Below are 55,702 nucleotides of genomic sequence, written 5' to 3' on the forward strand. Positions count from 1 at the left end.
TCGATCGAGGCCTTCCGCGGCATTCCGTACTGCAGCGTCTACGCCGCCTTCAAGGCCGCCATCACCGGCTTCACGCAGAGCCTGGCGCTGGAACTGGCGCCGGCGGGCATCCGCGTCAACCTGATCGCGCCGGAGACCACCGAAACCCCGCAGGTTCCTGTGTCGCAGATGGTCGCCGCGGAGCACCAGCACCACATCCCGCGCTGGATCCCGCTGGGCCGTTTCGGCACGCCGCAGGACATTGCCGACGGCATCCTGTTCCTGGCCGGCCCGCGCGCGGCCTGGATCACCGGCACCGCGCTGCATGTCAATGGCGGCGCACTGGCCGCCGCCGGCTGGTACCGCGACCCGAAAGGCGCGTGGACCAACATGCCGGTGATCGCCGGCAACGGCATGAACCTCTGATGGCCGCGCCATGCGGCCACACCACCCAACCAAGGAGACAGGCATGAAGATACTGATCGTCGGCGGCAATGGCATGATCGGGGGCCACGCGGCCCTGCACCTGCGCAGCCGCGGGCACGAAGTCACCATCGCCGGGCGCAACCGACCCGCGTCCGACACGCCGCTGGGCGGACTGGATTTCCTGCGCTGCGACTACATCGCCAATGACCTGCCCGCGGCGCGACTCGGTGCCTTCGATGCGCTGGTGTTCGCCGCCGGCAACGATGTGCGCCACGTTCCGCCCGGCGGCGACGAAGCGGCACATTGGGAGCGCGCCAACGTCGAAGGCGTGCCGCGCTTCTTCCGCGCCGCGCGTGATGCCGGCATCCGCGTCGCCGTGCATGTCGGCAGTTTCTATCCGCAGGCGGCACCGCGGCTGGCCGAGGACAACGCCTACATCCGCTCGCGCAAGCTGGCCGACGAAGGCGTGCGGGCACTGGCGACAGAGACCTTCCGCGTCAGCAGCGTCAATGCCCCGTTCGTCGTGGGCACGGTACCGGGCCTGATGGTCCCGATGTTCAAGGCCTATACCGACTACGCCCGGGGCGGCTTTGCGCCGATGCCGGATTTCGCGCCGCCGGGCGGCGTCAATTTCATCTCGGCCATGTCGCTGTCGGAAGCGATCGAAGGCGCGCTGTTGCGCGGCGAGAATGGCAAGGCTTACCTCGTGGGCGATGAGAACCTGACCTTCCAGGACTACTTCGGTGCGTTCTTCCGCGATGCCGGCCGCGCGGTTCCGCCGGTCATCGACCAGGAGCATCCGCTGCTGCCTGACTCGGCGATCTGCTTCGGCCGGGGCAACACGCTCTACTACGAGCCGGACGCGGCCGAGACCGCGCTGCTCGGCTATCGCCGCCGTGATATCCAGCGCACGGTCAGCGAGATCGTGGCGCAGTACCAGTAAGCTGGCATAGCTGCGGCCCGCGCAAGCGGGCCGCAGCGCCCGGTCCTACAGTCCGGAGATCAACTGCGCGTTGTCGATGCGCAGTTCCGCGCCATTGATGAAGCGCGACGCATCCGAAGCCAGGAACAGCACCAGGTTGGCCACATCCTCCGGCTGGCACATGCGCGCCATCGGGTCCGTGCCGATGCCCAGCGCCACCGGGTCCAGGTCCGGCACCAGCGCCTGCGTCATCGGTGTCCAGATGCCATCGGGGTGGATGGAGTTGCAGCGGATGCGGTAGCCGTTGCGCTTGCAGTGCACGGCGACACTGCGCGTCAGCGCGGTCACGGCACCTTTGGCGCCGCTGTATGCGCACATCATCGGCAGGCCGCCCAGCGCGGCCACCGACGACATCACCACGATGGAGCCACCTGCCGGGTTGCCCTTCATTGCCTGCACGCCGAACTTGCAACCGAGGAAATAGCCGTCGGCATTGACGCGCATGACCTGGCGCCAGCAGTCGAGCGATGTTTCCTCGATCGATCCCAGCGGACAGATGGCCGCATTGTTGACCAGTACGTCGAGCCGGCCGAAGCGGTCCTGCGCCGCGGCCATGGCCCGGCGCCAGTCCTCTTCACTGCCGATGTCGTGACGTACGAACAGCGCCGCATCGCCGATTTCGCGCGCGAGTGCGTGTCCGGCCTCCTCGTTGACATCGCTGAGCACCACGCGCGCGCCTTCCGCCGCCAGCAGCAGCGCGTCCGCGCGTCCTACCCCACTGGCCGCGCCGGTGACCAGCGCGACTTTCCCCTTGACCTGATTCATCGTCTCTCTCCTTGGGTGGTCCGCTTCAGGCGGCGTCGGGAATCCTGCCGGCCAGCACCGCACGCAGTGCGGCTTCGCCATACACCGCCGCCACGGTTTCATCGAGGATGGGATTGCCGCGCAACTCGCTCCCACCATCGACGGCGATGCTCTGGCCTGTGACCCAACCTGACTCCGGCCCGGCCAGGTAGCGCACCGCGCTGGCGATATCGTCCGGCTCGCCGGCGCGGCCCAGCGGCATCTGCGCGACGAACTTGTCGAGCATGGCCGGGTTGTCGAACATCGGCCCCGTCGCGCCGGAGCGGGTCAGGCCCGGCCGCACCGCATTGACGCGGATACCGCATCCGGCCAGTTCCTCCGCCGCCGCGCGCACGAAGGCTTCCAGGCCCGCCTTGGCGGCGCAGTACGCCGACAGCCATCGGCAGGTCATGCGCGCGGCGTTCGACGAAATGCAGACGATGGCGCCGCCATGCGGCGCCATCAACGGCGAGGCGTGGCGTACCGCAAGGAAGGCGCTGGCGATATTCAGCTCCAGCTCCGCCATCAGTGACGCGGTGTCGTGCATCAGCATGGGACGAAAGCCTCCGCCGCCGACGGTCGCCACGACGATGTCGAGGCGGCGCTCCAGTTCCCAGGCCTGTCGGAGTGCCGCCTGCACGTCTTCCTCGCGGCAAGCGTCGCCGACGTGGATTTCAACCGTGGCGCCGGCGACTTGCGCAAGCAGGTCATGCCGTGCCGCTTCCAGTGCTTCGCGTCGTCGCCCCATCAGCACCACCGCCGCGCCATCGCGCAGCAGCGCCAGCGCGCTGGCCGCGCCGATGCCACCGGCACCGCCGGTAACGAGGGCCGTCTTCCCTTCCAGTACACGATTCGTCGTCATCATGCCTCCCGCAGCGGCAGGTCCTGCGTCCAGTCCACCACCAGCTCGCGCGCCGTGATGCGCCACTGGCCCTGCGATCGCTCGAACCGGTCTTGGTAACGGATGCCCCAGTCCAGCTTGCGCGGCACGCCGTCCTGCTCGTACAGATGGTTGGCCACGCAATACGTTTCGCCGGTCGCGGTATCGCCGTCGATCGTCACCAGTTGCTGGTGAACGTGGTGCTGCGTGGCACTGTACTGGCCTAGCGCCGACATGCCCTCGGCGATGGCTTTGGGTCCGTCCAGCCGGAAGCCCGGCCCGGTCAGCCGCGCATCCTGCGTGAACAGTTGCGCCAGGCTTGGGAAATCGCGCCGGTCCACCGCCTGCGCGTAGCGGCAGGTCAGCGCGTGAATGGCTTGCTTGTGCTCCAGTTCGGACATGGCCAGGCTCACTCCTTGGTTGTGACCGGTGGCGACGTCATTGCACTACGCCTGGCCGGTCGTTGGGATGACAGACATCGTCTGCCTTGCCGCGACCGGGGCCATCGTCCACGTGGAGTAGCGGACCATGGTGCCGTTTAGTCCGAACGAAGGATGTACCGGGGCCTGGCCCGCCCCAAGCTTCGATGAGCGCGGGCGGCTCGAACGGCGCCCGCACATCACTGACAAAGGAGACAAAGATGAAGCAGGTGGAACAGGCCATCGTCGCGGTTGTCACGGGCGGCTCGCGCGGTGCCGGCAAGGGCATCGCGCTGGCACTCGGCGCGGCAGGCGCCACGGTGTATGTGACCGGACGCACGGAGCAGGAAGGCAGCGCGCCGCTGCCCGGCAACATCCACGCCACGGCGCGCGAGATCGACGCGCTGGGCGGGCGCGGCATCGCGGTCGCTTGCGACCATCGGGACGATGCGCAGGTGGCGCAGCTGTTTGCGCGCGTGCGCGAGGAGTCGGGGCATATCGATATCCTCGTCAACAACGCCACGTTCCTGCACGACGAGCTCATCATGCCGGGGCCGTTCTGGGAGAAGCCGCTGGAGATGGCGGGGATTCTGGACGTAGGGTTGCGCTCGGGCTATGTGGCCAGCTGGCATGCTGCGCCGATGATGGCGGCACGCGGGCGCGGGTTGATTGTGTTTACCTCTTCATTCGGCGCCAATTGCTATATGCACGGGCCGGCTTACGGGGCGCAGAAGGCCGGGATCGACAAGTTCGCGCACGACATGGCGGTTGACTTGCGGCCGCACGGGGTGGCGGCGGTGTCGGTGTGGATGGGGCCGTTGCGCACGGCGCGCACGCTGCGTGTGTGGGAACAGCATCCGGACAAGTACGCGTCGTTCGCGCCGGTGGCGGAGACGCCTGAATTCACTGGGAAAGTCATTGATGCGCTGTATCGCGACCCTCATCTGATGGAAAAATCGGGGCAAGTGCTGATCGTAGCGGAGGCGGCAATGGGGTATGGCATTGTGGATGCGGAGGGCGTGCAGCCGCCTTCGTATCGGCAGGCCCTGGGCGGGCCGCCGGGGGTGCATCCGGCGATTGTGGAATAGGGAGGGAAAATTTGAGTCTTCGGCCCTTGGCAGGCGCCGCTGTTTCGCCGGCGTAGCCGGCGAGTTACTTCTTGTCCAAGCGACAAGAAGTAACCAAGAAACGCGTTGACTTGCCCTAACGGGCGAATATTGATCGTAGCGTGCGAAGAATTTCGTACGGGTATTCGCTTCAGAGCCTGCCCGGCTGCCTGCCGCGTGGAGCGCGTCCGCCTGCAGGCTCTCCGGCAATGATTGAACCAGCCCCGAAACTGTCCGTGGCCCGACACTGCGAGCGTTATCGCATCATCGCCTTCGGCTGCGCTGCGCGCGGCTCAGCTAGTCCTCATCGCTGCGATAGCAAACCCGTCGTAAACACCGTCGAGCAAATCAGCCACGTACCGCCGATGCGGACATACTCATCCACATACCGCCCCGTCAGGAAAGTCCGCGATCCGCTGTCATCATCGAGCGCGAGGTAGGCCAGGTCCCAGGTCGCCCGCGCCGAGTCGGCATCCGTCACCGTGATATCCGCCTGCCCTGCAAAATGCATCTCCCTCAGCGTAGGCCGGCACGCCAGTTCCGCAAAGCACTGCACCAGCGCCTCACGGCCGGCAAAGCTGCCGATCCGGTCATAGTGGATATGCGCACGGCCCGGCACGAAGCACGCGCACATGGCCTCCGTGTCCTTGTCGTCGCACGCGCGCAGGTAGCGCAGCTTGAGCGCCCGGATCGCCTCCGCGGCCTCCAGCCGCGCAAGACGCTCGGCAATGCCCGCAATTTCACTCATCTCAGATCTCCCCCCTGAATCAACCTTCCCGCAATTGATACTTCAACACCTTGCCCGCCGCGCTCACCGGCAGCGATGTCACGAACTGGATTTCCCGCGGCACCTTGTAGTTGGCCATATGCCTGCGAGCCCAGACGATAAGGGCGTCCGCATCCACCCGCGCGCCGTGCCGCAACACCACGTAGGCGCGCCCGACTTCGCCCAGCCGCTCGTGCGGCATGCCGACGACTGCAACCTGGGCCACTGCGGGATGGGCCACCAGCAGCTTTTCCACTTCCGCCGGATAGCAGTTGAAGCCACCCACGATAAACATGTCCTTGATGCGATCGGTGATGCGCAGGTAACCACGCGCATCCAGCGTACCGACGTCACCCGTATGCAGCCAGCCATCGGCATCAATGGCGTCGGCAGTAGCCTCAGGCAACCCGAAGTAGCCTTGCATCACGTTGTAGCCGCGCACCAGCACCTCGCCGGCCTCGCCCGTGGCGACCGGTTGCCCGTGAGCATCCACGCAACGCAGTTCGACTCCCGGCATGGCCCGCCCCGATGTCCCCGCGACCGTCTCGGCATCGTCGCCCGCGCGGGTCAGCGTGGCAAAGCCACACGACTCGGTCAGGCCGTAGCCGGTGATAACCGTCTCGAAACCCAGTTCGTCACGCATACGCTGAATCAGCACCGGCGCAATCGCCGAGGCGCCGGTCACGGCAATGCGCAACGAGGACAGATCGAACTCGCGCAAGCGCGGTGCGTTCAGCAGCGTCTGATACAGCGTCGGCGGCCCCGGCAGTACCGTGATGCGTTCGTTTTCCACGCGCGTCATCACCGCCTCGGCGTCGAATACCAGATGCGGCAGCACCGTGGCCCCGCGCGACAGCGCCGCGAGCCACCCCGCCTTGTAGCCGAAGGTATGGAAGAACGGATTGACGATCAGGTAGCGGTCGCAGGCACGCACGCCCGTGATTGCGGCCCAGCCGTCCACCGCGCGCAGGTTCTGCGCGTGGGCGGTCATCACGCCCTTGGGACGCCCGGTGGTGCCGGAGGTGAACATGATGTCCATCGGCGTGTCGCCGCGCACACCGGCCTCGCGCCGCGTGAAAGCGGCCATGTCCACTTCCTGCGCAAGATCGAGGAACCCTTCCCACGCCAGCTCGCCGTCTACCAGCGCCCTGCCCTGCCCCGGCCGCAGGATGACCAGGCGCTCCAGCGTCGCCGGCCGATGCGGCGCGAGCATCTGCGGATACCGCTCGCCGAGGAAGTCATCGACGCAGAACAGCAGGCGTGCGCCGCTGTCGCCCAGCACGGCCGCCGCTTCCGCGCCCTTCATGCGCGTATTGAGCGGCACCAGCGCCGCGCCCACGCTGTGCGTGGCCAGCGCCGCAATGATCCATTCCGAGAAGTTCGGCGCCCAGATCGCGACGCGGTCGCCCGGCTGCACGCCGAGCGCCATCAGCGCGCGGCTCGCCTGTATCCGGCAGGCATTCAGCCCCGCGTAGCTCAGGCGCAGGCCGTCTTCCTGGATGGCGGTACGCTCGCCGTGGCGCTGCGCCGCGCGCCGCACCAGTTCGGGAATGGTCGCGGCAGGGTCCTCGTGGGCAGCGGCGTCGGGGCCGGCCGGGGCCGCAATGGCGTCAAGGGTGTCAGAGGAAGTCATGTCAATCCGGGAACTTCAGGTGGATTTCGTCGCTCGCCGCGCGCGCCTGGCAGGCCAGCGTCCAACCCGCCTCCAGGTCGGCCCGGTCGAGCACATGGTTTTCGCCAAGCGTCACGCCGCCGCGCGTCACCTGGCACATACAGGCACCGCACAGGCCGGCGCGGCAGGAGTTGGGAGCCGGCACGCCGGCGCGCTGCAGGGCGTCAAGCACGGTTTCGTCCGGCGCCACGTTGAGCTGGCGGGTCTCGCCATCAAGCTGCACGGTGAGCGCCGCGCCGCGCATCGCAGGCGAAGGGGCGTCCGCCGCCATCACGGCTGGTTGCGCGGGCGGTGCTGCGATCGGTGCATCAGGCAAGGACAGGAAGCGTTCGACGTGGAGCTTGCCACGCGGCACGCCCAGTTCCTGCAACGCTGCCTGCGCCGCATCCATGAACGGACCCGGACCGCACACAAAGCATTCGGCCAGACTCCACGGCCGCACCAGCTCTTCCAGCTGGCGCTGTGTCGGCGGCCCCTGCACGCTGTCCAGCCAGTGGATCACGCGCAGGCGGCCCGGATGGCTGCGCGCCAGCGCCGCGATGGTCCCGGCAAAGATGATGGAGCGCTCGTCGCGGTTGGCATAGACCAGCGTCACCGCGCCGCGCCCGTGGCGCAGCGCCGCCTTGGCAATCGACAGCACCGGCGTGATGCCGCTGCCGCCGGCCAGCAACAGGAAATCCCCGTGCAGCGTGGGCGGCGTGAAGACGCCGGCTGGCGCCATCACTTCCACCGTATCGCCCGCGCCAAGGTGGTCGCAAATCCAGTTGGATACGCGCCCGCCCTGCACGCGCTTGATCGTCACGCGCAGGACGTTATCCACCTCGGGCGTGCTCGACAGCGAATAGCAGCGCTGCAGCGGCTTGCCGTCGACGGGCACGCGCAGTGTCAGGAACTGCCCGGGACGGTAGGCAAAGGTATCGCGCAGGCCGTCCGGCAGCGTGAATACCAGCGAATGCGCCTCGTCCGTTTCCGTGACGACTTCGGCGATCTGCAGCCGGTGGAATGGTACTGGCGCCATGATGTCCTTGTTGTTTCCTTGCGGCTCGGGGCGGCTGGGGTGGCGTCAAGCCACGCCCATGATGGTCTGCGCGTTGTCGATGCGCAGTTCCGCACCGTTGATGAAACGCGATTCGTCGGAGGCCAGGAACAGCACCAGGTTGGCCACGTCGCGCGGATGGCACATGCGCTGCATCGGCTCGGCACCGCCGATGTCCTCGGACAGGGCCGCGGCGCCGCCGGGCAGGAAGGCCGCGGTCATCGGCGTGAGGATGCCGTCCGGATGGATCGAATTGCAGCGCACCTTGTAGCCGCTCTGCTTGCAGTGGCCCGCCACCGCGCGCGTCAATGCGGCCACCGCGCCCTTGCTGGCGCTGTAGGCGCAGAACGCACCCATGCCGCCCAGCGCCGCCACCGACGACATATTGACGATGCTGCCGCCGCCCGCCTTCATCGCGGCCACGCCGTACTTGCAGCCCAGGAAGTAGCCGTCGGCGTTGATGCGCAGCACGCGCTGCCATTGCTCCAGCGTGGTGTCTTCGACCGTGCCCAGCATCAGGATGGCCGCATTGTTGACCAGCACATTGGGCGCGCCGAAGCGCTGCTCGGTGCGCGCCATCACCTGCTGCCAGCCGGCTTCGCTGGCAATGTCGTGCGGCACGAACAATGCGGTCTCGCCGATCTCGCGCGCCAGCGCGTGGCCCGCTTCCTCGTTGAGGTCGGTCAGCACCACGCGCGCGCCTTCGCGCGCCAGCAGCAGTGCGTCTTCCTTGCCGACGCCGCTGGCGGCCCCGGTGACGATTGCGATCTTGCCTTCAGTACGTCGGCTCATGGGACATCTCCTCGTTGGTGTGTGCCCGCCGCCCTGCGGCAGGCTGTTGTGTCAGGTGGCGGCCGGCATTGCGCCCCGACCAGATGCAGTCGGCAAGCGACAGGCCGCTGATGTAATGGTTGGACGCGATGCCCACGGCGGTCCTGCCCACGGCGTAGAGGCCGGGAATGGGTACCCCGCCCGCGGCATTGAGGACCCGGCCACTGAACTCCTCCACCGACAGACCACCGAGCGTGATCGCCGGACAGGGAAAGACGCGGCTGTTGGCGGAGATATCGATGGCGAGCCAGGGGCCGGATTCGAGCGAAGCGCACATCGATGCAGACTTGCCCGCCGGGTCGGCGCACTCGCCGCGCGCGGCGGCGTTATAGGTCTCGATGGTGCTGCGCAGCGCCGTAACGGGCATGCCCAGCTTATTTGCAAGGCCTTCAAGAGTGGCGGCGCGCCGCGCGCCTGTCAGCATCAGCAGCGCCGCTGGCAGGCCCTGAAAGGCCCAGAGGCGCCCGCTCAGACATTCGCGCAAGGCGGCGCGAGCCAGCGCACGGTTCAGCACCAGCCACGCGCGCCCGCCATGCCGTTCGCACATGGCGTGACCCAGCGTGGCGCCATAGGTTTCCTCGTTGCCGATGCGCACGCCCTGCGCGTCGACCACGCAGCCGCGTGCCCAGTCGAACGGCGGATTGATGAAGCGCCACGCCGAGATGCGTTCCAGGTGCCGCGTGGCACCGCCAGCCGATTCGCCGAGCCGGATGCCGCTGCCATCGCAGCCGGTCGCGCCGAGGCGCCAGTTCTGCAGGTACTTGCCGGCATGGCGCGCCATCATGTCGCGATTGAAGATAAAGCCGCCCGCGGCCAGCACGACCGCGCCGGTGCGCACCGCGACCGGGCGCGCATGGCGCAATTCCAGTTGCAGCACGCGCTGGCGCAAGCGGTCGGCCACCCCCGGCATGGCATTGTGCAGGCGCTCGGCCATGCGCGCCAGGCGGGCGTGGCGGTTCTGATGGCGGCCCGGCGGTATCTGCCACAGTTCGACTCCGATGACCGTGCCTGCCTGATCGATGACCAGCCGCCGCGCTGCGGTCTGGCGCATCACCGTGATCTCCGGCCGGGCCTGCACGGCACCACGCAGCACGCCATACAGCGTGCGGCCGGACATGCCTGGGCCTTTCACGCGGTGCCCGCGCGGCGCGGGCGCGGCGTGTTTCGCATAGTCGGGCACGGCTTCGTTGCCGGAGTAGTAGAGGTAGTACGGTTGCGCGGGATAGGAAGTCTTCCGCGGCGGAACGGTGGCGGCAAAGCGCACGCCCACGCTTTCCAGCCAGCCGATCATGTCGCGGCTGCGCTCGCAGAATGCCTGCAGCGTGGCCTCGCTGACGACTTCGCCGGTCTCTTGCCGCAGGTAGTCCGCCATGGCCCGCGGCGTATCCTTGTAGCCCGCTGCGGACTGGTATGGCGTGCCGCCGCCGGCATAGACCACGCCCCCGCTCTTTGCGCTGGCGCCGCCGCCCTCGAAGCGTTCGGCGACGATCACACGCGCGCCACCTTGCGCCGCCTCCAGCGCAGCGCAAGCGCCTGCGGCACCGAAGCCGACCACCACGGCATCGCAGGTGGCCTGCCATGGGTACGCGTCAGGATCATCGAGCCGCAGCGGCGCATGGACCGGCGTAGCGGAATCGGGCAGCATGGTCGCGTTCTCCTCGCTCAGGCCGTGCACAGCGCGCCCAGCGGCGCGGACGTGGTATAGGCGCCGTCGACATAGACGAGCGGCGACACCTCGCCGGCCAGCCGCACCTCGCGCAGCCGCCCGATGAAGATCGCGTGCGTGCCGTAGTCGAAGCGGCCGTCCTGCTCGCAGACCAGGTTGGCTTGCGCGTTGCGCAGGCACGGCACGCCGAGCAGGTCGTCTTCCCACTCGCCGCTGGTAAAGCGCTCTTCGCCCTTGAGACGCCCGCTGCAGTCCACCGCGATATCGCGGTGGTCGGCGGCCAGCAGGTTGATGCAGAAATCCGCGCCGGCATCGAGCGGCGGATAAAGCGACGAATTGCGGTTGATGCAGATCAGCAGCGAAGGCGGGTCCGCCGACAGCGAATCGACCGCGGTCACGGACATCGAATAGCGGCGTTCGCCATGGCGGCAACTGATGACCGCCACCGAGCGCGCCATGCGGCGCATGGCCTTCAGCATGTCGTCGCGCAGCGCGGTGCTGGTTTCGGGATTGGCGCTCATAAGGCCTCCTGTACGGGTTGAGCGGGGGGCGCGGCGGCTGGCTGCGGCGCCTGCTGTGCGAGCAGGTCGGCAGCGATAAAGCCGAAGGTCATGGCGGGGCCCAGCGTCGAGCCCGCGCCGGGATAGCTGGTGCCCATCATCGAGGCACTGGTATTGCCGATGGCGAACAACCCGGCGATGGCGCTGCCGTCTTCGCGCAGCACGCGCGCGCTGGCATCGGTCACCAGCCCGCCCTTGGTACCGATATCGCCGGCATCGAGCCGCACCGCGTAGAACGGCGCATTGCCGATCGGCGCGAGACACGGGTTCGGCCGTACCGCCGGATCGCTGTAGTAGGTGTCGAACAGGTTGTCGCCCTTGCCGAACTCCTCATCCACGCCGGTGGCGGCGTAGCGGTTCATGCGCGCGACGCTGTCGGCCAGCCCTTCGGCATCGACGCCGATCTGCCGTGCCAGTTCCGTCAGCGTGTCGGCGCGCACCAGGATGCCGGACAGGCTGGCCGGAATGCTGCGGTCCGGCATCACCGAGCCCGGCAGGATCGGCCCGCACGGGTACTTGTGCCGGAACGTGGCGTCGAACACCATCCAGGCCGGCACGCTGCAGCCCGTCTTTTCATGATCGCGGTACATGGCCGGCACGAATTCGGAGTACGGCGCGGCCTCGTTGACGAAGCGCCTGCCCTGGCCGTTCACCACCAGGCATCCGGGCATGGCGCGCTCGATGAAGAGCGCGCGCTGCTTCTCCTCGCCCTGCACGTGCAACGTCGGTGCACCCCAGACATGGGACATCAGTGCGACGCCGGCACCCGCAGCCTGTCCGGCTCGGATGGCGTCGCCGGTATTGTTCGGCGGCGTGGCGCTCCATTCGGTACGCGTCGGCTGCGGCAGGTACTGCTCGCGCATCGCCTGGTTGCGCTCGAAGCCACCGGCGGCGAGGATTACGCCCCGCAGTGCGCGGATCTCCACCACGCGGCCGTCTTGCAGCGCGCGCACGCCTCGCACGGCGCCGTCTTCGACGATCAGGTCCTGCAGCGCGGTATCGAGCCACAGCGCAATCGCGCGATCCATCATCGCGCGCCGCAGGCCCCCAGCCAGGCTGTTGCCGAGCGTTAGCCGGCGATCGCGCCGGGTCTTGCGGCGCCAGCCGAAGTCGAGCCAGTAGCGCGCGAACTGGCGCACCGCCAGGCCGAACCAGCCTGGCGAGCGGCACAGCAGCGCATGTGCCTCGCCCGAGGTCACGGCCACGCGGCCCCCTACGAGTGTGCCTGGCGACGGCGGCCGCAGCCGGTCGAATTCGTCGTGCAGCCGCGCGCCGTCGAATGGCATAGGATCCAGCGCGCGGTAGCCGGGCATCGCGCCCGACACCTTCTGGAAGTAGTCCGCGTAGCGCGGCAGCGTGTAGTAACGCACGCCGGCCTTCTGCTCGAGATACTGCAGCATGCGCGGCGCATGCTCAAGGTAGGCGCGGATGCGCTGTGGATCGCCATGCTCGCCCGTGCAGGCGAGCACGTACTCCAGCGCCTTCGCGTAATCGTCCTGCCCCCCCGCTGGCGCGATATGGTGATTCATCGGAATCCAGATGCCGCCGCCGGACACCGCCGAGGTGCCGCCGTACTGGCTGCTTTTTTCCAGCACCACCACCGACAGTCCGCGGTCGGCGGCGCGGCAGGCGGCGAGCATGCCGCCGGCGCCCGAGCCGACCACCACCACGTCAAACTCCTTCGGCTGCATGCGCGCTGTGCTCTGGGTCATGATGGCTCCCTTGCCATTGGTCCGTTGACCGGCTTCAGATGAAGAAGTCGGTGTTGGCGCGGCCCATCATCACGCCGCCCAGGTTCTGGCCGAAGCGGTCCAGGTTGTTGGCGTAGTGGGCACGCGCGGCGTGCAGGTCGAGGAAGCGGCGCACCATCGGGTTCGAGCGATAGATGCCGTTGCCGCCGGCGTAGCGCAGCAGGCCATTGGCGAGCTGCGCGCAGCGCTCGGCCACTTGCGATGACTGATAGCGGAAATGCAGGCGGCGCGGCGTCTGCACCTGGCCGCCTTCGCGGGCCACGGCGAGCAGTTCGTCGAAGTTGCGTTCCAGGATGGTCCGCATCTCGTCGACGGCCACCTGTGCGTTGGCGCAGGCCAGTTGCGCGCCGCCGTCCTCGGCCGTCTTGCTGCCGCCGTTGCTGCTGACGCGGCCATCGGCGTAGCCGATGAAGTCATCGAGCGTGCCTTCCAGCGCGCCGATGCATGCAGTGCACACGGCGCGCACGAAGATCTGCGCGAACGGCAGGCGGTAAAGCAGTACGTCGTTGATCGCCAGGCCGGGGCTGGTGCCCATGGCGCCATCGACGGCGCGGTGGGTGCGGTAGTCCGGCACGAACACGTCATCGACCACGATGTCGTGGCTGCCGGTGGCGCGCAGGCCCAGCACGTCCCAGTTGCGCACGATCTTGTAGTCGGAGCGCGGCAGCAGGAAGGTGCGGTAGTCATAGGTGCCGCCGGGCTCGGCCGGCGGCACCAGGCCGCCGAGGAAGATCCAGTCGCACAGTTCGCTGCCGCTGGAGAACTTCCAGTGGCCGGAGAAGCGGTAGCCGCCGTCGACCGGCGTGACCTTGCCGACCGGCATATAGGTCGAGGCAATCAGCGTCGCCGGGTCGTTGCCCCACACTTCCTTTTGCGCGCGTTCGTCGAACAGCGCGAGCTGCCAGTTGTGCACGCCGACAACGCCGTAGACCCAGGCAGTGGACATGCAACCCTTGGCCAGGGCCATCTGGATGCGGAAGAAGGTCTGCGGATCGAGCTCGTAGCCGCCGTAGCGGCGCGGTTGCAGCACCTTGAAGAAGCCCGCGGCCTGCATGTCCGCGATGGTCTCGGCGGGGATGCGCGCTTCGGCTTCGGCTTGCGCGGCGCGGCCGGCCAGCACGGGGATCATCTGTTCGGCGCGCGCGATCAGGCTGGCGGCGAGTTGCTTGGGATCGTTGTGGTGTGGCACCGCGGGTCTCCTTGTGGTTTTGTCTTGTGGCTGGCGTTGATGTTTGCACCGGGTGGGCGGGGTGCCATCGTCTGATGGGACTAGCTGCTTTTTTGATCTGCGTGCGGGGACTTCGTGGATGCGCCGGCCCTCACTCCCGGCTCCTCTCCCGCAAGCGGGAGAGGAGAGCAAACCAGCGGGAAGCCAAGGCCGCGATCAGGCCACGCGCAGCTTGTGTCCTTGCTTGCGGAAGTGCGGGATCACGTGTTCGCCGATATTGCGGATGGTTTCCATCTGCGCCCATTGCGGCACCGTGCCCATCTGGCAGATGAACAGGATCTCGTCCGCGCCGGCATCGATCAGGCGCTGCACGTAGCCGATGCAATCGTCCACGGTGCCGTAGGCGTGGTTGGGGTTCAGCATCATCATCGACGGATCGCTGAAGTCGACCGAGACCTTTTCGGATGCAAACTTGGTGCTGATGACGGCCTTGCCCTGTGCGTCAGTCGCGGTGACATGCTCGTCGTCCCAGGTGGACGGATCGGGGCGCTCGCCGCCGGCGTACCAGTACGACAGCGACTCCATGAAATAGCGCTGCCCCTTGATGCCGATCTTGCGCGCGGCCAGGCCGTCCTCGAGCACGATGGTCGGGCACAGCGCCGCGAGGTGCTGGTGCGGGCGGAAGCCGACCTGGTCCTCCGGCTTGCGGCTCTCCCACGCGGTGCGATAGATGTCATTCTTCTTCGCGACATCTTCCGGCCCCCCGAAGCCGAGCACCAGCGCGCCCATGCCGCGCGCGCCGGCGCGCTGCAGCGTGTCGGCATTGGTGCAGGCCAGGTACATCAGCGGGTGCGGGTCCTGGCGCGGCTTGGGATGGATCGGGCGGCGCGGGATCTTGATGAACTCGCCGTCGTGCTCGATTTCGTCCTGCGTCATGATCTTCGGGATCAGGTACATGGACTCGTCGATCATCGGGTGCAGGCTGTTCAGGTCGTAGCCGAAGGTGCCGGCCTCTTGCTGGGTGCCGCCCTTGCCCACGCCGAAGTGGACGCGGCCGCCGGAGAGGATGTCGAGCGTTGCAACGCGCTCGGCCACCTTGACCGGATGATTCATCGCTGGTGGCAGGCAGACCACGCCATGGCCGATGCCGATGCGTTTCGTGCGTCCGGCGACGAATGCCAGGAACGTTTCCGGCGCGCTCATATGCGCGTAGTTGGTCAGCGCGGTATGCTCGACCGCCCAGACCACGTCGAAGCCCATGTCTTCGGCCAGCACCACCTGTTCCATGATTTCATCGAACACCTTGTGGTCGCCGGCGCGCGAGGCATCGACGGTCTGTGCTTCATAGATCAGCGAAAAACGCATTGCAGTCCCCTTCCCTGGTATTGATGGTCCAGGACCGCCGCCGGGACGCCGCCGTGTGCCGCGCCTCGGGCCGGAAGCGGCCTGTGTGCTTGCAGTGTGGGCGGGGGAAGGCGTTGCAACATCGTCTGATTGGATTATGAGCAGGACATGGCGCGTCCCTATCATTCGTCACGGGCAACTTGCCCGTTCATCGATGGGAACAGGACACCATGCAATCCAGACTATTGCTCTACCCCGTTGCGGACATTGACACCGCGCTGCCGTTCTTCACGGAAGGACTCGGCCTGCCCGTGAAATTCCGCGACGGTGACCGCTATTGCGCGCTTGATGCGGGCGCATTGACGCTGGCGCTTGTGGCCGGCGAAGAGAATCTCGTGGATCAGCCGGCACTGGCGTTCAAGGTGGAGGAGGGAGAGGAGATCGACGCGGCGATTGCGCGACTGGTGCAGGCGGGGGCCAGTGTGACGCTGCCTGCAGCGCAGGGGCCGCATGAAACGCGCGCGGTGCTGCAAACCCCGCAGGGCTTTGCGATTGTGATCAGTGGAAAGATTTGAATCAGAGGTTCATGTTCTTGGTAGTGATTGGGTTGTCGATCTTGGCAGGCGCGGCTGTTTCGCCGGCGGAGCCGGCGACCTACTTTCTTGTCCGAGCGACAAGAAAGTAGGCAAAGAAACGCGTTTACTTGTCCTAACGGACGAATATTGATCGTAGTGTGCGAAGAATTTCGTACGGGTATTCGCTTCAGAGTCTGCCCGGCTGCCTGCCGCATGGTGCGCATCCGTATGCAGGCTCTCCAACAATGATTGAACAAGCCCCGAACCTGTCCGTGGCCCGGGCTCTCCAGCCATATCGCATCATCGCCTTCGGCTGCGCTACGCGCGGCTCAGTAGTCTGAGCGCGCAGGCCGGAGCTGAGACCAAGACAATGGTCCGTGTCCGTGTGCGGCAGCGATGGTGATGCGCCAGCTAACAGACTAGTGAGCCGCGTAGCAGCCGTAGGCGATGATGCGACAGCGTTCGCAGTGTCGGGCCACGGACAGGTTCGGGGCTCGTTCAATCATTGCCCGAGAGCCTGCATACGGACGCGCACCATGCGGCAGGCAGCCGGGCAGTCTCTGAAGTTAATACCCGTACAACACCCTCGGCACACTACGATCAATATTCGTCCGTTAGGACAAGTAAACGCGTTTTTTGGTTACTTTTTGTCGCTCGGACAAAAAGTGACTCGCCGGCTCCGCCGGCGAAACAGCGGCGCCTGCCAAGCACAACGCCCCATCCCCCAACCCATCTCTCTACCCCAACGAAATCACACTACTCAACAACATCCTCACAAGCGTAGCCTGCCGCGTCACCCCAGTCTTGGAAAAAATCGCCCGCAGATGCGCCCGCGCGGTGTTCTTGCTGATACCAAGTTCATCCGCGGCTTCATCAAGCGTAAGCCCATTGGCAAGCTGCAGTGCCAGCTGCGTCTCCGCCGGCGTGAAATCGAACAACTGCCGCACCACATCATGCGACGCCTGCGAGCGCCGCTCCGGATCACGGATAAACACCACGCACGCCGGGCGCTTGCGGTTGTCCTCCGACCACTCGCTCAGCGGAATCGTGCGGATCAGCACACCAAGCCGCGCGCTACCAGAAGGCCGCGTGATCGACATCGCTTCCATCAGCGCCGGCGTAGTGCCCACATGGCCCAGCATCGCCTGGCGCAGCAGCCGCTGGAACTTGCGATTCTCCTGCCCATACTCCACATCGAGCCCGCCCTTGGAGATCCGGATGCCATCCTTGGCACCAAGGATCTCATCGGCCGCCGCGTTGGTCTTGATGATGGAACCGGACTCATCGAGGATCACCATCCCGACCAGCATGCGGTCGATGGCGCTCGCATAGATGGTGCGCTCCGATTCCACCACGTCGATGCGCGAGTGCAGGTCCACCGCGCGCTTCAGGTGCGGCAGCAGCGCGGTGCAAAGCGCCTTGTCCGCAGCGGAGAAGTTCGGCCCCTCAATGCTGCGGCACAGCCGGAAGCGGCATTCCACGCCGTCATCGGTGCGCAGGTCCGCGCCAAGGATATAGCGGATGCCAACGTCCTTGAGGAACTGCTGGTAGATCTCGCTCTGGCACCACACGCCCGGCCCGAGGTGCTCGTCGATCGTCACCACGCGGTCGGACGGCAGGCCGATGAACGGATCGAGGGCGTAGTAATAGTTGTTGTAGGACGTCTCGCCCGCGAGCGTCGAGCCCCCGTGCTCCGACGCATTGACCATCAGCCCGGGCCGGTCCGTGGCCGGCGATCGCAGGATCAGCGTGGCGTAGTTGGCGTTGAGCTGGCGGCGGATGTGCTCCAGCGCCTTGCCCCAGGGCACCTGCTCCATCGGGCCCTGGTAGATGTCGCCGAGCAACGCGCTGAACTCCGACAGCGACACCGTCGTCTGCGCGAACAGGTGCGCGGCGGCCTGGTTCTGGCTAACCTCCATCAGCATTTCCTCTGTCTCCATTGTGGCGTGCGCAGCGCGCCGGGCATGCCGGGCAGCTGGCCTGCTGCGAGCTCTCTGGCCCTTTTTTGTGCCCCGATTATAGGGACGGCAAAGAGTCGCGGCTTGCCCCTTGCCTTCATGGTTTGCCCTAGTCGAGACCGGCTCCGCATGCGGGCCGGACTAGTCCTGCGGGACAGGGCAAATCCTCACGCCACGGCGACCCAAACACATACTCCAAACAGACTAAGGACAGACCCAGGCTTACTCACCCAAGGGCAAACCCCTAGCCGGGGCGCACCCCTACCCAAACAGACGATGCCGCACCGGCGCGCCAACGCTAAAAGACAAGCCATGGGCGGCGATCCGCGCCGCCGTCTTTTGACGGAGAACGAGCACCATGGCGGCAAACCCGCGGCTGCAGGCCGCAGTGATCACGGGAGCGGGCGGCGGCATCGGCCGCGCGCTGGCACGAGCGCTGGCTGCACAGGGGTATGCGCTGGCGCTGGCGGATATCGACGCCGAGGCGCTCGAAGCGACGCGCGCGGCGCTTGCCGACCAGGGCGCGACCGTGATCGCCATTCGCACCGATGTGTCCGACGCGCGGCAGATCGAGCACCTGTGCGCGGAGAGCTTCCTGCGCCTGGGCCGCATCGACCTGCTCATCAACAACGCCGGCGTGCTGGCCACCGGCCGTTGCTGGGAACTGGCGCCGGAGGTGTTCGAGCGCGTGCTGCGCGTCAACCTGTGGAGCGTGCTCCACGCGCTGCGCTGCTTCGTGCCGCGCATGGCGGCGCAAGGCGCGGGACATATCGTCAACGTCGCCTCGATGGCCGGGCTGGCCGTGGGTCCGTGGCTCGCGCCGTATACGCTTTCCAAGCAAAGCGTGGTGGCACTGAGCGAAGGGCTGGCGCTGGAACTGCAGGCGGCGGGACTGCCGATCAAGGTGTCGGTGGTCTGCCCCGGCCCGGTGGCCACCGGTATCGCCGGGGAGCTGAACGGCGCCGGGCCGCAGGAAGTGAACCAGATGAACGGTGCGCTGCGCAGCGGCATCGCCGCCGGCATGACGCCGGAGGAAGTCGCGCGCGTGATCGTCGATGGCGTGTCGGCCGGCAAGTTCTGGATCCTGCCGCACGAGGAAGCCGCTCATGCGGCGCAGGCGCGCGCGCAAGCCATCGTCGCGGGCACGCCGCCGGCGTTCGTGCTCTGAACAAATTTCCACACAGCATTCAAGGAGACACCATGCCGCTCGACCCACAGGCCCGCGCCATGCTTGACGCCATGGCCGCCATGCCGCGCCCCGATTTCACGACGCTGCGCGCCGCCGACTACCGCGCCGCGCTGGCGGCCATGCCGGGCTTCGCCCCTGGCGACGCCATCGCCGCGCAGCAAGACCTCACCATCGAAGGCGCAGACGGGCCGCTGGCAGCGCGCCTGTACCGACCCGACGACAGCGCGGCACTGCCGCTGGTGGTCTATTTCCACGGCGGCGGCTTTGTGCTGTGCGGCCTCGATTCGCACGACAACATCTGCCGCAGCCTGGCGCGCCGCAGCGGTGCGCTGGTGCTGTCGGTGGACTACCGGCTGGCACCCGAGGCCCGCTTTCCGGCCGCCGCCGAAGATGCTGTGGCCGCCGTGCGCTGGGCCTGCGCGCATGCGGCGCAACTGGGCGCCGACCCCGAGCGGATTGCCGTGGCCGGTGACAGCGCCGGCGGCAACCTTGCCGCCGTGGCATGCCAGCAGCTGCGTGGCAGCGCCATCGCGCCGCGCCACCAGCTACTGCTCTATCCGTACCTGGACTGCACCGACGCCGCCACCCACAGCGAAAGCTATCGCACCTGCGGCGAGGGCTATTTCCTCGGCGCGGCCGAACTGGACTGGTACCGCACCCAGTACCTGCCCCATCGCGCGGACGCCGCCGACGTGCGCGCCAGCCCGCTGCACCAGCGCGACCTGCACGGGTTGCCGCCCGCCACCATCATCACGGCGGAATTCGACCCGCTGCGGGATCAGGGCGAGGCCTACGGCGAGGCCTTGCAGCGCGCCGGCGGCAACGCCACCATACAGCGCTGGCCCGGCCAGTTCCATGGCTTCATGAGCATGCAAGGCGTGCTGGACGCCGCCAGCGATGCGCTGGATGCCGCGGCGGCGGCACTGCGACAGGCATTCGGCGCCAGCGCGCAGGAGGCAGCATGAGCACGTCCAGCGATCTGCCACAGATGGCCGATGTGCTCGCGGCCCTCGCCGCAGGCCAGCGCGTGGTGGTCATTGAAGACGAGACCGACGAGGCCACCGGCTGCGTACTGGTCGCCGCCGAGCGCGCCACCGAAGCCGACGTCAACTTCATGGCCGCCGAGGCGCGTGGCCTGGTGTGCATGGCGATCACCGAAGCGCGCCGGCAGCGGCTGCAGCTGCCGCCGATGGCGGCCAACCAGCGCCAGCGCGAACGCTACACGGTATCGATCGAGGCGGCTACGGGCGTCAGCACCGGCATTTCCGCTGCGGACCGGGCCCTGACGCTACGCGTGGCAGCCGCCGCGCATGCCCAGCCACACGACCTGGTCCAGCCGGGGCACATCTTCCCGATCGTGGCGCAGCCAGACGGTGTGCTGCGCCGCGCGGGCTTCGCCGAAGCCTGCTCCGACCTGCCAAGGCTGGCCGGGCGCGTCGCGGCCGGGGCCTATGCCATGCTGCTCGATGACGACGGCAATCTGCTGCGCGGCCCCGGCCTGCTGGCCTTTGCGGGGCGCCATGGCCTGCCGGCGGTTTCGATCAGCGGGCTGATCCACCACCGTCTGCTGACCGAAGGCGCGCTGCGCCGCACGCACTCGCGCGAACTCGACACACCCTATGGCCGCTTCACCGTGCATGCCTACCACGACGCGCCGGTCGACGCGCTCCATCTTGCGCTGGTGCTGGGCGAGCCAAACCCGAACGAACCCGTGCTCACCCGCGTGCAGACCGTTGAAATGCAGCGCGACGTGTTGGGCTTCGCCACGCCGGTCCAGCCGGCCTGGAACCTGGAACGTTCGCTCGCGCGCATCGGCGCAGAGGGCTGCGGCGTGCTGGTGCTGCTCGATGAGCGCGAGTCGCCGCAGCAGCGGCTGGAACGGCTGGCGGCACCGCAATCGGCCGCGCCCGCACCGGCGTTCGCGCAGCGGGCACTGGGCGTCGGGGCACAGATCCTGCGCGATGTGGGCGCGCACAAGCTGCGCCTGCTCAGCCATCCGGTGCCGTACCGCGCCGTCACCGGATTCGAGCTGGCGGTTACGGAGTTTGTCCCGCCGGGCTGATCCCGCCAGGACCGCCAAAGCAATCGGCAAAGCTGCGGGTGAAGCGGTCCACCTCTGCGTCGGCCAGGTGGTTGATGCCACCGGCCAGGCGCCGGCCGCCGCCGGTCTCGAAACCGCGGCAGAAATCGGCCGCGCCGGTGGCACTGTGCGCCGGCACCCGCACGCTGACGGCAAAGCCGCCGCCGGACTTCGGCGACAGCAGGCCGATCGCATCGCCGGGTCGCCCGCGCACCAGCTCGTTGGCCAGCACGCCGATCGCGCGCCGCGCCCATGGCGCGTCAGGCAAAACCAGCAGCGCGGCACCGGGTACCTCATGCGCTGGAGACAGGCGCCGCGCGTGCGCCATGTCTTCTTCGTACCCGTCGCACAACGCCGCATAGGCGCCACATTGCGCGGCGAATGCCAGCGGGTCGTCGAACGGCAGCATATGGCGCGCCAGTTCGGCGGGATCGAAATGCAGGTCCGCCAGGCACTCGCCATACGCGTTGTAGTTCAGGCAGGTGCCCAGGCGTTCCAGCACGGCGGTCTCGCGCGCATCCAGCCCCGCCTGTTCAGCGAGCCCGCGGGCCACGGCAGCCAGGTTGTCGCCGAACGCAGCAGTGATCGCCCAGCGGCGGTGGCGCCCGCCCAGGAAGCGGTCCACGAGAATGGAGGTGCAGACCTCCGGCCCCTCGTCGATATGCGTGCGCAGGCCGGCATGCGCCGGCAGGTCGCCGGCATGGTGGTGGTCGAAGTACGCCACGCCGGCACCGGCCGCGAGCAGCCGCAGCAGGCCGTCGCGGTTCTGGTCGAGCGAGATATCCAGCGCGGTCACGGCGTCGCCGGGCGCGGCGTCGATGCGTTCGAGCAGCCGGATATCGCGCTTGACGCCGGTGACGAGCGTCGCGTCGCCCGGGTTGGCCAGGCGCAGCTGCTGCAGCGCGCACAGGCCGTCGGCGTCGCCGTTGAAGGCAAAGTAGCGGGTCATGGCAATGGCTCGGGGGCTTGTCAGGGCTTGTGGGTCAGGGCATGAAATCGCCGCCGTTGGCATCCAGCGAGGCTCCGGTGATCGCCCGGGCGTAGTCCGACACCAGGAACAGCGCCGCGCGCGCGCAGTCGTCGTCGGTCGGCATGCGGCCCAGTGCGATCTGCGAAGCCACCGGTGCGATGATAGCGTCCTCGCTGACGCCCTGCTCGGCCGCGGCATGGCGCACGTAGCCCTGCACCGGCGCACCCCACATCCAGCCCATGAAGACGCTGTTGGCGCGAATGCCGTGCGGGCCGAGTTCGCGCGCCAGGTACTTGACCGCCACCGCCAGCGCGCCCTTGGACGCCGCGTAGCCCGATTCACCAGGCATCGGCTTGCGCGTGGCCTGGGTGTTGATCATCACGATGGCGCCGCCGCCCTGCGGTTTCATCAGCGCCGCCACCTCCTGCGTCAGCGTCATGGTGCCAAACACGTTGGTATCGAACACCTGGCGCCAGACGTCCAGGTCCGCCGCTTCCACCGGCTCGGGGAAATTGCCGTGCTGGAAGGCGCTGTTGACGAGCGCGTCGATGCGGCCGAAGCGGCGCATGGTCTCGGCGGCAAGATGGCGCGACTGGGCACGGTCGGTGATGTCTGTCACGACCTTGAGCACTTCGCAGTCGGCGCCCAGTGCATCGATGCGGGCCTGTGCTTCATCCAGCTTCGCGGCAGTGCGCGCGGCGATGGCCACGGCGCGTGCACCTTCTCGCGCGGCTTCGACCGCTAGCTTGATACCCAGGCCGGGGCCGATGCCGGATACGATGACGACCTTGTCTTTCAGCAGCATGATGTTGTCTCCTCTGTTTTTTTCAGTGGTGGGTCAGGATGTGCCGCGCGCGGTAGCCCGCGAAGTCGCGTTCCAGCTGTGCCTGGCTCAGGCCGAACTGCTCCGGTGTATAGGCGTGCGCCGCGCGCTGGTTGCGCGGGTTGCTTTCCATCCATGCCCACATCCCGGCGCGCGCCGCCTCGGTCAGCGGCATGCCGGCAAAGCGGTAGACCGCCCGCGCCACGCCGAACGGATCGCTTACCGTGTCCTCGAAACGCACGTCGAGGAAGCGGTCGGCCGGCAGGCTGTCGCGCACGGCCATGGCATGTTCGGTGCCGCGCCGCATCTGCTCGCTCCACTGCTGCCCCACCGCGATGGCATCGGGTGCGTCGGCGTACAGCTTCCACAGCGTATGCGCCATGCTGGCCATCGACGGAATCGTCTGCGCGGGATCGCGGTGGGTCAACACGACCTGCGCGCCCGGGAACACCTTGAACAGGATCTCCAGTGTATGGAGGTGCTGGGGCGTCTTCAGCACCCACCGCTGCGCCGGGGCCTCGCCGCGCTGCCGTTTCTGCCATTGCAGGAACTGCAGCATGGTCTTCAGGTAGGCATAGACTTCGGTGCGGTCCTGGCGCGCCAGCCAGGCGGTGTAGGCGGGCACGTTGGCGTAGGAATCCATCGCGCACAGGAAGGAATGCTCCATCAGCATGAATTCCTCGTCGGCCGCCATCGCGTCAAGGGGATGGATGGCGAGGATGTCCGGGATGAAGCGGATCATCTGCGCGACCTCGTCTCGTGCCAGCGCGATGCGTCGGCCCGGGTCGCACGCGTCCTCGCCGGGCAGCGGCGCCGGGTAGCGGGTTTCCCACCAGGCGGCGGAGCAGAAGCGGGAATCCGTGGCCAGCATGCGTTGCAGCAGCGTGGTGCCGGTGCGCGGCAGGCCGACGATCACGAGCGGGTCATCCACACGCTCCTGCAGGATCTCCGGATGGCGCCGGCAGTGGTCCTGGATCACCAGCCGGTTCACCAGTTGCGCCTGCAGCTTGCCCTGCAGTATCTGCGCGCCTTGCGTCGATAGACCGGCTTCGCGGGCCAGCGAATCCCCTAGTACTTCCAGGGCTTCGCGGTAGTTCCCGGGGCCGAAGTCAGTCAGCCCTCCAGCCTGCGCGCTGGCCTGTGCCAGCAGGCGCTCCACGTCGAGCACGGCGGTGTCGTCACAATCGATCGTATTCATGCTTTCTCCCTGAGCGATTCAAGCTTGACCACGCGCGTGCGCGGATGCACCGGCTGCGCCGCGCCGACCCAGCGCCAGCACATGGTGCCGTTGCCATGGCCCGCTGTCTCCAGCCAGTTCGGCAGGCCCGGATCGCGCGCGCTGAGGATGACGGTGACGCCGCCATTGGCATCGAGCCGCGCACTGTGCTTGTTGAGGCAGATGTCGTGGTAGCGGTAGTCGAGCGATTCCATCCAGTAGTTGTTGATCTGGAAATTCCAGAACTCGCACGGCGGCACGCTGTCCACCTCGACCACCAGCGCCTCGTCGTCGGCCAGTTGCCAGCACGAGTGGTAGTAGTAGATGTTTGGATCGCCGCCGGCCGCCTGGCACACCGCCTGGTCCGCGGGCGGCAAGGCGTTGACATGGCCGCCGTAGCCCTGCGCCCAGTCGGCGAAGACGCGTGCCGTGCCCTCGACAAAGGCGGCCGCGCGCAGCAGGCCGCCGTGCAGGCGCTCCGCACTGAGCGCGGGCGACTTGCCGTTGCCGTCGATGCGCTCGATCTGCAGCCCGGCCGGCGTCTCGGCCTTGCGGTCGAGGAAGGTCTGGCGCACCACGAGCGCATTGGTAGCCGGCTCCATGCGCAACCAGTTGCCATCATGCGGCTGCGCACTGAGGACAATTTCGAAGCTGCCGTCCGCCGCCACTGCCAGCTTGTTGCTGTCGATGAAACCGGTCTGGATCATCTTGCCGTCGGTTTCGTAGCCGCCCTTCTGCGTGCCGAAGCTCAGGTACGCCACCGTGCCGCGCCGGCCGCGGATGCGGTAGGCGGCGCTGCCGTCCAGGCGCGCATAGCGGTACAGGTTGTCCGGATTGTCCGCGCCGATCTTGGCGGTTTCATGCGATGGCGAGAAGAAGCCGGGAAACGCCGGATCGGCGAACTCCACATGCATCTCCAGCGCAATGCGCAGCAAGCGGCTCAGGTAACGAAAGCCCTCGGCGCGCGTGAGCGCGTCCGCCGGTGCCTCCGGGCGCAGGATCTGCTGCCCGCTGCGCTTGAGCACTTCGCAAAATTCGGCCCAGGTCTGGCCGCACAGCAATTGGTCTTCGGCGGAGGTCGCCATCTGCGTTGCTCCCGTGGTTCGTCTGCGTAGCAACGATACCCAGTGCAGGCCGCTCGCCTCCTCGTCCGGGCGGACTAGCAAATGCACGCCGCACCTCGCCATTTTCTAGTCCGCCCGGACGAAGTGGCGCAGGGCCCCGGCTCGATACCTTTGGTCCATGCCGAGCCACGGCGAGATCCCCGCACAGGGCCGGCGCAACCAAGAGGAGAACCCGATGTTGACCCACCTGGAGCAACTGGAGGCGGAGAGCATCCACATCATGCGGGAGGTGGTGGCGGAGTGCGAGAACCCCGTCATGCTCTATTCCATTGGCAAGGACAGCGCCGTGATGCTGCATCTTGCGATGAAGGCCTTCCACCCGGCGCGCCCGCCGTTTCCGCTGCTGCACGTCGATACCACATGGAAATTCCGCGAGATGATCGCGTTCCGCGACCAGACCGTGGAGCGGCTCGGCCTGGACCTGCGCGTGCATATCAACCCCGAAGGGCTGGAGCGCAATATCAGCCCGCACGAGCACGGATCTGCCGTGCATACCGACGTGTGGAAAACGCAAGGCCTGAAGCAGGCGCTTGACCACTATGGTTTTGATGCCGCCTTCGGCGGTGCGCGCCGGGACGAGGAGAAATCGCGCGCCAAGGAGCGGGTGTTCTCGGTGCGCACCGCGCAGCACCGCTGGGACCCGAAGATGCAGCGCCCCGAACTCTGGCGCCAGTACAACACCCGCAAGCGCAAGGGCGAAAGCCTGCGCGTGTTCCCGCTGTCGAACTGGACCGAGCTGGACATCTGGCAATACATCTACCTCAACGAAATTCCGATCGTGCCCTTGTATTTCGCCGAGGCGCGGCCGGTGGTCGAACGCGACGGCACGCTGATCATGGTCGATGACAAGCGCCTGCCGCTGCGCCCCGGGGAAACGCCGCAGATGCGCAAGGTCCGCTTCCGCACGCTGGGCTGCTATCCGCTCACCGGCGCGATCGAGAGCGAGGCCGATACGCTCGGCGGCATCATCCAGGAAATGCTGATTGCGACGACATCGGAGCGTCAGGGACGGCTGATCGACAGCGACTCGGCCGGTTCAATGGAGAAGAAAAAGCAGGAGGGATACTTCTGATGGAAACCCTGATCGACACCAAGGCGGGATCGGCATCAAACGCGGCGCCAGAAGGGGCGCAAGGCGATATCGCCCACTATCTGCGGGCCCAGCAGAGCAAGAGCCTGCTGCGCTTCATCACCTGCGGCAGCGTCGACGACGGCAAGAGCACGCTGATCGGCAGGCTGCTGTATGAATCAAAGATGCTGTTCGAGGACCAGCTGGCCCAGCTCGAAGCGGATTCGAAGAAGATGGGCACGCAGGGCGAGAACCTGGACTTCGCGCTGCTGGTGGATGGCCTGGCCGCCGAGCGCGAACAGGGCATCACCATCGATGTGGCTTACCGCTTCTTTGCCACGGACAAGCGCAAGTTCATCGTGGCCGATACGCCCGGGCATGAACAATACACACGCAATATGGTCACCGGCGCGTCCACCGCCGACCTGGCGATCCTGCTGGTGGATGCGCGCCGTGGCGTGCAGACGCAGACGCGCCGCCACAGCTATCTGGTGGCAACGCTCGGCATCAAACGCGTGGTGCTGGCGGTCAACAAGCTCGACATGGTGGACTATTCGCGTGAGGTCCATACGCGTTTCGAGAAGGAATACCGCGAGTTCGCGAAGCAGATCGGCCTGACCGATATCGTCTGCATCCCGATGTCGGCACTGTGCGGCGACAACATTACCGAAGCGAGCCCGAATACGCCGTGGTACCAGGGTCCGACGCTGATGGACCATCTGGAGAACGTGCAGATCGACCGCGTGCCCGCGCAGGATGAATCGTTCCGGCTACCGGTGCAGTGGGTCAACCGCCCGAACCTGGACTTCCGCGGCTTCGCCGGCACGGTCAGCGCCGGCGAGATCCGCCGTGGCGACCGTGTGCGCGCGCTGCCTTCCGGCCGCGAAAGCCGCGTGACGGGCATTATCGGCGCCAACGGCGCCTGCGAGCAAGCCATGCGCGGCCAGGCGGTGACGCTGACGCTGGCGGACGAGATCGACGTCAGCCGCGGCGATGTGCTGGCGTGCGCCGAAGACCCGCCCGCGGTGGCCGACCAGTTCGAAGCCACGCTGGTGTGGATGAACGAGGACGCCATGCTGCCCGGGCGCCCCTACCTGCTCAAGCTCGGCACGCGCACCGTGGGCGTGACGGTGGCGCAGCCCAAGTACAAGGTCAACGTCAACACGCTCGAACAGCTGGCCGCACGCACGCTGGAACTGAACGAGATCGGCGTGTGCAACCTGCACCTGGACCAGCCCGTCGCTTTCGACCCCTACGCACGCAACCGCGAACTGGGCGGGTTCATCCTCATCGACCGCCTCAGCAACAACACGGTCGGCGCCGGGATGCTGCATTTTGCGCTGCGCCGCGCCCAGAACGTGCATTGGCAAGCCATCGACGTGGACCGCCGCGCGCATGCCGCGCTCAAGCATCAGTCGCCGCGCATCGTCTGGTTCACAGGGCTTTCCGGTGCGGGCAAGTCCACCATTGCCAACCTGGTGGAAAAGCGCCTGCATGCGCTGGGGCACCACACCTACCTGCTCGACGGCGACAACGTGCGCCATGGGCTGAACAAGGACCTGGGCTTCTCCGAGGCGGACCGCGTCGAGAACATCCGGCGCGTGGCGGAAGTGGCAAGGCTGATGCTCGACGCCGGGCTGGTCGTGCTGGTGTCGTTCATCTCGCCCTTCCGCTCCGAACGCGAGATGGCGCGCACGCTGGCTGGCGACGGCGAGTTTGTCGAAGTGTTCATCGACACGCCGCTCTCGGTGGCCGAGCAACGCGACCCCAAGGGCCTGTACCGCAAGGCGCGGCGCGGCGAGCTGAAGAACTTCACCGGCATCGATTCGCCGTACGAGCCGCCCGAGCGGCCCGAACTGCGCATCGACACCACGGCCGACACGGCGGAGCAGGCGGCGGAGCGGATCGTGGCGTGGCTGCGGGAGAGACCCTAGGCTGAACAGACGATGAGGCGGTGGCCTCGTTCAGTACGATGGAGATGACGGGAGGTCCGCCATTCCCCTTGCCCTGCATCGAGCTACCGTCATCATGCTGCCAGACTCCCTGCCGGCCGCCGAACTCAGCGCCCTGCTCGCCCAGCTCTACCAGGGCCCGACCGAAGCCGTGCCCTGGGCCGGCTTCCTGGAAAGCGCACGCCAGCGCCTTGACGCCGTCTTCGTCACGCTGGTGCTGCGCCACCCCGCGACGGACCGCCCTGGCCTGATCGTCAATGCCTCCGGTTACGGCCCGCACCTGCCGGGCGAACCTTCGTACAGCGAGCAGTACTACGCGCTGTGCCCCTTCCTCGCGCTCCATCCCGACCGCCTCTTCAGCGCCGACGAACTGTTCGGCGAAGCGGGCTGGCTGGCGCACCCATTCTATGCACAGTACCTGCAGCCGCTCGGCCTGCGCTATATCCTGGCGGCCAACCTGGTCACGCCGGACGGCGTGGAATGCGCGCTGTTCATCAGCCGCGGCGATGCGGGCCAGGACTTCGGCCAGGCCGAAAAGACGCTGCTGCAGGCGCTGCTGCCGCACCTGAAGCGCGCGGTCGACCTGCATGCCGCGCTGGACGTGCTGCAATCCGAGCGCGCCCTGTACGCGGAAGCCGTGGACCGGCTACTGGTCGGAACCATCATCCTGGACGAGCACGGCAAGGCGATCCGCAGCAACGACGTTGCCGCGCGCCTGCTGCAGGCGCGCGATGGTCTCTACCTGTCCGACAACACCCTGCATGCGCATTGCCCGGTGGAGAACCGCAAGTTCCGCAAGATCCTGGAAGGCGCGGCGCAAGCCCACGCGGCGGCCGCGCACCGCAGCGAGGTCACTACCCTGAACCGGCCCGGTGCGGCCACGCCGCTGAGTGTGCTGGTGCGGCCGATTCCGCTCAGCTATCGCAGCGAAGACAGGGCGCTGCGGCCTGCGGTGGCGGTATTCATCCGCGATCCGGCTGGCTCTCCGCGCAATACGCACGCCAGCCTGCGCAAGCTCTATCAGCTGACGCCAACCGAAATCGAACTCGCCTTGCTGATGGTCGACGGGCTGACGCTGGAGGAAGCGGCTGCGCGGCTGGGCGTGAAGAAGAATACGGTGCGGGCGCACCTGAGGGGGATCTTCGCCAAGACCGGGGCGACGCGGCAGGCGGTGCTGGTGAAGATGCTGCTTTCCAGCGTGGTGGGGATGGGGTGATCCCTGCGGCGCCGGTTTCCCAATCCCGCCATCGGTAGGACGCCTACGGCTGCGCTGCGCGCACTCGGTAAAAAAACCGAGGGAACGGAAGCACCAGCATCTGCGCCGATGATGCCCCCGACCAACCGACTACTGAGCCGCGCAGCAGCCGAAGGCGATGATGCGATAACGCGGGCAGTGTCGAGCCACGGACAGGTTCGGGGCTGGTTCAATCATTGCCGGAGAGCCTGCAGGCGGACGCGCTCCACGCGGCAGGCAGCCGGGCAGGCTCTGAAGCGAATACCCGTACGAAATTCTCCGCACGCTACGATCAATATTCGCCCGTTAGGGCAAGTAAACGCGTTTCTTGGTTACTTCTTGTCGCTTGGACAAGAAGTAACTCGCCGGCTACGCCGGCGAAACAGCGGCGCCTGCCAAGCACGACACCCCGCAATTCGCCAAACAACCAAAAAAAAAGCCGACCCCAACCACTGGCCGACACCAAGCTCACAGCAGCTGGAGACTCGCTGAGCATGCTGTCACTGTGCCCCGTCACTGCGTCGCCGGCGTCGTCCGCGCGGACTCGTCCGTTCGGGGTATGCGGGGGCACCGCCCTCGGCCCTAGTGTTGAGATTCCTCAAATAACTGCACGAAGGAGACACAATGGCCAAACCCGAAAACCTGGTGACTTCGATCACCGTAGAGATCGATGCACCGCCATCTGTGGTCTGGGAGGTACTGACGGATTTCCCATGCTACGCGGCATGGAACACGTTCTGCCCGGGCCTGGAAACCACCGGCCGCCTCGGCGACATGGTCCACATGCAGGTCCGCATTCCCGGCACCGATCAGATCATCCCGGTCAATGAGTACCTGATCGCCTGGGAGCCCGAACGCCTTCTGTCCTGGGAACAACGTCCCACCGAAGGCAACAAGGACGCCGCGCGGCGCGACCAGTATGTCGAGGCGATCGATCAGAACCGTACCCGCTACTTCACCACCGACCTGTTCCTCGGCCTGAACGCGGAAACCATCATGCGCGAGCACGGCAGCTGGGTGAAGCAGGGCTTTGATCAAGTAGCCCGGGACGTCAAGGCACGCGCCGAAGCCCTCCACATGCAGCGCCAGGCCGCTCAGCGCTGAGCGCAAGCCGGACTAACATCACGCGCCCGTCATTGCGACGGGCGTTGGCTCAATACCAGCAACGCCGCTACGCCACGGCTACGCGCGCAGGCATCGTCGCAGTCATCGGGCGCCACGCGGGACAGTGCCATGCCGGCAACGGGGGCGTCATCCTGGCCGCTATTTGCATAGATGAACCCACCGCCGGCGACGAACACCCAGGCCGCGCCAGCACCGGACACCACCGCAGCCACGCCGCCCACAAAACGATATCCGAGCCGCTTCATCGCTGTCTCCCCACGCCCTTTCCGGCTTCAAGGTCCATGACAGCATCGTAGGTGCCGCCGGCCCGTAGCACTTCGTCCGAGCGGACTAAGGAGTGTCCCGAATGCGTGCGGCGCTGGCCGGCGGGAAAGATGCACCGTGTTGCATACCCGCTCCCAGATAAAGCGCAGCCAGCACCGGCGCCGCGCCCGACAAACCCGCTGGCGTCAGCTGCATGGCGTGCGCACTCAGCAGGCCCCACAGATGCGCCACCAGCAGCCCCGCCATCGCGGGTTCGGGCAGCAGGTCCGCAAGGGTGCCGCGCAGCGTGTCGATGCCAGTCAACACGCGGCTTCGCAACGGACACAGCTCGCACTCGGTGCAGCATTTGTGCTGCAGCAAGGCTGCCAGCAGGCTGACATGGCGCGCGATGGCGTCGCCATCGAGCAGTGCGGCCAGCGCCGGCTCCAGCGCGCGTGGCCGGGCACGGGCCCCATCGGCCAGCGGCGCCAGCCGCGCGGAAAAATCGGCTTCCGCGCACGACAGCAGCGCCCCCAGCAGCGCGGTGCGCGAGCGGAAATGGGCGTAAACCGCACCGCGCGTCATGCCGATGGCGCGGGCGACGTCTTCAAGCGTGACGCAGTGTAGCCCGCGCTGGCGCATCAGCTGCTGCGCGCTGTCGAGAATGCGCGCGCGCGTGGCCACGGCATCGTCGCGGGTTCGCCGGACCATCGGCGGGCTCGCGGCAGCGCTTTACAGGAAATGCACGTCGTCCGGCCCCCAGTGGGCGCGCATGCTCTGGAAGCGCCCGTCGGCGGCGAACGACATGACGTCAGTCACGTCGATGCGTGCCGGCTTGCCTTCCATCTCCACGTGGACCGAGAAGGTCAGCGCGCCCGCATTGGCGTGCGAACCGCGCGGCGGCGCCACCACGTCCAGGCGCGCGCCCAGTGAAGTGGTGTGCCGGTAGAAGGCCAGGATGGCAGCCTTGCCAACGATCGGCTGCGCGCCGACCGGGTCTTCCACCGTGGCATCGTCGGCGTAGAGCGCGGCGACGCCCTCGGCATCGCCGGCATTGAAGCGCTCGGCATAGGCAAGCAGCATGGCTTTCATCGCGGCGCTATCAGGCATGGCGTTCTCCTTGTCCATCAGCGTGCGGTGTAGCCGCCGTCGATCACCAGCTCGGCGCCGGTCACGTAGCGTCCGGCGTCGGACACCAGGTACAGGATGCCGGCCGCGATGTCGCGCGGCTGGCCAACCTTGCCGATCGGCGTGAGGCCACCGAGGTAGTCGAACAGCGCCTCACCCTGCCCCGATTGCTGCGCCACGTGTTCGAGCATCGGCGTGCGGATATAGCCGGGATGGATGGAATTCGCACGAATGCCCCTGGCCGCGTAGAGCATGGCATCGGTCTTTGCCATCATCCGGACAGCGGCCTTGGACGCATGGTAAGGCGGCACGTCCGGCCCGGCGGCGATGCCGTACATCGACGACACGTTGACGATGGCGCCGCTGCCGGCGCGTTCCATGTGCGCGATGGCGTGCTTGGTGCACAGGAACGTGCCGGTCACGTTCACCGCCATCACCTGCTGCCATTGCTCCAGCGTCACTTCGTGCGTGGGCGAGTTGGTGCCTTCGATGCCGGCGTTGTTGACCAGGATGCCAAGCCCGCCGAAGCGCGCCGCGACCTCGCCGAGCACGCGGGCCACTTCGCTTTCGCTGGTGACATCGAGCTTCCAGAACGCGGCCTCGCCGCCCGCGGCGCAGATCGCTTCGGCAGTGGCCTTGCCATCCGCTTCCAGCACATCGAGCACGGCAACCTTCGCGCCGGCCGCCGCGAGCACGCGCGCGGTCTCGGCGCCGATGCCGCGCGCGGCACCCGTGATGGCGGCCACTTTGCCGCGCAGGTCGAACAGGCTGTACGGGAATTCCATGGTGTCTCCTATCGTATTGTTGGTGGTGTGCGGGCGCGCCAATTATGCCGCGCGCAGCTGCGCAGTGTCGGCCAGGAAGCCGAGACACTCGCGATTGAAATAGTCCGCATGCTCGACCATCACCCAGTGGCCGCAACGGTTGATCATGACAAAGCGGGCATCCGCACAGCCGCTCAGGAATTTCATCGCGCCGGCGGCTGGATTGAACTGGTCCTCCGTGCCCCAGAAGCCAAGCACCGGGCAGCGGATCTCGCCCAGCCGCGCCGTCAGGTTGGGCACCTTCATGGTGGCCAGCACCTCGCGCGGTTGCTCGCGGCACACCGCCATGCGTTCGTCGACCAGCGCGTCGGTGACCAGGCTCGCGTCGTGCACCAGCAACTGCAGCAACTGTCGCATGGTGTCGGGGTTCATGTGGCCGCCGGTGAACAGCGACACCATGCGCTGGATGCCTTCCATCTGAAAATAGGTCTCGCGCTCTTCCACGCCGCCCGGAGCCATCATCACCAGGCGGCTGACATGCTCGGGGAAATCCAGCGCGTACTGCAGAGCGATGGCGCCGCCAAGGGAATTGCCGACCAGCACGCAGCGCGGCAGTTCAAGTGCCAGCAATTGCTCGCGCAGCGCGGCCACGAAGAAATCCAGCGTGTATTCGACGTCATCCGGCTTGGACGACTGTCCATACCCGGGCAGGTCCACCACCACCGCGCGGAAGCCCGCCTGCACGAATGCCGGTGCGTTATGGCGGAAGTTGCTGTGGCCGCTCGCCCCCGGCCCGCTGCCATGGATAAAGACCACCGGTTCCCCGCTGCCCGTGTCGAGGCAGTGCAGCCGCAGGCCCGCCGACGTCGTGACGAAGCGCCCGAGCGGCAGGTTGGGATGCAGGGAGGATGGCGTTTGCTGTGACGTAGCGGGCATAAGGGCGTCTCCGGTGTGGTTGCTGCGATATTGCGCAGCCCCGGCCCGGCAGGCATCGTTCATTCGGACTAAGAAGCGCACGGCCACTTCTCCTACGATGGGCGCTCCATGCATCAGGGGGAACCCATGACAGGATTCGACTACACCGGCCAGACCGTGCTGGTCACCGGCGGCCTGCGCGGCATCGGCCGCGCCATCAGCGAAGCCTTCCTGCGCGCCGGCGCGCAAGTCTTCATTTGCGGACGCACCGCGCCCACGGGCGATAGCGAGTTGCCGCAAGCAGACGGCCGCACCGCCTGCTTCATCGCCGCCGACATCCGCGACAGCGAACAAGCCGACGCCTTGCTCGCGCAAATCGCCGGGCACAGCCCGACGCTCGATGTGGTGGTCCACAATGCCGGCGGCTCGCCTTACGCGCTGGTTGCCGATGCCTCGCCACGGCTGCTGGAATCGGTGATCCGGCTCAACCTGGTGGCGCCTTTGCAGCTCGCGCAGCGTGCCAATGCGCGCATGCAGCAGCAGTCGGCCGGCGGCACGCAGCTGTTCGTGGGCAGCGTCAGCGCGCTGCGCCCGTCGCCTGGCACGGCCGCCTATGGCGCCGCCAAGGCCGGCATCCTCAACGCGGTGCGCACGCTCGCCGTGGAATGGGCGCCGAAGGTGCGCGTGGCGGCGGTCAGCCCGGGGATGGTGCTGACGGAGACCTCGCGGCAACAGCACTACGGCGATCCCGAGGCGCTGCGCGCGATGGCCGCCACGGTGCCGCTGGGCCGGCTTGCACAGCCCGACGATATCGCCAACGCCTGCCTGTTCCTGGCCTCGCCACAGGCTTCTTACGTCAGCGGCGCCAATCTCGTGCTCGACGGCGGCGGCGAACGTCCGGCCTTCCTCGACGCCGCGTCGCTCAATCGCGGTTGAACTGATTCCCGTAGGGAAATCGCCTAGTCCATTCTGCCGATTTGTGCATGCCCCCCGCTCTCTACGCTTGCGGCCAGATGCGCGCCATTCGAAGTGCCAGGCCATGAACCACCACCAAAACCAAGGGGAGACCACCATGCACCACACACCAAGCGGCCCGATCAAACGCCGCAGCAAGCTACGGCCGATCGCCGCCGCGGCGGCGCTGGCGACGCTGCTCGCACCCGCCGCCCGCGCTGGCGAGACCATCGATCTCGGCCACGACACCACGCTCGACTACAGCGTGACCGCGTCCTACGGCGCGGCGGTACGCACGGGCCACCAAAGCAACACGCTGCTGAGCCCCGCCAATATCAACGGCGACGACGGCGACCGCAACTTCAAGCGCGGCGACATGACCGCGAACCGCGTCTCGCTGCTGGGGGAGGCGCATGTCAAGCATGACGCCTTCGGTGCGCTGGTGCGCGGCAGCGTGTTCTACGACTGGGCCTACAGCGGCACCAACTCGAACAACGCGCCGTTCACCGTCAACCACAGCGGTCCGTTCAACGAGTTCACCGGGTCGGCGCGCGACTATCACGAGCAACGCGCGCAGCTGCTCGACGCCTATGTCTACGGCACCACGCCGGTCGGCGATTCGCAATTGAGCTTCAAGCTGGGCAACCAGGTGGTGGCATGGGGCGAGAGCCTGTTCTTCGCCAACATCGCCGGTGCGCAGGGGCCCGCCGATGCCACCAAGGCCTTCGTGCCGGGCGCGGAGGTCAAGGACATCCTGCTGCCGGTGCCGCAGGCGTCGCTGCAGTTGCAGGTCACGCCGTCGTTCAGCGTGATGGGCTATTACCAGTTCACCTACAAGGCGAACCAGCTTTCCGCACCGGGCAGCTACTTCAGCACCAGCGACGTGGTCGGCCCGGGCGCGGAGTTCATCATCGGTCCCGGCTTCAATATCCCGCGCGGCCCGGACATCAGTCCGTCGAACTGGGGGCAATGGGGTATCGGCACGCGCTTCCGCGTGTTCGAAGACACCGAGATCGGCCTGTACCAGCTGCGCTATCACGACAAGAACCCGAGTGTCGTGACCTCGCTGTTCCCCTCGCTGCAGTACCAGCAGAAGTACTTCAGCGGCATCAACCTGACCGGCGCCAGCTTCTCCACGCAAGTGCTGGGCGCCAATATCGCCGGTGAAATCAGCTACAAGGACGGCATCCCGATGCTGGTCGACGTAGCCGGCTCGCCCACCGCGTCGCCGGGCCGGGCGCTGCAGGGGCAGCTCTCGGCGATCTACTCGATCGGCCCGACCTTCCTGGCCAACTCGCAGTCGCTGGTCGGTGAAATCGCCTACCTGCACGTGCTGGGCGTCGATTCGGTGATGGGCTACAGCCAGTTGACCAACACGCGCAATTCGGCGGCGTTCCAGGTCGGCTGGTCGCTGACCTACAACAACGTGTTCGATGGCTGGGACATGACGGTGCCGCTCACCTATGCGCAGCAGTTCAGCGGCAGGTCCGCCGTGGCCGGCGCCTTCGGCACGCTGATGGGCTATGGCGACAAGCGCGCCAGCGTAGGCGTGACCTTCAAGTACCTGAACAACCTGGAACTCAATCTCACCTACGCCGCGTTCATCGGCGGGGCGAGCATTGTCAACCGTCCGCTGGCTGACCGCGACTACGTGGCCTTCAACGCCAAGTACTCGTTCTGACGCACGCATCACCCAATGGTGCCGCGGCACATCACCACGTGTCGCCGCGGCACCGCTATCCGATTCTTCCCGCCATGAATGCCGACCTGATCTCCACGCTCAGCAACGAACTCCACCAGGCACTCGTCGCGCGCACGCCGGTACCGCCCCTGAGCGGCCGCGGCCTGACGCTGGATGTGCGCGACGCCTATCGCATCCAGCAGGGCTTTGTCGCGCACCGGCTCGCGGCCGGTGACCGCATTACCGGCAAGAAGATCGGCGTGACCAGCGAGGTGGTGCAGAAGATGCTGGACGTGCACCAGCCCGACTTCGGCATCCTGCTGCATAGCATGCACTACGCCGCGGGCCAGCCCATCCCCACGGACACGCTGATCCAGCCGCGCGCCGAAGGCGAAATCGCCTTCTTCCTGCGGCGCGACCTGCGCGGCCCGGGCGTGACCCGCGACGACGTGCTCGATGCGACCGAATCGGTGGCAGCGTGCTTCGAGATCGTCGACTCGCGCGTCCGCGACTGGAACATCCGCATCGAGGACACCGTGGCCGACAACGCGTCGTGCGGCGTCTACGTGCTCGGCGACGAGCGCGTCAGCCCGCAGGCGCTGGACCTGGCTGCGTGCGAGATGGTGCTGGAAAAGAACGGCGAATGCGTGGCCACGGGCCAGGGCAGCGCCGCGCTGGGCCATCCCGCCGACGCGGTGGCGTGGCTCGCCAACACGCTAGGCAGCTTCGGCATCCCGCTGTTGGCAGGCGAGACCATCCTGTCGGGTTCGCTCGCGGCCCTGATCCCCGTGCAGGCCGGCGACAAGCTGTCCATGCGGATCAGCGGCATCGGCGCCTGCAGCGCCGTGTTCTGCTGACTTTCTGATTCCCTCTACTTGCGACGCGAGACACCATGAACAAGATCCGATGCGCCCTGATCGGGCCCGGCAATATCGGCACCGACCTGCTTTACAAGCTGCGCCGCAGCGAAGTCCTGGAACCCGTGTGGATGGTCGGCGTGGACGCCACGTCCGAAGGCCTCGCGCGCGCCCGCGAGCTTGGCCTGAAGACCACCAGCGATGGCATCGACGGGCTGCTGCCGCATCTTGAAGCCGACGATATCCGCATCGCCTTCGATGCCACCTCCGCCTACGTCCATGCCGAACACTCGGCCAAGCTGACCGCGCGCGGCGTGCGCGTCATCGACCTGACGCCCGCCGCGATCGGTCCGTTCTGCGTGCCGCCCGTCAACCTTGACGCGCATATCGGCAGCAACGAGATGAACGTCAACATGGTCACGTGCGGCGGCCAGGCCACTATCCCCATGGTGTATGCCGTGTCGCGCGTGCAGCCGGTGGCCTATGGCGAGATCGTGGCGACGGTGTCGTCGCGCTCGGTCGGGCCTGGCACGCGCCGCAATATCGACGAATTCACGCGCACCACCGCGGGCGCGATCGAGGCCGTGGGCGGCGCGCGGCAGGGCAAGGCCATCATCGTGATCAACCCGGCCGAGCCGCCGCTGATCATGCGCGACACCATCCACTGCCTGACCGACGATGCGCCCGACGTCGCCGCCATCACCGCGTCGGTGCACGACATGATTGCCGAAGTGCGCAAGTACGTGCCCGGCTATACGCTGAAGAACGGCCCGGTGTTCGACGGCAAGCGCGTGTCGATCTTTCTGGAAGTGGAAGGCCTGGGCGACTACCTGCCGAAGTACGCCGGCAACCTCGACATCATGACCGCCTCCGCGGCCCGCACCGCCGAGTGCATTGCCGTCGCAATGCTGGCCGGCAGCCCTGAAACCACCACCGCCTGAGGAGCCACGCCATGGGCCAACGCATCACCCTGCACGACATGACCCTGCGCGACGGCATGCACCCGAAGCGCCACCAGATCTCGCTGGAACAGATGAAGGGCATCGCCCGCGGCCTGGACGCCGCCGGCGTGCCGCTGATCGAGGTGACTCACGGCGACGGCCTTGGCGGCGCCTCGGTCAACTACGGCTTTCCCGCGCACAGCGATGAAGACTACCTGCGCGCGGTGCTGGGCGAACTGAAGCAGGCGCGCGTCTCGGCGCTGCTGCTGCCGGGCATCGGCACTGTCGACCACCTGCGCATGGCGCATGAAATCGGCGTGCATACCATCCGCGTCGCCACCCACTGCACCGAGGCGGACGTGTCGGAGCAGCATATCGGCATGGCGCGCAAGCTCGGCATGGACACCGTCGGCTTCCTGATGATGGCCCATATGGCGCCGGCCCGGACGCTGGTGCAGCAGGCGCTGCTGATGGAAAGCTACGGCGCCAACTGCCTGTACATCACCGACTCGGCCGGCCACATGCTGCCGCACGACGTCACGGAAAAGCTGACCGCCGTGCGCCAGGCGCTGCGACCCGAGACCGAACTGGGCTTCCATGGCCACCATAACCTCGCCATGGGCGTGGCCAATTCGCTGGCCGCGATTGCATGCGGCGCGAACCGCATCGACGCCGCGGCGGCAGGGCTGGGCGCCGGTGCCGGCAACACGCCGATGGAAGTGCTGGTGGCGGTCTGCGAGCGCATGGGCATCGAGACCGGCGTGGACGTGTTCCGCATTGCCGACGTGGCCGAGGACCTGGTCGTGCCGATCATGGACCACCCGATCCGCATCGACCGCGACGCGCTTACGCTCGGCTATGCCGGCGTGTATTCATCCTTCCTGCTGTTCGCAAAGCGCGCCGAGGCGAAGTACCGCATTCCCGCGCGCGAGATCCTGGTCGAGTTGGGCCGCCAGCGGCTGGTGGGCGGCCAGGAGGACATGATCGAAGACACGGCCATCACGCTGGCGCGCGCACGCGGCCTGCCGGTGTCGTAGGCGCGGCAAGGCCAACTGCCCGGCGGCCATGCGGCGCCGGGCACAGACGTTCCACGTATCCGAGACGAAGAAGAACAGGAGACCCCTTCCATGCCCAGACTTTCCACGCCTCTGCTGTCCATCGCCGCCGCGGCACTGGCCGCCGCTGCCGGCCCCGCGCACGCGCTCAATGTGCTGCTGACCAATGACGACGGCTGCGCGGCGCCCGGCATCGGCGCGGTGCGCAAGGCCTTGCAGGATGCCGGACATCGCGTCATCACGGTCGGCCCGGCCAGCAACCAGAGCGGCTCCGGCGCCGCGTACGCCGTGCCAGACGGCAGCACCCGGCTGGTCGTGGCACCGCTTGCCGCCAGCGCCGATACCTTCTGCGTGCACCGCGTCAAGCCCGGCTATGCCGCGGGTAGCCCGCTCAATGCCGCCAACCCGAACTACATTGGCAGCGGCTCGCCCGTGGACGCCACGGCGATGGGGCTGAAGATCGTCGGGCCGGAGCAGCGCTTCGTGCCCGACCTGGTCGTTTCCGGCGCCAATTTCGGCGAGAACCTGTCGGACTCCATCCCGCACTCGGGGACGGTGATGAACGCGCTGTTCGCGGCACGGCGCGGCGTGCCCGCCATCGCGCTGAGCGTAGGCGTCGACTTCGCCGAGGCGCGAACGGGCTTCCCCGCCACGCTGGCCGCGTTCCCGAAGGCCGGCGCGTTCCTCGTGCGCGTGATCGCGAGCCTCGAAGCTGGCCGCGCGCCGGGCCAGCCGCTGCTGCCGGCGGCGCAGCCGCTGAATATCAACTATCCCGTGATCGGCAGGCAGCAGCCGGCGGGCGTGCGAATGACCGTGGCGGGCACGGTGGACTCATTCACCACGGCGTACCAGCGCAACCCGGACGGCACGGTATCGATCGGCGTCGGCGCACCGGACAGCGAACCGAATGCCCTCGCGCACATCGCCGAAACCCCGGCGTTCCTGGCCGGATACATCACGATCTCGCCGCTTGAAGTGGATTTCCGGCCCTCGGCCGAGGCGCGCGAGCGGTTCAGGCATACGCATCGCGGGCTGGCCGGCCTGGCACCTTAAGCCAGGACGCCATCGTCTGTCGCCGAACATCACCTTGCACTAATGCGTATGGCGATGATGCACGTCCGGATAGTGCGGATGCTTGTGGACCATCGCCTTATGCTCGTGCCAGTGCCTATGGGGCTCCTTGCCGTCCCACGGGAAATCGTGTTCATGCTGATGATGCTCGTCGTGCCGGTGCGAGTGGCTGTGCGCCAGTGGCTCGTGGGCATGCTCATGTTCGTGCCGCTCACGCAGATGCAGCCACACGCCCAGTGCCATCAACGCCGCAGCCAACCAAAACGCCAAGCCTGGCACTTCGGGCCAGACCACAAATGAAATCAGGACCCCAAACAAGGGGGCAACGGAGAAGTACGCCCCGGTTCGAGCCGTGCCCAGCACACGTAGTCCAATCACGAACAGGGCAAGACTCACACCGTATCCGGCGAATCCGACAAGCAGCGCCTGCGCTAACGTACTGGCCGGTGGAAGTACCGCCCCGTGCGTGAGGGCAAGCCCGGTATTGCACAACCCCGCAACAAGGCCCTTCAGGCATGCAATGAGGAGTGCATCGTTGCTGGACACCTTGCGGGTGAGGTTGTTGTCAATCGCCCAGCAAAGGCAAGCACCCACGATCAACAACGCCCCGGACGAGATCTGCACGCTACCTGGCTGCCACGAAAGCAGCAAGCCACCGGCCACGATGGCGACCATCCCAAGGACGATCTGGCGATCCGCGTTTTCCTTGAACACCACCCAGGCGATAACCGCCGTGAACACGCCCTCGACATTCAGGAGCAGGGATGCGGAGGCTGCATTGGTTGAGACGAGTCCGGTCATCAGCAAGGCGGGCCCTGCAACACCTCCCGCAAGGATTGCTCCGACCAACCACGGTATTTCTCCCCGCGGAATACCGCTCCGATCGCTGCCCGGGTCTGGCGCTGTCCAGATCTTCCGGGCAGCAAGTACCAGCGCCAGCCCAAAGCCACTGCCAAGATAAAGCAGGCCTGCGAGCAGGAGCGGAGCTACGGAACCGGTGAGCGCCTTCGCGAGCGGTGTACTTGCCCCAAACAGCAAGGCGGCCAGCAAAGCGGGAGACGCAGTACGAATAGACATTGTCGGACCTGGCCAATGAACCGGTGGTTATGCTGCTGCGCTATATCAGACGCACGTCAGGGTGGTTTCAAGCCTTGCAGTCCCAGTACCGCATGCTATTCCGGATCCTCAGCGACCGGCGCCTTAGCACCATGCCACCAATGACCGGTAGCACGAACCCAGTCAAATCGGCGGCGGTAATGTGTCCTCCAAGGCACTGGAATTTGTAGAGATCTCTACAACGTTGAAGGAGCCGCTACGCCCAGCTAAGCTGAGCCCATGACTGCTGTCTCATCCATTCCCCAAGCCGCCTGGCTACTACTCGTCGTCAGTCTGCCGACCTCGGCCGCCACGCCGCGCATGCGGCTGTGGCGTGGCATCAAGTCGTTGGGCAGCGCGTCGTTGCGCGATGGTGCCTATCTTTTGCCCAACCTCCCGGGCCAGCGAGCCCAGCTACAAGCGCTGGCCGAGGACGCGGCCAGCGAGGACGGCAAAGTCTGGATGCTGTCCGTTCAAGCCGACGACGAACAGCAAGAAGCCGGGTATCGCGCACTGTTCGACCGGACAGCCGAATACGCGGCCTGGATGGCAGAGCTTTCCGGCGCCCGCGCGGCGTTGGGTCACGCGGACGAGGCGGAACTGCTGCGCATGGCTCGCCGGCACGGCCGTGGGTTCGACGCGATCCGCAAGATCGATTTTTTCCCCAACGAGTCTTCCGCCCGCGCCGAAGCGCAATGGCGCGATTTCAATGCGGCCATCGACATCTTGCTGTCCCCGGGTGAGCCGCATGGCGTGGCGGGCAGTATCCCGCGGCGTGACCCCACCCAGTATCAGGGCCGACGCTGGGGGACGCGGCGGCATCTCTGGGTAGACCGTGTCGCCTGCGCCTGGCTGATCCGGCGCTTTATCGATCCCCATGCCACGTTCGTCTGGCTCGAGGACATTCGCCAATGCCCGGAAGACCTGCTGGGGTTCGACTTCGACGGCGCCACCTTCACCCATATTGGCGACCGCGTTTCGTTTGAAGTCTTGCTGGCCAGCTTCGGACTCGACGAGGACAAAGGCCTGTCGCGCCTTGGCCAGATGATTCATGTGCTGGACATCGGCGGCACGCCGGTTGCGGAAGCGAGTGGCTTCGAGGCGATGCTGGCTGGCGCGCGCGAGCGCTTTCCTGATGACGATGCATTGCTGGACGAGGCCGGCCGTGTCCTCGACTCGCTGTACAGCCATTTTTCGAGCCCGCGCAAGCGCTAGGTCGTTACCCATCCAGCCTCTTCAGATTCCCCTTCAGACGACACCAGATGAATTCGCCCCAACCCTCTGATGCCTCCCCGGTCCATTCACCGCACGAACGCCCTGGATACACCTTGCGGCAACTGGTGATGTACTTCCTGCGACTCGGCACGTTGGGCTTCGGCGGTCCGGTTGCGCTCGCCGGCTATATGCACCGGGACCTGGTGGACGCGCGGCAGTGGATCACCGATGCCGACTACAAGGAAGGCCTCGCGCTGGCGCAATTGGCACCGGGCCCGCTGGCGGCCCAGTTGGCGATCTACCTTGGATATGTGCACTACCGCATCGTCGGCGCGACCCTCGTCGGCGTTGCCTTCGTACTGCCATCATTTCTGATGGTGCTGGCTCTCGGTTGGGCCTATGTGCGCTTCGGGGGCCTGACCTGGATGCAGTCAGTGTTCTATGGCGTGGGCGCGGCAGTGATCGGCATCATCGCGATCAGCGCTCACAAGCTGACCAGGAAGAGCGTGGGCAAGGACAAGCTGCTGTGGTTTATTTACCTGGTTCTCGTCGCAGTCACGGTCATTACCGAATCGGAGGTAGCCTGGCTGTTCGTCGCGGCAGGTGTTCTGGCCTGGTTCTGGCGCGCACCGCCCAAGTGGCTGCGTCAAGGCAAGCTCAATGCGCTGGCGGCAACGCCATTGCCGGCTGCAAGCGGCATGATGAGCACGGTGGACTGGCCGCTCTTGTCGCAGATTGGAGTGTTCTTTGCCAAGGCCGGCGCGTTCGTCTTCGGTTCGGGACTTGCCATCGTGCCCTTCCTGTACGGCGGTGTCGTCACCGAACACCACTGGCTGAACGACAAGCAGTTTGTGGACGCCGTGGCGGTGGCCATGATCACACCCGGCCCGGTCGTTATCACTGTCGGCTTCATCGGCTATCTGGTGGCTGGACTCCCTGGGGCGTGCGTGGCGGCAGCCGCGACATTTTTGCCCTGCTACCTCTTCACTGTCCTGCCTGCGCCGTACTTCAAGAAGTACGGCAAGCTGCCCGCCATTCTGGCATTCGTGGATGGCGTTACCGCTGCCGCCATCGGCGCCATTACCGGCGCGGTCATCGTGCTGGCCAAACGTTCGATCGTCGATATCCCGACCGCGCTGCTCGCGCTGGTGACCGTGGCCCTGCTGCTGAAGTTCAAGAAGCTGTCCGAGCCCATGATTGTTGCGGGAGCGGCCTTGATCGGCCTGGTGGCCTATCCGCTGCTGCATCACTGAGTCACAGGAGATCCTGAGGTGACATCCGTCTCGGTCGCCCGCTCGAAGCTCACCGGCCTTCTGCTTCCGCCAGGTATCGATACAAGCGTGATGCCGCTGCTCGTTGGACGGGCGCTGCGCGGCGTATGCGATGGATTCGTCGCTGTACTCTTGCCCGCATATCTGCTGGGTCTCGGCTTTGGCCAGCTTTCGGTCGGCCTGATCAGCAGTGCCACGCTGATCGGCTCGGCGCTCGCAACCATCTTGGTCGGAGTCATCGGGAGCCGCTTTCCGCTACGTCGCCTGCTGACACTGGCGGCAGTCCTCATGGCAATCACCGGGGTGGGCTTTGCCAGTCTGTCGTCACTCTGGCCACTGTTGATCGTAGCCTTCATCGGTACCCTGAACCCGAGCTCGGGGGATGTCAGCGTGTTCTTGCCGCTCGAACACGCTCGCCTGGCCGAGGCGGCGACCCCGGATGCGCGTACGGCGCTGTTTGCGCGCTACAGCCTTGTTGGCGCCTTCTCCGCTGCCATCGGTGCCTTGGCCGCGGCCCTGCCCGCGTGGATCTCCGTGCATGCCGGTCTGTCGATGATGGCTGCCATGCGACTGATGTTCGTCGCCTATGCCTCTACCGGCGTAGCACTCTGGGCGCTTTATACGAGACTGCCCCAGCAGCGTCCGCAGGCATCGTCGGCGACAACCCCCTTGGGGCCGTCGCGTCGCATTGTCATCCACCTGGCAATGTTGTTCAGCGTGGATGCGTTCGCAGGCGGCCTGGTCGTCAACGCCTTGCTGTCACTTTGGCTGATGCAACGCTTCGGGCTGTCTCCCGCCGCAGCGGGCCAGTTCTTCTTCTGGGCGGGGTTGCTGACAACAGCCTCTCAGCTCATTGCCGTGCCGCTGGCAAGAAGGATCGGCTTGTTGAACACCATGGTGTTCACGCACATCCCTTCCAGTGCTTTCCTGATTGCCGCAGCCTTCGCGCCGTCATTGATGCTGACCTTGACGCTGTTGCTGATGCGTAGTGCGTTGTCGCAAATGGATGTGCCGACCCGGACGGCGTTCGTCATGGCAGTAGTCACGCCGGCCGAACGCACTGCGGCCGCCAGTTTGACAGCGGTTCCCAGAAGCCTCGCCGCCGCAGTCGGCCCGGTTCTTGCGGGAGGCTTGATGGCGATGGGCTGGACCGGGGCGCCATTGCTGGCCTGTGGTGTGTTGAAGATTGGCTACGACCTTGCCATGTTGCACGCCTTCAGGCGTGTCAAGCCACTCAATTGAGCCCCTCGGCGCGGGGTATGGAGGTGCCTTCTGCATCTCTTGAAATTGCCTTTTTCTCTTGCTATTTTTATTTCCGCTCAGGCAGTCGCGACTTCGCGCTGCGTGTTTCTGTTTGTTTGCCAGCAATGGGGCAGGTGAATGGGAGCGCGTAATGCCCCTTCCTCCTCGCTGGCATCGATAGGAGGATACGACCATGACTGACGCATTCTTTGGATCCGACCTCTTCGGTGACCTCGATCGCTTGCAAAGGCAGATGTCGGGGCTGTTCGGGGGGTTTCCCTCCAGCATCCGCGCCGGGCGTTTCGGCGCCTTTCCTGCGATCAATATCGGGGCAACGGACGACTCCATCGAGATCGTCGCGTTCGCACCCGGCGTCAAGCAGGAGGACTTTGAGGTCTCTATCGACAGAGGGCTGCTGACGATCAGCGGCGAGCGGCATTCCGTTTGGTCCGACGACCTGCCGGATTCGCGACGGTACGCTCAGGAACGTTTTGTTGGTGCGTTCCGAAGGGTGATTGAATTGCCCGACGGCGCTGATCCCGACAAGGTACAGGCGCGATATGCCAATGGTTGTCTTTCCGTAAGCGTGGGCAAACGCGAGGCATCGAAGCCGCGTGCCATCGCTGTGCAATAGTGCGAAGGAGACTGCCATGAACGATACCACCCAAGTCGCCGAACGCAACGACAGTGCGTTGGCTCAACGTCAAGAAAACAAAGCTGCGCGGACAGTGACGCTCGTGCCCGCAGTGGACATCGTCGAGGATACAAACGGCGTGACCTTGTGGGCCGATCTGCCGGGCGTGAGTCATGACAAGCTGGAGGTCAGCGTCCACGACAGCAACCTCCATATTGCTGCGGAAGCCGTCGTGCCAATGCCCTCCGGATTGCGCGTGCAGTACGCGGAAATCAGCCAGCCTCACTTCGCGCGTTCCTTCTCCCTGAGTCCGGATCTGGATGGCACACAGATCAGCGCGCAGTTGCAAGACGGGGTGCTGAAGCTGACCATCCCGCGTCGCGAGGAAGCGCGACCGCGGCGCATTGCGATCAACGTGACGTAAGCAGACATGGTGTCGACCAGGACGTCTCACCGGGCGCCCTGGTCGGCCCGGGCATATCTCGGCCTATTACATGAGCAGAGGTCATCATGGAGTTCGATACCGACTGGATAACTTTGGGTCCCCATCGCGTTCGGCTGCGCTGCGTGCGTGGTTTTCCGACTGAAAAGATGCGGACCATCGCTGAGCTGTCGCGCATCGCCATCGAGCACAATATGAGTGCTGCAGCGCGACTGTTGGAGGTCGTCGATGACCGTTCAAATTCCTATTCCATCAATATTGGCACGACCTTTCCAAAAGACACGGCTGCGGCACCACATCTGGAAGTGGCGCTCGCCACCGTGCTCGGGCTAAAAGCGGACCAGATCAGCCTGGACGTCACGGTGGTCAGCCAGACCGAAGTGGATCTCCACTTTGGCGTGTACGAACGGATGCTGGCCGAGAAGATCGGAATCGTTCCTCAAATTCAGTGAAGCACTATCAAGCGACTGATGCGGGGTTGGCGGCGACCTGCCTCCCTCCCCTCCTCATCAAACGAATTTCACGTTCGCCATGGTGATTTCGCATACTGCCGTTTGCACCCGGCACTGGCGGGCAAAACTGATGAATTCAACGCCCTCGGACTCTTTTCAGCAAAGTGGTGCTCCGCGTGTCGAACCGGCCTTCGTCAGGCTGACGGAAACGATGGCAAGTTCGAAGTTGGCGGTCAAGAACCCTTACTTTCGAACTGCCAAATTGCCAGCGCGTAGCCAGCGGGTGATCATCATTGTCCGACCGACTTCGCTGACGTTCTGCATATGAGTGCAATCCTGAAGGGCATCAAGGTGCTCGACCTGACCCGCGTCGTCGCTGGCCCATGGGCCACGCAGAACCTCGCCGACATGGGTGCCACCGTCTACAAGATCGAAAAACCCGGCGACGGCGACGACACGCGCCGCATGGGTCCCTTCCTCACGGACACCAACGGCAACGAGACGAACGACTCCGCCTTCTTCCTCTGCTGCAACCGCGGCAAGCAGTCTGTCACCGTGGACATCTCCCGACCCGAAGGCGCAGACCTGGTGCGCCGGCTGGCGGCGCGTTGCGACGTGGTGGTGGAGAATTACAAAGCCGGAAGCCTGAAGAAATACGGGCTAGACTACGCCAGCATTCGCGCGCTGCGTCCGGACATCATCTATTGCTCCGTCACTGGCTTCGGCCCCGATGGGCCGTACGCGCCCCGCCCCGCCTATGACTTCATCCTGCAAGGCATGGCCGGCCTGATGAGCACCTGCGGCCAACCTGACGGCACGCCCGGCGCGGCGCCTATGCGCACCGCGATTCCGCTTACCGATATCCTCACTGGCTTGTACGCGTCAGTGGCGCTGTTGGGCGCGCTTTACCATCGTCAAGCCACCGGCGAGGGCCAGTACCTCGACGCCGCCATGCTCGACGCCGCCGTGGCCGCCAACGGTCATCTCGCGCTCGGCTACCACATGACCGGCAAGGTACCGCAGCGAGCGGGCAACACGAACCCGGTGGCATCACCGTCGGAGGTGTTCGCCTGCCGCGACGGCCACCTCATCATCGCCGCCGGCAACAATGGGCAGTTCGCGGCGCTGTGCCGCGTGGTAGGTTGCGAGGAACTGATCTGCGATCAGCGCTTCCTGCAGAACATGGACCGCGTCCGCAATCGTCCTGCTCTGCGCGAGGCGCTCACCGCGCACCTGAGCAACTGGAATGCGGCGGACCTGATCCGCACGCTCGAAGCGGCCGGCGTGCCGTGTGGCCGGATCAACAGCGTCGATGAAGTTTTCGAGGATCCCCAGGTAAAGCACCGCGGCCTCCTGGTTCGGCTGCCACATGCGAGCGGCACGGACGCACCCACGCTGCGGAGCCCGCTGCGCTTCTCTGCCACGCCCGTGACCATGACGGCCCCGCCGCAACTTGGCCAGCACACCGAGACCGCGCTGTGCGCCGAGCTGGGAATGACTCCGGCCGATGTGCGCGCGTACCGCGAGCAAGGACTGATCTGATAACGAACGGGCCGCGGCCCGTTCTTCATTGAATCAAACTGCGAAGCAACGCATCAATCCAGCTTCACTCCCGCCTTCTGGACCACCCCGGCCCAGCGCACGAATTCCTCTTTGATGAACGCCTGGAACTGCTCAGGCCTGCCTCCGACCGGGTCGATGCCGTAGTCAATCAGCTTCGCCCGAACGTCCGGCGCATGCACCACCGCGTCGAGTTCCGCCGACAGCTTGTTCAGGATGGCAGGCGGCGTCTTCGACGGGGCCAGCACGCCGATCCAGCTACCGGGCATGATGTTTGGGTAGCCTGCCTCGGCCATGGTTGGCACGTCGGGCGCGGCGGGCCAGCGTTTCGGGTTGGTGATGGCGAGGGCGCGGACTTTGCCTGCCTTGGCCAGTGGGATCATGGTCTGGACGGAGTCGAAGATCACGGCGATCTGGCCAGAAAACAGGTCTGTCAGCGCCGGAGAGATTCCCTTGTAGGGCACGTGGGTCATCGCCACGCCCGTGCCTTGGGCGAACAGTTCACCTGCGAGGTGTGCCCCGGAGCCGCTGCCGCTGGAGGCAAACGTCATCTTGTCCGGATTGGCCTTGCCCCACGCCACCAGTTCCTTGACTGACTTAGGCGGCAATTGCGCGCTCGACACCATCAGCAAAGGAATGCGGCCGATCTCGCTGACGCCCGTCAGATCCTTGATCGGGTCGTATTTCATATTGGGGTACAGACTCGGATTGATGACGTGCGCTGCCACCACGACCAGCAGCGAGTACCCATCAGGCGCGGACTTGGCGACGTTGTCCGAGCCGAGCATGCTGTTGGCGCCGGGACGGTTCTCGACCACCACCGGCTGGCCGATGCGCTCGGAAAGCTTGTGCATGACGAGTCGCGTCACGGTGTCGGACACACCTCCCGGAGTGTACGGGACCACTACGCGCACCGGACGCGCCGGGAAACCCGCCGCAGCATTGTCCAGCGCCAGCACAGGCAAGCCGGGCAGTGCGCTGCCTGCGAACACGGTGGCCTGGATGAGCCGCCGCAGCGCGATGCGTCGGCGCGATCCGCGTTGCGAATCTATATCGTGTGGGTCTTTCATCTCCGTCAGTCTCCTTTCTTTGCTGATGGTGTCTTTTTCAGGTTCAGTCGTTCGCCCACGCCTGCGGCACGGACAGCGGCAAGTCCAGCAGCATCTGCGCAAAACTCTTTCCGAGCGGGTCGGAGCGCAGGCTCGCCACGCCACCGCCGCCAAGTGCGCCGTGCATGAGGAAGTTCAGCGCCCGCAGGCCCGGCACCTCGAATCGTTCCACGTCACCGGTTACCAGATGGGCGAAATACTCGCGCACGGCGGCTGGCGTCAGTTGTTCGCGCAGCAGGGGCAGATATTCCGGCTTGCGCGCGATCACGCCGATGTTCTCGTCGTCTCCCTTGTCGCCGCTGCGGGCGTAGGCGAGCGACACGAGCGGCCGTTGCACGCGCGGGCCAGATGGCACCGCCGTGGCTGGCGGCATGTCGACCGGTTCCGGGGCAGATGGCTTGCCCACTTCGGCCGCCACCGGCAGCACGATGCGGCGGTCGCCTATCTCGACGACCATCGGCACACGGTCCTTCGGCACAAGGAAGGAAAACACCTTGACCACGGGCTGGATATCGACACGGCCCGAGAACGAGGAACGCGTGCCCGCCGCCATCGACGTGCCGGCCGACGCGCATTCACGTTGCAGGAAGGCAAGCGCCTTTGCCTGCGCGTGGCGGGCGCCGATGCGCAGAACGACCTCGCGCGTGGGCAGCGCGCGGGCGTGGGGGCCGTAGTGCGACTCGCAGCCGAGCAGTTCCACCACCGTCTCGCTGTAGTCGCCCATGCCTCGCTCGACCAGCATGTTGCGCGTGCGGGCAAGAAGCGCCTCGGCGGTGCGGCGAGCCTTGACAGGGGCATCGATGCCCCGGATTGCCATCATCAGGCTGATCTGGTAGCCGTCCTGCCACGTGGCGTTGCCCTTGTAGTGCGATCCCGGCGTACGCCCCCGGGCGCCATGCACGCGCACCCGGCCGTCGCCGATGGCTTCGGTACGTACCTGCCGGAAGTCGCAGGTGACATCGGGCATCAGGTAGTTGGCGGGGTCGCCCACTTCGTAGAGGATCTGCTCCGCCACGGCAGCGGGGTCAATCAGGCCGCCGGTGTGGTCGGGCTTCGATAAGACGAAGCTGCCGTCGTCGGCGCAGTCGATCACCGGGTAGCCGATGCGGTCCCAGTCGGGCACGCGCTGCCAATCGGTGAACAACCCGCCCGTCGCCTGCGCGCCGCACTCGATCAGGTGGCCGGCGAGCGTGCCAGCGGCGAGGCGGTCCCAGTCGTTCCAGCCCCAGCCAAACTCGTGCGCGAGCGCACCGACCACCACGGCGCTGTCAACGCAGCGGCCGGCGATGACAATGTCGGCCCCGCTGTCGAGTGCGCGCGCGATGCCCTGCGCTCCGGTGTAGACGTTGGCCGACCACGGCTCGGTGGTGGGCACGGGATTGCCGTCGATCTGCGTCAGGCCCGACACGCACCAGCCGGCGAAGTCGTGCTCGACGTCGTCACCGCTGACGACGGCAATGCGCGGCGAAAGGCGGTGCTGCGCGGCGATCTTCAGCAACGCATCGCGGCAGGCATGCGGGTTCAGGCCACCGGCATTGGCGATAACACGGATGCCCCTTTTCATGATCTCGGGCAGGTGCGGGCCGACCGCAACGTTGACGAAGTCGGTTGCGTAGCCCAGCGACGAGTCCTTGGCGCGGGCACGCGCCAAAAGCGACATCGTGGTTTCAGCGAGGTAGTCGTAGACGAGATATTGCAGACCCGGCACGGTCAGCAACTGGGGCGTCGCGACGGCCGAATCGCCCCAGAAGCCGCTGGCGCCGCCGATGCGGACTGTCCTGGTGGGGAGTGTGGTGCTCATGCCGTGCCCTCCCCTGTCGCTTCGGCTTCCACGCGCGCCAGCACCGCTCCGGCGCTGGCCTGTCCGCCGACGCGCGCCGGCAGTTCCGCCACCACGCCGGCGAATGGTGCGGCGAGTGTGTGTTCCATCTTCATGGCTTCGAGGATGACCAGCGGCTGGCCGGCCTCGACGCGGTCGCCTTCGGCCACGTTGACGGCGACGATGCGCGCGGTCAGCGGTGCAGTCAGCACCCCGCTGGCCTCGCCGCCGATGTCGCGGCGACGCGGATCATGGCGGGCGAAGCGCCATGCGCGGCCGTCCTGGAAGAGGTGCAGCGCCTGCTCGTCCGTCGCGTGGACGACGGGCCACGCGACGCCCTCGCATTCGATGAGGGCTGTGCCTTCGCCGGCATCGGTGCGCAGGATGCGGACGCGCTGGGCGGGCGCGCCGGTTTCACCGCGCGGGTTGACGATGACGTCCCAGCCGCGCTTCAAGGCACGCAGGCTTGCCTCCCATGACTTTCCGTCGGCGTGCAGCACGATCGTCGACGCGGCGCGCGACAGTGCGGCAGGCTCGGATTGCGCCAGCAGCTCCGACGCAACCATCGCCGCCGCTGTCAGCACATGACGCGGCGGCTCGGCCGGCTGCAGCGCGGCCTGCATGTGGGTGTCGACAAAGCCGGTGTGGACATCGTTGCCGGCGAACGCTTCGCTGGCAAGACACGCCGCCAGGAACGGCTGGTTGGTCGGTACACCCAGCAGCACGCAGTCTTCCACGGCACGCTGAAGCTTGCGGCGCGCCTCCTCGCGCGTGCGGCCGTGGGCGACCAGCTTGGCAATCATGGAATCGTAGTGCGTGGGGATGTCACCGCCCGCTTCGAGCGCATGGTCGACACGCACATCCCGCCCGGCATGCGGCACGCGCCAGCGCAGCACCGAACCGCCTTGCGGCAGGAAGCCCGCGGGGACGTCCTCTGCCGTCAGCCTCACTTCGATGGCGTGGCCGGCAAGCTTCACGTCGTCTTGCGTGACAGGCAGCGGCTCGCCGGCCGCGACGCGCAGTTGCCAGTCCACCAGGTCGAAGCCGGTGATGGCTTCGGTCACCGCGTGCTCGACCTGCAGCCGGGTGTTCATCTCCATGAAGTAGAAGTTGCCGTCGGCGTCGAGCAGAAACTCCATCGTGCCGGCGCCGACGTAACCGATTGCGCGAGCCGCGCGCACGGCGGCGTCGCCCATGCGGGCGCGCAGGGCCGGCGACACGGCCGGCGACGGCGCTTCCTCGATCACCTTCTGGTGGCGGCGCTGCACCGAGCAGTCGCGCTCGCCGAGGTGGATCACGTTGCCGCGCGTGTCGGCGAAGACCTGGATCTCGACGTGGCGCGGAGTAATGACGGCGCGTTCGAGAATCAGTTCGTCGGAGCCGAAAGCGGCAGCGGCCTCGGAACGAGCGCTGGCGAGGGCGGCGGGCAAGGCGGCGGCGTCGCGCACGAGGCGCATGCCGCGGCCGCCGCCGCCGGCTGCCGCTTTGACCATCAGCGGAAAGCCGATGCGCGCGGCTTGGGCGAGCAGCGTGGCGTCGTCCTGCTCGCTGCCCTGGTAGCCGGGCACACAAGGCATGTCGGCAGCGAGCATCAGTCGCTTGGCCTCGGCCTTGTTACCCATGGCGCGAATGGCATTCGCGGGCGGACCGACGAAGACAAGGCCGGCGCCTGTCACGGCTTCGGCAAACGCGGCGTTTTCAGCGAGAAAGCCGTAGCCGGGGTGAATCGCGTCGGCGCCAGCCGACTTCGCAGCGTCGAGGATGGCGGGGATGTTCAGGTACGACTCGCGCGGCGCGGCGGCGCCGATGCAGACGGCGCGGTCGGCGAAGGCCACGTGCGGACTGTGGCGGTCCGCTTGGGAATAGACGGCGACGGTGGCCAAACCGAGTTTGCGAGCGGAGCGCATGATGCGCACGGCAATCTCACCGCGGTTGGCGACGAGCAGTGTGTGGAAGGGGCGACTGGGTGCTGACATGGGAAGTTCTCTGGAAATGGTCTTTGTGCTCAGACGCCGGTTGATTGCGCCGCGCGGACGGTTTCTGAGTCGAACCGCACGGTCCATCTTGCCTCCCGCCTCTCACGGAACGCCTCAATACCTTCCGCACCTTCGGTGCGCATACAGGCCGCGAACTCGCGCGAGGCATCGTCAAGCAGACTGTCCACTGGCTCCTGGCCGCACCGCGCCACCAGCGCCTTGAACCGGCGATTGGCGTGCGGGCCGCAGCGGCCGATGCGCGTCAGCCATTCGGCGACGAGGCTGTCGAGTTCGGCGCTGTCATCGGCCAACTGGTCGACAAGACCAATGGCAAGCGCCGCGGCCCCGTCCAGCCTCTCCCCGGTCAGCCCGAGGCGACGCGTCAGCGTCGGGCCGAGCCGGCCGACCACGAACGGCGAGATCTGCGCGGCGATGATTCCCAATGTGGTTTCGGACAAAGCGAAGCGCGCGGCGCGGGTGGCCAGGACGATGTCGGCCGCGCAGGCGAGGCCCATGCCACCGCCCATGGCCGGACCGTCGACCGCCGCAATCACCGGCACCGGCAGCGCGGTCAGCCGCGTCATGAAATAGCCGAACTGGCGGTTACGCGTGGAAACGGGGTCCTCGTCACCGGCACCACCTGCGTCGAGCCGCGCCTGGAAGTTGCCGACGTTGCCGCCGGCGCTGAAGGTTCCCCCTGAGCCGCGCAGCACCAGGGCCCGGATGCCGCTGTCAGCCTCGGCCTGCGCGACGGCGTCGGCCAGGTCGGCGACGACTTCCGGGGCGAGTGCGTTGCGGGTGGCCGGAACGTTCAGCGTGGCAAACAGCACGCCGTCCACGCGGCGCACGATCAGCGGGTCACTCATGGTCTTTTCCTCCTGGCGACTCAGCGGTCATTGCGGGACATCAGCCCCATCTGCTTGGCGATGACCTGCAGCATCACCTCGTCCGCCCCACCGCCGATGGAGCCGAGGCGGAAGTCCCGGTAGGCGCGGTTCGCGTGGTTATCCCAGGTGTAGCCCATGCCGCCCTGGAACTGGATGCACCAGTCGGCAATCTCGCGCGACAGGCGGCCGGCCTTCAGCTTGGCCATCGACGCCCGCTCCACGACGTCCTCGCCCTTGATATAAGCCTGCGTGGCAACATGAACCAGTGCGCGCAGCGATTCGAGTTCAGTCTTCAGCTCCGCCAGCTTGAACTGGATGTACTGGTTGTCGAGCAGCGGTTTCCCGAACGCGATACGCTGACGCAGGTAGTCCGCGGTTTCCTCGATCAGCGCGTCACAGGCCAGACGGCGGGCGGCTCCATTCAGCCGCTCCTCCTGGAACTGCTTCATCTGGTAGATGAAGCCCATGCCCTCCTCCCCGATACGATTGCGCACCGGAACGCGGACCTCGTCGAGGAAGATCTGGGCGGTATCGGAGCACCACATGCCCATCTTGCGGATCTTTTGGGTCTCCACGCCGCGCACGCGCTTGCCGTTCTCCTTCAGAGGCACGATGATCAGCGACTTGTTCTTGTGGACTGGCCCGTCGGACGTGTTGCACAGAAGGCAGATCCAGTCAGCCTGGGTACCGTTGGTAATCCACATCTTGGAGCCGCTGATGACGTAGTCGTCGCCGTCGCGGCGGGCGCGGGTCTTGAGCGAAGCGACGTCGGAGCCGGCGCCGGCCTCGGACACGCCGATGGACACCACTACGTCACCCGCGATGGCGGGGGCAAGGAATTCGCGCTTCAACGCATCAGAGCCGAAGGTGGCCAGCGCAGGGGTAGCCATATCGGTCTGCACGCCGACGCCCATGCCGACACCCTGGGCCCGCGCATGGCCCAGCGCCTCGGCTGCCGCCACGGCGTAGGAGAAGTCGAGGCCCAGGCCGCCGTATTCCACCGGCTTGGTGATGCCGAGGAAGCCGAGGTCTCCCATCTTCTTGAACAGTTCATGCGCGGGGAAAACTTCGGCGGCCTCCCATTCGTCGACGTGAGGATCAATCTCCGCCGAGACAAACCGGCGGATGCTGTCCATGATGTTGCGGTGGTCTTCGGTGTAGAGCATGTGGTATCTCCGGTGTTCTTTCCTGTTAGAAGCGGGCCACGCCGAATTGCATGGCACGAGGTGTCCGGGCGGCTGCTTCGCGGACGGTGGCCAGCACGAAGGCGAGCACGGCGCGGGTGTCGCGGGGGTCGATCACGCCGTCGTCCAGGAGCAAGCCGCTGGTGACGAAAGCGCTGCCCTGCCGGTCGAAGTTGGCGACGATTTCGGCGGTCTGTGCGGCGAGCGCACCTTCGTCCACGGCAACGCCTTTGCGCTCGGCCTGCTGGCGGGCCACGATCTCCAGCGTCATCGCAGCCTGTTCGCCGCCCATCACAGCCGTGCGGGCATTGGGCCACGAGAAGCAGAAGCGTGGGCGGAAGCCGCGTCCGCACATGCCGAAGTTTCCCGCGCCGAAGCTCGCGCCGCAGTACAGCGTGATCTGCGGCACGGTGGAGTTCGACAGCGCCTGAATCATCTTCGAGCCGTGCTTGATCATGCCGGCTTCTTCCGACGCCTTTCCGACAATGAAACCGGTGGTGTTCTGCATGAACACAATGGGCGT

General features: G+C 66.5%; 53 protein-coding genes (2 of these 53 cut by a window edge). 24 read left to right on the plus strand and 29 right to left on the minus strand.

Annotated elements, in window-relative coordinates:
• Together AC3FKH_RS18865 and AC3FKH_RS18870 are read left to right on the plus strand one after the other, a co-directional pair.
• On the plus strand, positions 1 to 405 hold the 3' end of the coding sequence (locus AC3FKH_RS18865) for an SDR family NAD(P)-dependent oxidoreductase (protein WP_488677356.1). 426 nt of this gene lie to the left of the window's left edge; only the last 405 of its 831 coding nucleotides appear in the window; its start codon lies off the left edge, out of view; its stop codon occupies positions 403 to 405.
• A 43-nt stretch (positions 406 to 448) separates the two neighbouring features.
• Positions 449 to 1,348, plus strand: a complete 900-nt coding sequence (locus AC3FKH_RS18870) for an NAD-dependent epimerase/dehydratase family protein (protein WP_488677357.1) — start codon at positions 449 to 451, stop codon at positions 1,346 to 1,348.
• Positions 1,349 to 1,393: 45 nt separating this feature from the next.
• Here AC3FKH_RS18870 and AC3FKH_RS18875 read toward each other — a convergent pair whose 3' ends face one another.
• The 3 genes from AC3FKH_RS18875 to AC3FKH_RS18885 are packed head-to-tail and all read right to left on the minus strand — an operon-like array spanning position 1,394 to position 3,451.
• Positions 1,394 to 2,152, minus strand: a complete 759-nt coding sequence (locus AC3FKH_RS18875; RefSeq protein WP_488677358.1) for an SDR family oxidoreductase — start codon at positions 2,150 to 2,152, stop codon at positions 1,394 to 1,396.
• Between the two features lie 25 nt (positions 2,153 to 2,177).
• Complete coding sequence (locus tag AC3FKH_RS18880) at positions 2,178 to 3,035, minus strand: SDR family NAD(P)-dependent oxidoreductase (protein WP_488677359.1); 858 nt, start codon at positions 3,033 to 3,035, stop codon at positions 2,178 to 2,180.
• Positions 3,032 to 3,451, minus strand: a complete 420-nt coding sequence (locus AC3FKH_RS18885) for a nuclear transport factor 2 family protein (protein WP_488677360.1) — start codon at positions 3,449 to 3,451, stop codon at positions 3,032 to 3,034. The genes AC3FKH_RS18880 and AC3FKH_RS18885 overlap by 4 nt, the downstream gene beginning before the upstream one ends.
• Before the next feature lie 239 nt (positions 3,452 to 3,690).
• On the opposite strand from AC3FKH_RS18885, the gene AC3FKH_RS18890 reads away from it, so the two are divergent.
• Positions 3,691 to 4,557 (plus strand): SDR family NAD(P)-dependent oxidoreductase, encoded by an 867-nt coding sequence (locus AC3FKH_RS18890; protein ID WP_488677361.1) that lies wholly within the window; start codon positions 3,691 to 3,693, stop codon positions 4,555 to 4,557.
• 322 nt (positions 4,558 to 4,879) lie between these two features.
• On the opposite strand, the gene AC3FKH_RS18895 is transcribed toward AC3FKH_RS18890, so the two are convergent.
• The 9 genes from AC3FKH_RS18895 to AC3FKH_RS18935 form a co-directional block, all read right to left on the minus strand.
• Entirely contained in the window at positions 4,880 to 5,323 is a 444-nt protein-coding gene (locus AC3FKH_RS18895; protein WP_488677362.1) for a nuclear transport factor 2 family protein, read from the minus strand.
• Between the two features lie 19 nt (positions 5,324 to 5,342).
• The gene (locus AC3FKH_RS18900; protein ID WP_488677363.1) at positions 5,343 to 6,974 is read right to left on the minus strand and encodes a FadD3 family acyl-CoA ligase; all 1,632 of its coding nucleotides are present in this window, start codon (positions 6,972 to 6,974) and stop codon (positions 5,343 to 5,345) included.
• A 1-nt stretch (position 6,975) separates the two neighbouring features.
• Complete coding sequence (locus AC3FKH_RS18905) at positions 6,976 to 8,031, minus strand: 2Fe-2S iron-sulfur cluster-binding protein (RefSeq protein WP_488677364.1); 1,056 nt, start codon at positions 8,029 to 8,031, stop codon at positions 6,976 to 6,978.
• A gap of 45 nt (positions 8,032 to 8,076) precedes the next feature.
• On the minus strand, positions 8,077 to 8,841 hold the full coding sequence (locus AC3FKH_RS18910) for an SDR family oxidoreductase (protein WP_488677365.1): 765 nt from the start codon (positions 8,839 to 8,841) through the stop codon (positions 8,077 to 8,079).
• A complete protein-coding gene (locus AC3FKH_RS18915; RefSeq protein WP_488677366.1) occupies positions 8,825 to 10,525 on the minus strand; it encodes an FAD-binding protein in 1,701 nt (566 codons plus the stop codon). The genes AC3FKH_RS18910 and AC3FKH_RS18915 overlap by 17 nt, the downstream gene beginning before the upstream one ends.
• A 17-nt stretch (positions 10,526 to 10,542) precedes the next feature.
• A complete protein-coding gene (locus AC3FKH_RS18920; protein ID WP_483732768.1) occupies positions 10,543 to 11,067 on the minus strand; it encodes a flavin reductase family protein in 525 nt (174 codons plus the stop codon).
• Positions 11,064 to 12,818, minus strand: coding sequence for an FAD-dependent oxidoreductase (locus AC3FKH_RS18925; protein WP_488677367.1), 1,755 nt, complete (start codon positions 12,816 to 12,818; stop codon positions 11,064 to 11,066). Before AC3FKH_RS18925 ends, AC3FKH_RS18920 begins: the two co-directional genes overlap by 4 nt.
• A 34-nt stretch (positions 12,819 to 12,852) precedes the next feature.
• On the minus strand, positions 12,853 to 14,046 hold the full coding sequence (locus AC3FKH_RS18930; RefSeq protein ID WP_488677368.1) for an acyl-CoA dehydrogenase family protein: 1,194 nt from the start codon (positions 14,044 to 14,046) through the stop codon (positions 12,853 to 12,855).
• A 195-nt stretch (positions 14,047 to 14,241) separates the two neighbouring features.
• The gene (locus AC3FKH_RS18935) at positions 14,242 to 15,390 is read right to left on the minus strand and encodes an LLM class flavin-dependent oxidoreductase (protein WP_488677369.1); all 1,149 of its coding nucleotides are present in this window, start codon (positions 15,388 to 15,390) and stop codon (positions 14,242 to 14,244) included.
• 209 nt (positions 15,391 to 15,599) lie between these two features.
• On the opposite strand from AC3FKH_RS18935, the gene AC3FKH_RS18940 reads away from it, so the two are divergent.
• Positions 15,600 to 15,944, plus strand: a complete 345-nt coding sequence (locus AC3FKH_RS18940; protein WP_488677513.1) for a VOC family protein — start codon at positions 15,600 to 15,602, stop codon at positions 15,942 to 15,944.
• 737 nt (positions 15,945 to 16,681) lie between these two features.
• Here the strand turns inward: AC3FKH_RS18940 and AC3FKH_RS18945 are convergent.
• On the minus strand, positions 16,682 to 17,869 hold the full coding sequence (locus AC3FKH_RS18945) for a helix-turn-helix transcriptional regulator (RefSeq protein ID WP_488677370.1): 1,188 nt from the start codon (positions 17,867 to 17,869) through the stop codon (positions 16,682 to 16,684).
• Between the two features lie 391 nt (positions 17,870 to 18,260).
• Between AC3FKH_RS18945 and AC3FKH_RS18950 the strand changes: the two genes are divergently transcribed.
• Genes AC3FKH_RS18950 through AC3FKH_RS18960 form a run of 3 tightly spaced genes read left to right on the plus strand, consistent with a single transcriptional unit; the run spans position 18,261 to position 21,153 of the window.
• On the plus strand, positions 18,261 to 19,070 hold the full coding sequence (locus tag AC3FKH_RS18950) for an SDR family NAD(P)-dependent oxidoreductase (RefSeq protein ID WP_488677371.1): 810 nt from the start codon (positions 18,261 to 18,263) through the stop codon (positions 19,068 to 19,070).
• A 32-nt stretch (positions 19,071 to 19,102) separates the two neighbouring features.
• A complete protein-coding gene (locus tag AC3FKH_RS18955) occupies positions 19,103 to 20,056 on the plus strand; it encodes an alpha/beta hydrolase (protein ID WP_488677372.1) in 954 nt (317 codons plus the stop codon).
• Positions 20,053 to 21,153: a 3,4-dihydroxy-2-butanone-4-phosphate synthase gene (locus AC3FKH_RS18960; RefSeq protein WP_488677373.1), complete on the plus strand. Its 1,101-nt coding sequence runs from the start codon at positions 20,053 to 20,055 to the stop codon at positions 21,151 to 21,153. The genes AC3FKH_RS18955 and AC3FKH_RS18960 overlap by 4 nt, the downstream gene beginning before the upstream one ends.
• On the opposite strand, the gene AC3FKH_RS18965 is transcribed toward AC3FKH_RS18960, so the two are convergent.
• The 4 genes from AC3FKH_RS18965 to AC3FKH_RS18980 are packed head-to-tail and all read right to left on the minus strand — an operon-like array spanning position 21,128 to position 25,265.
• Positions 21,128 to 22,120: an acetyltransferase gene (locus AC3FKH_RS18965; RefSeq protein WP_488677374.1), complete on the minus strand. Its 993-nt coding sequence runs from the start codon at positions 22,118 to 22,120 to the stop codon at positions 21,128 to 21,130. The genes AC3FKH_RS18960 and AC3FKH_RS18965 overlap by 26 nt on opposite strands.
• A 34-nt stretch (positions 22,121 to 22,154) precedes the next feature.
• A complete protein-coding gene (locus AC3FKH_RS18970; RefSeq protein ID WP_488677375.1) occupies positions 22,155 to 22,946 on the minus strand; it encodes an SDR family oxidoreductase in 792 nt (263 codons plus the stop codon).
• Positions 22,947 to 22,968: 22 nt separating this feature from the next.
• Positions 22,969 to 24,162, minus strand: coding sequence for a sulfotransferase family protein (locus tag AC3FKH_RS18975; RefSeq protein WP_488677376.1), 1,194 nt, complete (start codon positions 24,160 to 24,162; stop codon positions 22,969 to 22,971).
• Complete coding sequence (locus AC3FKH_RS18980) at positions 24,159 to 25,265, minus strand: DUF1214 domain-containing protein (protein ID WP_488677377.1); 1,107 nt, start codon at positions 25,263 to 25,265, stop codon at positions 24,159 to 24,161. The genes AC3FKH_RS18975 and AC3FKH_RS18980 overlap by 4 nt, the downstream gene beginning before the upstream one ends.
• Positions 25,266 to 25,422: 157 nt before the next feature.
• Here AC3FKH_RS18980 and cysD point away from each other — a divergent pair, with 157 nt between their 5' ends.
• The 4 genes from cysD to AC3FKH_RS19000 all read left to right on the plus strand — a co-directional run bounded on the left by cysD (position 25,423) and on the right by AC3FKH_RS19000 (position 30,663).
• Complete coding sequence (gene cysD / locus AC3FKH_RS18985) at positions 25,423 to 26,376, plus strand: sulfate adenylyltransferase subunit CysD (RefSeq protein ID WP_488677378.1); 954 nt, start codon at positions 25,423 to 25,425, stop codon at positions 26,374 to 26,376.
• Positions 26,376 to 28,307, plus strand: coding sequence for a sulfate adenylyltransferase subunit CysN (cysN, locus tag AC3FKH_RS18990; protein ID WP_488677379.1), 1,932 nt, complete (start codon positions 26,376 to 26,378; stop codon positions 28,305 to 28,307). Before cysD ends, cysN begins: the two co-directional genes overlap by 1 nt.
• 94 nt (positions 28,308 to 28,401) lie before the next feature.
• On the plus strand, positions 28,402 to 29,541 hold the full coding sequence (locus tag AC3FKH_RS18995) for a helix-turn-helix transcriptional regulator (protein WP_488677380.1): 1,140 nt from the start codon (positions 28,402 to 28,404) through the stop codon (positions 29,539 to 29,541).
• A gap of 642 nt (positions 29,542 to 30,183) precedes the next feature.
• On the plus strand, positions 30,184 to 30,663 hold the full coding sequence (locus tag AC3FKH_RS19000) for an SRPBCC domain-containing protein (RefSeq protein ID WP_488677381.1): 480 nt from the start codon (positions 30,184 to 30,186) through the stop codon (positions 30,661 to 30,663).
• A 29-nt stretch (positions 30,664 to 30,692) separates the two neighbouring features.
• Here AC3FKH_RS19000 and AC3FKH_RS19005 read toward each other — a convergent pair whose 3' ends face one another.
• The 5 genes from AC3FKH_RS19005 to AC3FKH_RS19025 form a co-directional block, all read right to left on the minus strand.
• Positions 30,693 to 30,929 (minus strand): hypothetical protein, encoded by a 237-nt coding sequence (locus AC3FKH_RS19005; RefSeq protein ID WP_488677382.1) that lies wholly within the window; start codon positions 30,927 to 30,929, stop codon positions 30,693 to 30,695.
• Between the two features lie 85 nt (positions 30,930 to 31,014).
• A complete protein-coding gene (locus tag AC3FKH_RS19010; protein ID WP_488677383.1) occupies positions 31,015 to 31,638 on the minus strand; it encodes a TetR family transcriptional regulator in 624 nt (207 codons plus the stop codon).
• 21 nt (positions 31,639 to 31,659) lie between these two features.
• Positions 31,660 to 32,037 (minus strand): nuclear transport factor 2 family protein, encoded by a 378-nt coding sequence (locus AC3FKH_RS19015; RefSeq protein ID WP_488677384.1) that lies wholly within the window; start codon positions 32,035 to 32,037, stop codon positions 31,660 to 31,662.
• 17 nt (positions 32,038 to 32,054) lie between these two features.
• Positions 32,055 to 32,840, minus strand: coding sequence for an SDR family NAD(P)-dependent oxidoreductase (locus AC3FKH_RS19020; protein ID WP_488677385.1), 786 nt, complete (start codon positions 32,838 to 32,840; stop codon positions 32,055 to 32,057).
• A 42-nt stretch (positions 32,841 to 32,882) separates the two neighbouring features.
• Positions 32,883 to 33,755 (minus strand): alpha/beta fold hydrolase, encoded by an 873-nt coding sequence (locus tag AC3FKH_RS19025; protein ID WP_488677386.1) that lies wholly within the window; start codon positions 33,753 to 33,755, stop codon positions 32,883 to 32,885.
• A gap of 126 nt (positions 33,756 to 33,881) precedes the next feature.
• On the opposite strand from AC3FKH_RS19025, the gene AC3FKH_RS19030 reads away from it, so the two are divergent.
• The 6 genes from AC3FKH_RS19030 (at position 33,882) to surE (ending at position 40,275) form a co-directional block, all read left to right on the plus strand.
• Complete coding sequence (locus tag AC3FKH_RS19030; protein ID WP_488677387.1) at positions 33,882 to 34,670, plus strand: SDR family oxidoreductase; 789 nt, start codon at positions 33,882 to 33,884, stop codon at positions 34,668 to 34,670.
• A gap of 136 nt (positions 34,671 to 34,806) precedes the next feature.
• A complete protein-coding gene (locus tag AC3FKH_RS19035) occupies positions 34,807 to 36,369 on the plus strand; it encodes a DUF1302 domain-containing protein (protein ID WP_488677388.1) in 1,563 nt (520 codons plus the stop codon).
• A 74-nt stretch (positions 36,370 to 36,443) separates the two neighbouring features.
• Positions 36,444 to 37,226: a 2-oxopent-4-enoate hydratase gene (gene dmpE / locus AC3FKH_RS19040; protein WP_488677389.1), complete on the plus strand. Its 783-nt coding sequence runs from the start codon at positions 36,444 to 36,446 to the stop codon at positions 37,224 to 37,226.
• Positions 37,227 to 37,261: 35 nt separating this feature from the next.
• Positions 37,262 to 38,167, plus strand: a complete 906-nt coding sequence (locus tag AC3FKH_RS19045) for an acetaldehyde dehydrogenase (acetylating) (RefSeq protein WP_488677390.1) — start codon at positions 37,262 to 37,264, stop codon at positions 38,165 to 38,167.
• 11 nt (positions 38,168 to 38,178) lie between these two features.
• Complete coding sequence (dmpG, locus tag AC3FKH_RS19050) at positions 38,179 to 39,204, plus strand: 4-hydroxy-2-oxovalerate aldolase (RefSeq protein ID WP_488677391.1); 1,026 nt, start codon at positions 38,179 to 38,181, stop codon at positions 39,202 to 39,204.
• 90 nt (positions 39,205 to 39,294) lie between these two features.
• On the plus strand, positions 39,295 to 40,275 hold the full coding sequence (gene surE / locus AC3FKH_RS19055; protein ID WP_488677392.1) for a 5'/3'-nucleotidase SurE: 981 nt from the start codon (positions 39,295 to 39,297) through the stop codon (positions 40,273 to 40,275).
• Positions 40,276 to 40,314: 39 nt separating this feature from the next.
• On the opposite strand, the gene AC3FKH_RS19060 is transcribed toward surE, so the two are convergent.
• Positions 40,315 to 41,370, minus strand: a complete 1,056-nt coding sequence (locus AC3FKH_RS19060) for a DMT family transporter (protein WP_488677393.1) — start codon at positions 41,368 to 41,370, stop codon at positions 40,315 to 40,317.
• A 258-nt stretch (positions 41,371 to 41,628) separates the two neighbouring features.
• On the opposite strand from AC3FKH_RS19060, the gene AC3FKH_RS19065 reads away from it, so the two are divergent.
• From AC3FKH_RS19065 to AC3FKH_RS19095, 7 genes are all read left to right on the plus strand, one after another.
• Entirely contained in the window at positions 41,629 to 42,603 is a 975-nt protein-coding gene (locus tag AC3FKH_RS19065; RefSeq protein ID WP_488677394.1) for a chromate resistance protein ChrB domain-containing protein, read from the plus strand.
• A gap of 47 nt (positions 42,604 to 42,650) precedes the next feature.
• Positions 42,651 to 43,856 (plus strand): chromate transporter, encoded by a 1,206-nt coding sequence (locus AC3FKH_RS19070; protein ID WP_488677395.1) that lies wholly within the window; start codon positions 42,651 to 42,653, stop codon positions 43,854 to 43,856.
• A gap of 90 nt (positions 43,857 to 43,946) precedes the next feature.
• Positions 43,947 to 45,116: an MFS transporter gene (locus AC3FKH_RS19075; RefSeq protein WP_488677514.1), complete on the plus strand. Its 1,170-nt coding sequence runs from the start codon at positions 43,947 to 43,949 to the stop codon at positions 45,114 to 45,116.
• Between the two features lie 193 nt (positions 45,117 to 45,309).
• Positions 45,310 to 45,750 carry an Hsp20/alpha crystallin family protein gene (locus AC3FKH_RS19080; protein ID WP_488677396.1) on the plus strand — a complete coding sequence of 147 codons (441 nt, stop codon included), beginning with the start codon at positions 45,310 to 45,312 and terminating at the stop codon, positions 45,748 to 45,750.
• A 16-nt stretch (positions 45,751 to 45,766) separates the two neighbouring features.
• Positions 45,767 to 46,174 (plus strand): Hsp20/alpha crystallin family protein, encoded by a 408-nt coding sequence (locus tag AC3FKH_RS19085; protein WP_488677397.1) that lies wholly within the window; start codon positions 45,767 to 45,769, stop codon positions 46,172 to 46,174.
• A gap of 86 nt (positions 46,175 to 46,260) precedes the next feature.
• Positions 46,261 to 46,644 (plus strand): hypothetical protein, encoded by a 384-nt coding sequence (locus tag AC3FKH_RS19090; protein ID WP_488677398.1) that lies wholly within the window; start codon positions 46,261 to 46,263, stop codon positions 46,642 to 46,644.
• Between the two features lie 324 nt (positions 46,645 to 46,968).
• Complete coding sequence (locus AC3FKH_RS19095) at positions 46,969 to 48,186, plus strand: CaiB/BaiF CoA transferase family protein (protein WP_488677399.1); 1,218 nt, start codon at positions 46,969 to 46,971, stop codon at positions 48,184 to 48,186.
• 53 nt (positions 48,187 to 48,239) lie between these two features.
• Here the strand turns inward: AC3FKH_RS19095 and AC3FKH_RS19100 are convergent, their stop codons facing one another.
• The 6 genes in view from AC3FKH_RS19100 to AC3FKH_RS19125 are tightly spaced (at most 43 nt apart) and all read right to left on the minus strand, a layout consistent with a single transcriptional unit that may run on beyond the window.
• Positions 48,240 to 49,274: a Bug family tripartite tricarboxylate transporter substrate binding protein gene (locus AC3FKH_RS19100; protein ID WP_488677400.1), complete on the minus strand. Its 1,035-nt coding sequence runs from the start codon at positions 49,272 to 49,274 to the stop codon at positions 48,240 to 48,242.
• A gap of 43 nt (positions 49,275 to 49,317) precedes the next feature.
• Positions 49,318 to 51,114: an acyclic terpene utilization AtuA family protein gene (locus AC3FKH_RS19105; protein ID WP_488677401.1), complete on the minus strand. Its 1,797-nt coding sequence runs from the start codon at positions 51,112 to 51,114 to the stop codon at positions 49,318 to 49,320.
• The gene (locus AC3FKH_RS19110; protein WP_488677402.1) at positions 51,111 to 53,108 is read right to left on the minus strand and encodes an acetyl/propionyl/methylcrotonyl-CoA carboxylase subunit alpha; all 1,998 of its coding nucleotides are present in this window, start codon (positions 53,106 to 53,108) and stop codon (positions 51,111 to 51,113) included. Before AC3FKH_RS19110 ends, AC3FKH_RS19105 begins: the two co-directional genes overlap by 4 nt.
• 29 nt (positions 53,109 to 53,137) lie before the next feature.
• The gene (locus AC3FKH_RS19115; RefSeq protein ID WP_488677403.1) at positions 53,138 to 53,974 is read right to left on the minus strand and encodes an enoyl-CoA hydratase/isomerase family protein; all 837 of its coding nucleotides are present in this window, start codon (positions 53,972 to 53,974) and stop codon (positions 53,138 to 53,140) included.
• Between the two features lie 20 nt (positions 53,975 to 53,994).
• Positions 53,995 to 55,161 (minus strand): acyl-CoA dehydrogenase family protein, encoded by a 1,167-nt coding sequence (locus AC3FKH_RS19120; RefSeq protein ID WP_488677404.1) that lies wholly within the window; start codon positions 55,159 to 55,161, stop codon positions 53,995 to 53,997.
• Between the two features lie 25 nt (positions 55,162 to 55,186).
• On the minus strand, positions 55,187 to 55,702 hold the 3' end of the coding sequence (locus AC3FKH_RS19125; RefSeq protein ID WP_488677515.1) for an acyl-CoA carboxylase subunit beta. The gene runs 1,104 nt beyond the window's last position; the window shows 516 of its 1,620 coding nt (coding positions 1,105-1,620); the start codon falls outside the window, past its right edge — the gene reads right to left on this strand; the stop codon is at positions 55,187 to 55,189.

The sequence above is a fragment of the Cupriavidus sp. 21MJTG02-4 genome (assembly GCF_057798975.1).

Coding starts and splice junctions, on each gene's coding strand:
- AC3FKH_RS18870 (WP_488677357.1), top strand. CDS start 449: ATGAAGATACTGATCGTCGGCGGCAATGGCATGATCGGGGGCCACGCG.
- AC3FKH_RS18875 (WP_488677358.1), bottom strand. CDS start 2,152: ATGAATCAGGTCAAGGGGAAAGTCGCGCTGGTCACCGGCGCGGCCAGT.
- AC3FKH_RS18880 (WP_488677359.1), bottom strand. CDS start 3,035: ATGATGACGACGAATCGTGTACTGGAAGGGAAGACGGCCCTCGTTACC.
- AC3FKH_RS18885 (WP_488677360.1), bottom strand. CDS start 3,451: ATGTCCGAACTGGAGCACAAGCAAGCCATTCACGCGCTGACCTGCCGC.
- AC3FKH_RS18890 (WP_488677361.1), top strand. CDS start 3,691: ATGAAGCAGGTGGAACAGGCCATCGTCGCGGTTGTCACGGGCGGCTCG.
- AC3FKH_RS18895 (WP_488677362.1), bottom strand. CDS start 5,323: ATGAGTGAAATTGCGGGCATTGCCGAGCGTCTTGCGCGGCTGGAGGCC.
- AC3FKH_RS18900 (WP_488677363.1), bottom strand. CDS start 6,974: ATGACTTCCTCTGACACCCTTGACGCCATTGCGGCCCCGGCCGGCCCC.
- AC3FKH_RS18905 (WP_488677364.1), bottom strand. CDS start 8,031: ATGGCGCCAGTACCATTCCACCGGCTGCAGATCGCCGAAGTCGTCACG.
- AC3FKH_RS18910 (WP_488677365.1), bottom strand. CDS start 8,841: ATGAGCCGACGTACTGAAGGCAAGATCGCAATCGTCACCGGGGCCGCC.
- AC3FKH_RS18915 (WP_488677366.1), bottom strand. CDS start 10,525: ATGCTGCCCGATTCCGCTACGCCGGTCCATGCGCCGCTGCGGCTCGAT.
- AC3FKH_RS18920 (WP_483732768.1), bottom strand. CDS start 11,067: ATGAGCGCCAATCCCGAAACCAGCACCGCGCTGCGCGACGACATGCTG.
- AC3FKH_RS18925 (WP_488677367.1), bottom strand. CDS start 12,818: ATGACCCAGAGCACAGCGCGCATGCAGCCGAAGGAGTTTGACGTGGTG.
- AC3FKH_RS18935 (WP_488677369.1), bottom strand. CDS start 15,390: ATGCGTTTTTCGCTGATCTATGAAGCACAGACCGTCGATGCCTCGCGC.
- AC3FKH_RS18940 (WP_488677513.1), top strand. CDS start 15,600: ATGCAATCCAGACTATTGCTCTACCCCGTTGCGGACATTGACACCGCG.
- AC3FKH_RS18945 (WP_488677370.1), bottom strand. CDS start 17,869: ATGCTGATGGAGGTTAGCCAGAACCAGGCCGCCGCGCACCTGTTCGCG.
- AC3FKH_RS18950 (WP_488677371.1), top strand. CDS start 18,261: ATGGCGGCAAACCCGCGGCTGCAGGCCGCAGTGATCACGGGAGCGGGC.
- AC3FKH_RS18955 (WP_488677372.1), top strand. CDS start 19,103: ATGCCGCTCGACCCACAGGCCCGCGCCATGCTTGACGCCATGGCCGCC.
- AC3FKH_RS18960 (WP_488677373.1), top strand. CDS start 20,053: ATGAGCACGTCCAGCGATCTGCCACAGATGGCCGATGTGCTCGCGGCC.
- AC3FKH_RS18965 (WP_488677374.1), bottom strand. CDS start 22,120: ATGACCCGCTACTTTGCCTTCAACGGCGACGCCGACGGCCTGTGCGCG.
- AC3FKH_RS18970 (WP_488677375.1), bottom strand. CDS start 22,946: ATGCTGCTGAAAGACAAGGTCGTCATCGTATCCGGCATCGGCCCCGGC.
- AC3FKH_RS18975 (WP_488677376.1), bottom strand. CDS start 24,162: ATGAATACGATCGATTGTGACGACACCGCCGTGCTCGACGTGGAGCGC.
- AC3FKH_RS18980 (WP_488677377.1), bottom strand. CDS start 25,265: ATGGCGACCTCCGCCGAAGACCAATTGCTGTGCGGCCAGACCTGGGCC.
- cysD (WP_488677378.1), top strand. CDS start 25,423: ATGCCGAGCCACGGCGAGATCCCCGCACAGGGCCGGCGCAACCAAGAG.
- cysN (WP_488677379.1), top strand. CDS start 26,376: ATGGAAACCCTGATCGACACCAAGGCGGGATCGGCATCAAACGCGGCG.
- AC3FKH_RS18995 (WP_488677380.1), top strand. CDS start 28,402: ATGCTGCCAGACTCCCTGCCGGCCGCCGAACTCAGCGCCCTGCTCGCC.
- AC3FKH_RS19000 (WP_488677381.1), top strand. CDS start 30,184: ATGGCCAAACCCGAAAACCTGGTGACTTCGATCACCGTAGAGATCGAT.
- AC3FKH_RS19005 (WP_488677382.1), bottom strand. CDS start 30,929: ATGAAGCGGCTCGGATATCGTTTTGTGGGCGGCGTGGCTGCGGTGGTG.
- AC3FKH_RS19010 (WP_488677383.1), bottom strand. CDS start 31,638: ATGGTCCGGCGAACCCGCGACGATGCCGTGGCCACGCGCGCGCGCATT.
- AC3FKH_RS19015 (WP_488677384.1), bottom strand. CDS start 32,037: ATGCCTGATAGCGCCGCGATGAAAGCCATGCTGCTTGCCTATGCCGAG.
- AC3FKH_RS19020 (WP_488677385.1), bottom strand. CDS start 32,840: ATGGAATTCCCGTACAGCCTGTTCGACCTGCGCGGCAAAGTGGCCGCC.
- AC3FKH_RS19025 (WP_488677386.1), bottom strand. CDS start 33,755: ATGCCCGCTACGTCACAGCAAACGCCATCCTCCCTGCATCCCAACCTG.
- AC3FKH_RS19030 (WP_488677387.1), top strand. CDS start 33,882: ATGACAGGATTCGACTACACCGGCCAGACCGTGCTGGTCACCGGCGGC.
- AC3FKH_RS19035 (WP_488677388.1), top strand. CDS start 34,807: ATGCACCACACACCAAGCGGCCCGATCAAACGCCGCAGCAAGCTACGG.
- dmpE (WP_488677389.1), top strand. CDS start 36,444: ATGAATGCCGACCTGATCTCCACGCTCAGCAACGAACTCCACCAGGCA.
- AC3FKH_RS19045 (WP_488677390.1), top strand. CDS start 37,262: ATGAACAAGATCCGATGCGCCCTGATCGGGCCCGGCAATATCGGCACC.
- dmpG (WP_488677391.1), top strand. CDS start 38,179: ATGGGCCAACGCATCACCCTGCACGACATGACCCTGCGCGACGGCATG.
- surE (WP_488677392.1), top strand. CDS start 39,295: ATGCCCAGACTTTCCACGCCTCTGCTGTCCATCGCCGCCGCGGCACTG.
- AC3FKH_RS19060 (WP_488677393.1), bottom strand. CDS start 41,370: ATGTCTATTCGTACTGCGTCTCCCGCTTTGCTGGCCGCCTTGCTGTTT.
- AC3FKH_RS19065 (WP_488677394.1), top strand. CDS start 41,629: ATGACTGCTGTCTCATCCATTCCCCAAGCCGCCTGGCTACTACTCGTC.
- AC3FKH_RS19070 (WP_488677395.1), top strand. CDS start 42,651: ATGAATTCGCCCCAACCCTCTGATGCCTCCCCGGTCCATTCACCGCAC.
- AC3FKH_RS19075 (WP_488677514.1), top strand. CDS start 43,947: ATGCCGCTGCTCGTTGGACGGGCGCTGCGCGGCGTATGCGATGGATTC.
- AC3FKH_RS19080 (WP_488677396.1), top strand. CDS start 45,310: ATGACTGACGCATTCTTTGGATCCGACCTCTTCGGTGACCTCGATCGC.
- AC3FKH_RS19085 (WP_488677397.1), top strand. CDS start 45,767: ATGAACGATACCACCCAAGTCGCCGAACGCAACGACAGTGCGTTGGCT.
- AC3FKH_RS19090 (WP_488677398.1), top strand. CDS start 46,261: ATGGAGTTCGATACCGACTGGATAACTTTGGGTCCCCATCGCGTTCGG.
- AC3FKH_RS19095 (WP_488677399.1), top strand. CDS start 46,969: ATGAGTGCAATCCTGAAGGGCATCAAGGTGCTCGACCTGACCCGCGTC.
- AC3FKH_RS19100 (WP_488677400.1), bottom strand. CDS start 49,274: ATGAAAGACCCACACGATATAGATTCGCAACGCGGATCGCGCCGACGC.
- AC3FKH_RS19105 (WP_488677401.1), bottom strand. CDS start 51,114: ATGAGCACCACACTCCCCACCAGGACAGTCCGCATCGGCGGCGCCAGC.
- AC3FKH_RS19110 (WP_488677402.1), bottom strand. CDS start 53,108: ATGTCAGCACCCAGTCGCCCCTTCCACACACTGCTCGTCGCCAACCGC.
- AC3FKH_RS19115 (WP_488677403.1), bottom strand. CDS start 53,974: ATGAGTGACCCGCTGATCGTGCGCCGCGTGGACGGCGTGCTGTTTGCC.
- AC3FKH_RS19120 (WP_488677404.1), bottom strand. CDS start 55,161: ATGCTCTACACCGAAGACCACCGCAACATCATGGACAGCATCCGCCGG.